General features: G+C 74.7%; 39 protein-coding genes and 2 pseudogenes (1 of these 41 running past the window's edge). 23 read left to right on the forward strand and 18 right to left on the reverse strand.

The features are described from left to right. From ACFP3R_RS37850 to ACFP3R_RS25620, 8 genes and pseudogenes are all read right to left on the reverse strand, one after another. Positions 1-227: pseudogene (locus ACFP3R_RS37850) on the reverse strand (IS30 family transposase); the annotation flags it as partial. After that, positions 224-754 (reverse strand): DDE-type integrase/transposase/recombinase, encoded by a 531-nt coding sequence (locus ACFP3R_RS25590; RefSeq protein ID WP_380639102.1) that lies wholly within the window; start codon positions 752-754, stop codon positions 224-226. The gene ACFP3R_RS25590 and the pseudogene ACFP3R_RS37850, both read right to left, overlap by 4 nt. Beyond that, positions 747-1241 carry a transposase gene (locus ACFP3R_RS25595; protein WP_380639104.1) on the reverse strand — a complete coding sequence of 165 codons (495 nt, stop codon included), beginning with the start codon at positions 1239-1241 and terminating at the stop codon, positions 747-749. Before ACFP3R_RS25595 ends, ACFP3R_RS25590 begins: the two co-directional genes overlap by 8 nt. Before the next feature lie 2 nt (positions 1242-1243). Next, a complete protein-coding gene (locus tag ACFP3R_RS25600; protein ID WP_380639106.1) occupies positions 1244-2608 on the reverse strand; it encodes an FAD-binding oxidoreductase in 1365 nt (454 codons plus the stop codon). Continuing rightward, positions 2605-2946, reverse strand: a complete 342-nt coding sequence (locus tag ACFP3R_RS25605; RefSeq protein ID WP_380639108.1) for a hypothetical protein — start codon at positions 2944-2946, stop codon at positions 2605-2607. Before ACFP3R_RS25605 ends, ACFP3R_RS25600 begins: the two co-directional genes overlap by 4 nt. After that, a complete protein-coding gene (locus tag ACFP3R_RS25610; RefSeq protein WP_380639110.1) occupies positions 2943-5789 on the reverse strand; it encodes a type 2 lanthipeptide synthetase LanM family protein in 2847 nt (948 codons plus the stop codon). The genes ACFP3R_RS25605 and ACFP3R_RS25610 overlap by 4 nt, the downstream gene beginning before the upstream one ends. Before the next feature lie 61 nt (positions 5790-5850). Next, positions 5851-6039 (reverse strand): DUF6229 family protein, encoded by a 189-nt coding sequence (locus ACFP3R_RS25615; RefSeq protein WP_380639112.1) that lies wholly within the window; start codon positions 6037-6039, stop codon positions 5851-5853. A 190-nt stretch (positions 6040-6229) separates the two neighbouring features. Next, positions 6230-6712 (reverse strand): transposase, encoded by a 483-nt coding sequence (locus tag ACFP3R_RS25620; RefSeq protein WP_380639114.1) that lies wholly within the window; start codon positions 6710-6712, stop codon positions 6230-6232. Positions 6713-6749: 37 nt separating this feature from the next. On the opposite strand from ACFP3R_RS25620, the pseudogene ACFP3R_RS25625 reads away from it, so the two are divergent. Beyond that, positions 6750-7277, forward strand: a pseudogene (locus ACFP3R_RS25625) (transposase); the annotation flags it as partial. Positions 7278-7306: 29 nt separating this feature from the next. Here ACFP3R_RS25625 and ACFP3R_RS25630 read toward each other — a convergent pair. Beyond that, on the reverse strand, positions 7307-7465 hold the full coding sequence (locus ACFP3R_RS25630; RefSeq protein ID WP_380639115.1) for a hypothetical protein: 159 nt from the start codon (positions 7463-7465) through the stop codon (positions 7307-7309). Between the two features lie 114 nt (positions 7466-7579). Continuing rightward, positions 7580-8044 (reverse strand): transposase, encoded by a 465-nt coding sequence (locus ACFP3R_RS25635; protein WP_380639117.1) that lies wholly within the window; start codon positions 8042-8044, stop codon positions 7580-7582. Between the two features lie 43 nt (positions 8045-8087). Between ACFP3R_RS25635 and ACFP3R_RS25640 the strand changes: the two genes are divergently transcribed. Beyond that, the gene (locus tag ACFP3R_RS25640) at positions 8088-8576 is read left to right on the forward strand and encodes a VanZ family protein (RefSeq protein WP_380639119.1); all 489 of its coding nucleotides are present in this window, start codon (positions 8088-8090) and stop codon (positions 8574-8576) included. Between the two features lie 104 nt (positions 8577-8680). Here the strand turns inward: ACFP3R_RS25640 and ACFP3R_RS25645 are convergent, their stop codons facing one another. Continuing rightward, positions 8681-9499: a GntR family transcriptional regulator gene (locus ACFP3R_RS25645; RefSeq protein ID WP_380639121.1), complete on the reverse strand. Its 819-nt coding sequence runs from the start codon at positions 9497-9499 to the stop codon at positions 8681-8683. Positions 9500-9693: 194 nt separating this feature from the next. Here ACFP3R_RS25645 and ACFP3R_RS25650 point away from each other — a divergent pair, with 194 nt between their 5' ends. The 5 genes from ACFP3R_RS25650 to ACFP3R_RS25670 are packed head-to-tail and all read left to right on the forward strand — an operon-like array spanning position 9694 to position 15630. Further along, positions 9694-10947, forward strand: a complete 1254-nt coding sequence (locus ACFP3R_RS25650; RefSeq protein WP_380639123.1) for an extracellular solute-binding protein — start codon at positions 9694-9696, stop codon at positions 10945-10947. Further along, a complete protein-coding gene (locus ACFP3R_RS25655) occupies positions 10948-11898 on the forward strand; it encodes a carbohydrate ABC transporter permease (protein ID WP_380639127.1) in 951 nt (316 codons plus the stop codon). Then, entirely contained in the window at positions 11895-12716 is an 822-nt protein-coding gene (locus ACFP3R_RS25660; protein WP_380639129.1) for a carbohydrate ABC transporter permease, read from the forward strand. Before ACFP3R_RS25655 ends, ACFP3R_RS25660 begins: the two co-directional genes overlap by 4 nt. A gap of 12 nt (positions 12717-12728) precedes the next feature. Continuing rightward, a complete protein-coding gene (locus ACFP3R_RS25665) occupies positions 12729-14225 on the forward strand; it encodes a beta-N-acetylhexosaminidase (protein WP_380639132.1) in 1497 nt (498 codons plus the stop codon). A 16-nt stretch (positions 14226-14241) separates the two neighbouring features. Beyond that, entirely contained in the window at positions 14242-15630 is a 1389-nt protein-coding gene (locus ACFP3R_RS25670; protein WP_380639134.1) for a cellulose binding domain-containing protein, read from the forward strand. Between the two features lie 632 nt (positions 15631-16262). On the opposite strand, the gene ACFP3R_RS25675 is transcribed toward ACFP3R_RS25670, so the two are convergent. The 3 genes from ACFP3R_RS25675 to ACFP3R_RS25685 form a co-directional block, all read right to left on the reverse strand. Further along, a complete protein-coding gene (locus ACFP3R_RS25675) occupies positions 16263-17459 on the reverse strand; it encodes a helix-turn-helix domain-containing protein (RefSeq protein ID WP_380639136.1) in 1197 nt (398 codons plus the stop codon). Between the two features lie 55 nt (positions 17460-17514). Further along, positions 17515-18381, reverse strand: a complete 867-nt coding sequence (locus ACFP3R_RS25680; protein ID WP_380639138.1) for an SDR family oxidoreductase — start codon at positions 18379-18381, stop codon at positions 17515-17517. Between the two features lie 194 nt (positions 18382-18575). Next, complete coding sequence (locus ACFP3R_RS25685) at positions 18576-20384, reverse strand: DUF6055 domain-containing protein (protein ID WP_380639139.1); 1809 nt, start codon at positions 20382-20384, stop codon at positions 18576-18578. Positions 20385-20665: 281 nt separating this feature from the next. On the opposite strand from ACFP3R_RS25685, the gene ACFP3R_RS25690 reads away from it, so the two are divergent. The 6 genes from ACFP3R_RS25690 (at position 20666) to ACFP3R_RS25715 (ending at position 26435) form a co-directional block, all read left to right on the forward strand. Next, a complete protein-coding gene (locus tag ACFP3R_RS25690) occupies positions 20666-21073 on the forward strand; it encodes a YciI family protein (RefSeq protein WP_380639140.1) in 408 nt (135 codons plus the stop codon). After that, positions 21070-22239 (forward strand): RNA polymerase sigma factor, encoded by a 1170-nt coding sequence (locus tag ACFP3R_RS25695; protein ID WP_380639142.1) that lies wholly within the window; start codon positions 21070-21072, stop codon positions 22237-22239. The genes ACFP3R_RS25690 and ACFP3R_RS25695 overlap by 4 nt, the downstream gene beginning before the upstream one ends. Before the next feature lie 66 nt (positions 22240-22305). Next, positions 22306-23571, forward strand: coding sequence for an MFS transporter (locus ACFP3R_RS25700; RefSeq protein WP_380639144.1), 1266 nt, complete (start codon positions 22306-22308; stop codon positions 23569-23571). Beyond that, positions 23568-24965, forward strand: a complete 1398-nt coding sequence (locus ACFP3R_RS25705; RefSeq protein WP_380639147.1) for a pyridoxal phosphate-dependent decarboxylase family protein — start codon at positions 23568-23570, stop codon at positions 24963-24965. Before ACFP3R_RS25700 ends, ACFP3R_RS25705 begins: the two co-directional genes overlap by 4 nt. Before the next feature lie 34 nt (positions 24966-24999). Beyond that, the gene (locus tag ACFP3R_RS25710; RefSeq protein ID WP_380639149.1) at positions 25000-25794 is read left to right on the forward strand and encodes an SDR family NAD(P)-dependent oxidoreductase; all 795 of its coding nucleotides are present in this window, start codon (positions 25000-25002) and stop codon (positions 25792-25794) included. An 83-nt stretch (positions 25795-25877) separates the two neighbouring features. After that, positions 25878-26435, forward strand: a complete 558-nt coding sequence (locus ACFP3R_RS25715) for an RICIN domain-containing protein (protein WP_380639151.1) — start codon at positions 25878-25880, stop codon at positions 26433-26435. 104 nt (positions 26436-26539) lie between these two features. Here the strand turns inward: ACFP3R_RS25715 and ACFP3R_RS25720 are convergent, their stop codons facing one another. Then, complete coding sequence (locus tag ACFP3R_RS25720) at positions 26540-29560, reverse strand: AfsR/SARP family transcriptional regulator (RefSeq protein WP_380639153.1); 3021 nt, start codon at positions 29558-29560, stop codon at positions 26540-26542. A 58-nt stretch (positions 29561-29618) separates the two neighbouring features. After that, a complete protein-coding gene (locus tag ACFP3R_RS25725; protein WP_380639155.1) occupies positions 29619-33317 on the reverse strand; it encodes a wHTH domain-containing protein in 3699 nt (1232 codons plus the stop codon). Between the two features lie 328 nt (positions 33318-33645). On the opposite strand from ACFP3R_RS25725, the gene ACFP3R_RS25730 reads away from it, so the two are divergent. The 10 genes from ACFP3R_RS25730 to ACFP3R_RS25775 all read left to right on the forward strand — a co-directional run bounded on the left by ACFP3R_RS25730 (position 33646) and on the right by ACFP3R_RS25775 (position 56320). Then, positions 33646-33861, forward strand: coding sequence for an MbtH family protein (locus tag ACFP3R_RS25730; RefSeq protein ID WP_380639158.1), 216 nt, complete (start codon positions 33646-33648; stop codon positions 33859-33861). Positions 33862-34002: 141 nt separating this feature from the next. Further along, positions 34003-39828 (forward strand): amino acid adenylation domain-containing protein, encoded by a 5826-nt coding sequence (locus ACFP3R_RS25735; RefSeq protein WP_380639160.1) that lies wholly within the window; start codon positions 34003-34005, stop codon positions 39826-39828. Further along, a complete protein-coding gene (locus tag ACFP3R_RS25740) occupies positions 39825-43037 on the forward strand; it encodes an amino acid adenylation domain-containing protein (protein ID WP_380639162.1) in 3213 nt (1070 codons plus the stop codon). The genes ACFP3R_RS25735 and ACFP3R_RS25740 overlap by 4 nt, the downstream gene beginning before the upstream one ends. Further along, complete coding sequence (locus ACFP3R_RS25745; protein ID WP_380639164.1) at positions 43034-44437, forward strand: FAD-dependent oxidoreductase; 1404 nt, start codon at positions 43034-43036, stop codon at positions 44435-44437. Before ACFP3R_RS25740 ends, ACFP3R_RS25745 begins: the two co-directional genes overlap by 4 nt. Continuing rightward, entirely contained in the window at positions 44437-45108 is a 672-nt protein-coding gene (locus ACFP3R_RS25750) for a DUF6875 domain-containing protein (RefSeq protein ID WP_380639166.1), read from the forward strand. The genes ACFP3R_RS25745 and ACFP3R_RS25750 overlap by 1 nt, the downstream gene beginning before the upstream one ends. A 1-nt stretch (position 45109) precedes the next feature. Continuing rightward, positions 45110-48373, forward strand: a complete 3264-nt coding sequence (locus tag ACFP3R_RS25755; RefSeq protein ID WP_380639168.1) for an amino acid adenylation domain-containing protein — start codon at positions 45110-45112, stop codon at positions 48371-48373. After that, positions 48370-49707: an MFS transporter gene (locus ACFP3R_RS25760; RefSeq protein ID WP_380639170.1), complete on the forward strand. Its 1338-nt coding sequence runs from the start codon at positions 48370-48372 to the stop codon at positions 49705-49707. The genes ACFP3R_RS25755 and ACFP3R_RS25760 overlap by 4 nt, the downstream gene beginning before the upstream one ends. Next, on the forward strand, positions 49704-54119 hold the full coding sequence (locus ACFP3R_RS25765; protein ID WP_380639172.1) for a non-ribosomal peptide synthetase: 4416 nt from the start codon (positions 49704-49706) through the stop codon (positions 54117-54119). Before ACFP3R_RS25760 ends, ACFP3R_RS25765 begins: the two co-directional genes overlap by 4 nt. A gap of 2 nt (positions 54120-54121) precedes the next feature. Further along, positions 54122-55120, forward strand: a complete 999-nt coding sequence (locus ACFP3R_RS25770; protein ID WP_380639174.1) for a methyltransferase — start codon at positions 54122-54124, stop codon at positions 55118-55120. Between the two features lie 99 nt (positions 55121-55219). Further along, positions 55220-56320 (forward strand): calcium:cation antiporter, encoded by a 1101-nt coding sequence (locus ACFP3R_RS25775; RefSeq protein WP_380639176.1) that lies wholly within the window; start codon positions 55220-55222, stop codon positions 56318-56320. 6 nt (positions 56321-56326) lie between these two features. Here ACFP3R_RS25775 and ACFP3R_RS25780 read toward each other — a convergent pair whose 3' ends face one another. Beyond that, positions 56327-56482 carry a hypothetical protein gene (locus ACFP3R_RS25780; protein ID WP_380639178.1) on the reverse strand — a complete coding sequence of 52 codons (156 nt, stop codon included), beginning with the start codon at positions 56480-56482 and terminating at the stop codon, positions 56327-56329. 60 nt (positions 56483-56542) lie between these two features. Further along, on the reverse strand, positions 56543-57671 hold the 3' portion of the coding sequence (locus tag ACFP3R_RS25785; RefSeq protein WP_380639180.1) for an MFS transporter. The gene runs 53 nt beyond the window's last position; only the last 1129 of its 1182 coding nucleotides appear in the window; the start codon falls outside the window, past its right edge; its stop codon occupies positions 56543-56545.

A 57671-nucleotide genomic window follows, 5' to 3' on the forward strand; every position in this document is an offset into this window, starting at 1 on the left:
GCGAACGACAGATACCTGCCAGATGGTGGGGCGAGACTGATCGAGGGCACGCCACCACGCTGCCGGAACCACCGCCAACCCACCGGCCCCGACACGCCGCACGCGACAGCCGCGTCCTCGGTGGACACCCCTTCGGCGATCGCATTCCAGAACTCACGCTCCACATCACGACGAATCGGAGGCCGTCCTGGGGACCTCATCGCCGGACGCCCCGTCACAGTCGTCATCCACCCTGCCGGCCGCCCCATCCGACACCTCCACGATCAAGGTGTTGCGACGACCGATTGAATCCAGGTTGAACACCCCTGTCGGAATGGCGGACAAGACCGTCGACACTGCCCCCACGCGCCCAGACCGCTATTCCCAGAGCGTCGAGCGCGAGGTTCGCGCCCGGGTGGTCGGCGACCTGCCAGCCGACGATGCGACGGGAGAACAGGTCCTGGACGAACGCGGTGTACACCCAGCCGGCCGCGGTCGCGACGTAGGTGATGTCCGCGACCCACCGCAGATTCGGCCCTTCCGCGGTGAAGTCACGTTCCAGCAGGTCACCGGGACAATCACGGCCGGGCAGGGTGGTGCGGGGCCGCTTGCGGGACACGGTCACCCCGGCGATGCCCAGCTCGCGCATCAGCCGCCCGACCGTGCACCGCGCCACGCCGACGCCCTCCCGGTTGAGCTGCCCCCACACCTTCCGCTCCCCGTACAGGCCACGCCCGGCCCGTGCCACACCCGCAGGATCTCCTTTCTCAGCCATTCATCCCGGACCGCACGAGCCGACGGAACCGACTCCCGCTTCTTGACCGCCCAATACGTGGACGGCGACAGCTCCAACACGGCACAGATCGGCTCCACGCCGAACTGTGCGCGGTGGGTGTCGATGAACCCGACCAGCTCGGCGGTTTGGGGTCGAGTTCCCGGGCGAAATACGCCGACGCCGCCTTCAGGATCTCGTTCGCCCGCCGCAGCTCACGATTCTCCCGTTCGAACTCGGCGATGCGCCGGGCATCACCCGTCGACGTCCCCGGCCGTTTCCCGCCATCGACCTCGGCCTGCCGGACCCACGTCCGCAACGCCTCCCCATGCACCCCGAACTGGTCCGCGACCCGAGCGATCATGCCCGTCCGCTCACCCTGGTCACGTAACTCAAAGACCATGTGAACCGCACGTTCCCGCAGCTCAGACGAGTACTTCCTCGGTGGCACCGGGAAAGTAGTCCTCTTGGCGGGCCACGGCGTCACCATGGCTATGCGCCGGGCGATGACCCCAGTCCGATTCCCGAGGTGAACGCCCCGCCCGGGTCATAGGCCGTTTTGACCGCGCGCAGTCTGGGGACGTGGGGTCCGTAATAGTAGGCGGGGTCGTGGAGGTGGTGCGGGTCCGGGTAGTTCGGGTAGCCCAGGCCCGCCGCGTGCGGGTGCACGAGCGACCACGAGCGGTCGACCCACGCGCTCGCGCGGGCGCGGAGTTCGGCGCCGGCGCGAGTCCCCGTCTGGGCGCTGGCCTTGATCAGGAACGACGCGTCGCGGTGGGCGATGGGGGTGTCGGACGGTGCGGCGATGGCGCCGCCCCACGGGGTGATCTCCAGGTCGCGGTAGACGGCGTGGTCGCGGTCGCGTGCAAGGTGGTCGAGCAGGGCGGTGAGGGTGGGGTGGGTGAGCGGGGTGGCGATGAACTCGGCGCGAGAGAGGCGCAGGGCGGCGCGGTCGCCGGAGCGCAGGCGGGCGGTGCCGGTCGCGATGTCGCCCGGGTAGGCGCAGTGGGTCGCGGCGGCCTCGGCCGGGAGGTGGTCGACTCGCACCCAGGTGGGCGGGAACGCGGATAGGTCGGGTGCGCCGCCCACCGCCACGCCGAAGAGGGTGATCTCCGGCGGGCGGTCGAGCCGGTCGGGGGCGGTACAGCTCAGTTCCAGGTTGACGCGGGGGTCGGAGCCGGGGACGGTGCGCTGCCAGGCGTCGATGACGTCGACCGCCCGCTCGAACGGCCACGTCGCGGTGACCGCCGTCAGCGGGACCGAGGGTCGGGTCCGCAGCTCGGCGGACAGGACGACGCCGAACGACCCGCCGCCCGCGCCGCGTAGCGCCCAGAACAGGTCGGGGTGCTCGTCCGCCGCGGCGCGCACCGTCCGGCCGTCGGCGAGCAGCACCCGGGCAGAGAGAAGGTGGTCCGCGCCGAGGCCGTAGTGGCGGCCCAGCACCCCGTACCCGCCGCCCAGCACCGCCCCGACGACGCCGACCGACCGACACCAGCCGACCGGCACCAGCCGACCGAGCGGGGCCAGGGCGTCGGCCAGCGCCCCCACCCGCACCCCCGCGCCGACCACCACCGCCCCCGCGCCAGCGGTGATCGGGTTGAGCCCGGAGAGGTCGATCACCAAACCCTCCGATGTGGACAGCTCCGCGAAGCTGTGACCGCCGCCCCGTAGGGCGAACGGCACCCCGCGGGCGAGGGCGAACGCCACGGCGGCGCGCACGTCGTCCTCGGTGGCGCACTCCGCGACAGCGGCGGGCACCACCTCGGCGGACGTCCCGATGAACACCTTGCGGGCGTGCTGGTGGCCCGTGCTCCCCGGCAGGTGCACCGGCATCGGCAGGGCGGCGAACGGGTTCACCGGACGGGTTCGGCGTGGAGGTCGGCTTGCGGCCGGTACATCCCGGCGTAGCGCCCGCCCAGGGTCACCGGGTCGTCGTGGGTGCCCTGCTCGACGCCGCGGCCCTGGGGCAGCACGGGCGGCACCCCGGTCGTGGCGAGCGGGCCGAACGCGAACGCCGTCCCGGACAGAGCTTGTGGCGCCAGCACCAACGGCGCCGCCCGCGGCGCGTGCTCGCGCGCCGCGGTCACCATCGGCCGCAAGCTCCCGGGCAGCCCGCGCAGGAGCTGCGGGACGGTCAGCCGCGCGGCGTCCCGGTCGAGCTGCCGGGACGGCGCGCCCATCTCCGGTTCGCTCACCCCGGCCCGCCCGGGTCGGGCAGCAGCACCGAGGGCAGCTCGGCGTCCGGGTGCGCGCGCAGCAGGCCGTAGGCGATGCCGCCTGCCCCGGGCAGCAGGCCGGGGCTGAAGGCGTCCTTGGCCAGCCCGGTGACCACGCCGTGCTCCTCGATGGCGGCCACCGCCCAGGCCGTGGCGGCGGTCCGGTCGGGTACCTCGGGGGTGGTCCCTGCCAACTCTGCCACGCCGAGGTCGCCATGGCAGAGGGTGTGGTTCCAGCCGGTGCCGACCTCCCACGCCGACGCGGCGGCGCGGGCTGCGACGCCCGCCCACGCCGGGTCCCGGCCCTGCAGGTCGAGTGCGGCGACGCCGATGCCACCCGCGCCGTGGCACCAGGCACCGGCGACGACGCCGGGGTTGCGCAGGTCCAGCCAGCCGCGCCGGTCCGGGTCGTAGAGGGCTTCCTCGAACGCGAACGCCTCCCGGGCGACGGCGGCGTGGTCGGGGTCGCCGGTGGCGGCGGCGAGCCGGTCGAGCGCCCAGCCGATCCCGGTGGAGCCGTGGGCCAGGCCGCCGACGCCGTCCGGGAACAGCCGGGACGGCCAGTGCGCCCGCCCGTCGCGCCGCGCGGCGGCGGCCAGCCGGTCTCCGACCTCGGCGGCGAGCCGCACCCACCGGTCGTCGGCGGTGTGCTCGGCCAGGCGCAGCAGCGGTACGACCGCGCCCGCCTGGCCGGTCAGCAGGTCGAGGTCGGTGTCCTCGGTGACGGCGGCCGGGAGCTGCTCGGCCAGCGCGGCGGCGCGGGCAACGGCCTCGTCGCCGACCGCACCGAGCCGCCGCAGCAGCAGCCACCCAGTGATCCGCGATGCCAGGCCGATGTAGCCGCCGGGCGGGTCGGGCCGCCGCAGCGGCTGGACCGCGGCGTCGGCGGCGGCGCGCGACTCGGCCAGCCGCAGGCTGGCCAGTGTCGCCGCCAGCAGCCCGTCGGCGCCGTTGACGGGGTCGGCTCGGCCCGCGGCGACTTCGCGGCGGTGTGCGGCGAGCACGACGGCGACGCCGGTGAGGCCGCTGTAGAGGTCGGTACCGAGCGGGTGCACGGCCCAGCCGGTCGGGTTGAGGGTGGGCGCGATCCAGGCGGCGGTGCCGTCGTCGCCGCGGATCGCGGTGGCCGCGATCTCCCGCACGATGCCCGCGACCACGGCGCGCCGTCGCCGTTCCAGGTCGGTGCGGTCGGTACGGGTGGGCAGGCGGCGTTCGCCTGCGGGCAGCCATGCCTCGTTGAGGTAGGCGCTCACCAGCGCCGCCCGGACAACGCGCCGGTCGGTGCCCAGGTCGGCGGCCCGCCACCGCGCGCGGGTCTCGGCGAGGACGTCGACCGCGTGGCCCCAGCGGGTGCCGCGCGGCCCGTCCAGGACGCCGCGCGCGGGGGTGGTGCCGAAGTACGGGATGTCGCCGTCGAGCAGGTCGGCCACCTCGGCGGCGATGACGACCGGGTCGGCGGGGGCGTCCGCGGTGTTGGCGGCGTGCCGGGCGAGCAGGTCACCCGCCTTGGCAGCGGCGGCGGGCTCGTCGTGCAGGGACGCCGGGTGCCACAGCATCCGGCCCAGCGCGGCATAGGTCTCGGTCCCGCGCGGCACCGCGCGCACCGGGACGTCGGCGAACACGTCCAACGGCGCGTCGAGCGCCCCGGCGGCGTCCAGGTCGCGCAGGCGGTCGGTCATCTCCTCGAACGACGACACCACCAGGGCCCAGTGCTCGCGCAACACGGGTTCCGGCGCGGGGTGGTTGGCGGACGGGGCGAGCCGAGCCTTCGCGGTGCCGATACGCGCGGTGTCGGTGCCCGCGCCCAGCAGGACCGGAAGCTCCGGTTCGGGTTGCTGGCCCGGCAGCGACCCGATGCCGGAGGCATCGACGCCGCGCCAGCCGAGGCCGACGCCACGGCCGGGCAGCAGGCCGGTGCCGAGTACGGACCGCGCCACCAGGTCCCGCGCCGCGTCGGCGGCCCCGCCGTAGCCCGACGGGCGGGCGGGCTGGGTCGGGCTGAACAGGGTCTCGCAGTCGATCACCACCGGCACAGGGCCCGCCGCGACCAGATTGTCCTGGTGCAGGTCGGTCCCGCCGACCAGGCGCATGACGGCAAGCCAGCGGCCCAGGTTGCGGTGGAAGCGGCGCAGTTCCTCGTCACCGGCGCAGTAGCGGTGGGTGATGTGCTCCGCCCAGCCGTGCGCGCCGCGGTCGAGCACGGCGGGCACCCGGATCGGGTCGGGTTCGGCGGGGAGCACCGCGCGCAGCAGCGCGGCCAAGGCAGCGTCGACGGCGAGCGGGCGCGGCTTGTAGACGGCGATGCCGCCCTCCGCGCGCACCACGACCACGGTCCGGCCCGCCCGGTGGCTGTCGCCCGCGCCGAAGTCCACCGACCGCAGGCAGCCGGGGTCGGCGCCGGTGAGGACGGCCAGCGCGGCGCGGTCCGCGACGAAGCGGCCTGCGAACTCGACCGCCGCGTCGACCCGGTTGCCGGTGACCGTGGCCAGGCGCCGCGCCAGGGTCGGATAGCGGCCCGCGAGGGAGTCCCAGAAGCCCGGCGCGCACGTACGGTCCACGAACTCCGCCCATCGGCCCGCGCTGTCGGCGGCCCGCAGCGACCCGGTCAGCTTCGCCGCGTGCAGCTCCAGCACCAGGGTGCGGGCGAGCTTGCGCAGCACCACGATGCGCAGCGCCTCCCGCGCCCCGGCGGTGATCGCCGCCCGGTCCGCCGAACCAAGCCCGCCGAGCCCGCGCAGCCGCTCGACCAACTCCACGGCGGAGGGCCCGAGGAAGGCGTCCACCGAGGGCGCGAAGTGCTCCGTCCTCGCGGCGGCGGTCACCGCGGCGCCGTCCCGTCCGCCAGGAGGGCCGCCCGTAGGGCGTGTGGCACAGGGTGCCGGGTCAGCAGCACACGTGCTGCATCGAGTAGGTGCAGATGGTCCCGCACCAGGCGGTGAACTCGCCGCCGGTCATGGTGATGTCGGCCTCGGCGTGGCCGGTGAACAGCGGGCCCGCGGGGCTGTCCCCGGAGTCGCCACGCAGCCACCCCGCGATGGTCTCCTCGGCCTGGGCCAGTTCGAGTGTGCTCACGGGCATCTCCTCCGGTGCGTGTCGTCTGGGGACCTACCAGGGTGCCCACCACACGAACCCGGAGCAATCGACCGAACCGGCTACCTGCCGAGGTCAGCGCCGCGAAAGCCGATGGTGCGACGGAACTGGCCCGAACGGCGCGCCGCACTCGTCCGTGCGCCGAATCATTGAATCGAAAGTGTTCGGTTGCCTACATGATGGCGTAGCGGACGTGCGGGCCGCGGAGGTAGCTGCGGACGAGGTGTGGCTGTCGCCGGCGACGTCGCAGGAACCGGCGGGTCTCGTGGGCGAGTCGGTCGAGGTTGTGGGCTCGTGAGGCGTTGACGTTGCGCTTGAGATCGGCGTTGAGTAGTTCGTCGGGGTTGAGTTCGGGGCTGTAGCCGGGCATCAGGTGCGGTTCGACCCGGTCGGTGTTGGCCTCGAGCGAGGCGCGGGCGGCCTTGCTGCGGTGCACCGGATGCCGGTCGGCGATGACGTGCACCTTCCGGCCCGCTTGGCGGGCGACGAACAGGTGCGGGCTGTCCCGCACCGCCTCCCTGTCGGCCCGATGGTCGCGCATCACCGGCCCGCGCGCCCGGCCGTCGTCCAGCGTCTCGCCCAGCGCGTCGGCGTCCACGTGCGCACAACCGCGGGCGGTCTCGCCGATGCCGAACTCCTGGACGTCGTCAACCACGACGGTGAGCAGGTACCGGGCTTGATCGAGCGGTACCACCGGCGCCCGGATCGACGTGCTGCCCGGACGCGGTGCCGACGTGGTGGCCAGGTGGCTGCGGGCGCATCCGGGGGTCGAGGTGGTGTGCCGGGACGGCTCCACCGCCTACGCGCAGGCCGTGCGCGACGCGCTGCCGCACGCGGTGCGGGTCGCCGACCGGTGGCATCTGTGGCACGGCCTGTGCGACGCCGCGGGCAGGGAGGTCGCGGCCCACAGCACGTGCTGGGCCTCGGCCACGGGACTGCGCCGGGGAAAGCTCGCCGAGACCACCCTTCAACGCCGGCAACAGATCCATGCCCTGCGCGAGGCCGGGGTCGGGCTGCTGGACTGCTCACGCCGCCTCGGCCTGGCGATGAACACGGTCAAGCGCTACGCCCGCGCGGCCACACCCGAGCGCATCCAGCGGGTCCCCAAGTACCGGACCGGTATGGTCGACCCGTACCGGGACCACCTGCGTGCCCGCCGCGAACATGAGCCCGGTGTGGGAGCCACGACACTGCTGGGCGAGATCCGCGTTCTGGGCTACCACTGAAGTACACGCCCGACCGGTTCGGCTCATTGGAGGACGCCCGCGCGTTCCGCGAGGAATTCTTCCTCGCCCACAACCACGAACACCGACACTCCGGCATCGGCATGCACACCCCCGCGTCCGTCCACTTCGGAACCGCCGATCAGATCCGCGACCAACGACAGGGCGCCCTCGACCGCGCCCACGCCCGACACCCGCAACGCTTCGCACACCGACCCCGGCCACCCCGACTGCCCGAAACAGCCTGGATCAACCAGCCCGTCGAGCAACCGCAGCCGACCCCGTGAACACAACGTGTCTCATTCGAATTGACAACTACCGATCAGCCGTGCCGAATCGCGCACTCCGCACTCCTCCTGGTCGCGCGGACCACCGGAACCGGATGACCACCGCATCCGACCAGTAGGCAGGTGTTCCTTTCGTCCCACCGGAGGTGCTTCGTGTCCGCTTCCTGGCGACGACGTGCTGGAGGCGTCGTCGGCGCAGCGCGGCGTTCTCGTCCTCCGGCAAGGCCGCGCCGGGGCGCTCGCGGTGGCGGCGGGCGCCCCGGCGCGTTGTGCGTCCTCGAGCCGAATCCAGTTGCGCAGCGTCTCGTGGTTGACGCCCAGGTCCCGGGCCACCGACTTGATCGTCACACCGGGTCGGGACCGGTGGAGCGCGACCGCCTCGGCCCGGAACTCCGGCGGGTGGTGCTCCACCACCATCCGAACGGGACTCCTGACCACCCGAACCACCAAGGCCCAAGTGTGTCCGGTGTCCAACATCCGGGGTCGAGTCCCATGTCGTTGTCGGATTAAAATCCGTCAGGTGATCACGGACGCCCTGCTCGACCACAAGTGGCTGTCCCCCGCTGCGCTGGCGCTGCTCGTCGTGCTGGGCCCGTTCGCGGGCTCGTGGCTCGCGACCCGGCGCAGGCTCACCTCGTGGCTGCTCGTGCTGTCGCTGGTCCCGGTCGCCGTCACCACGCTCGTCCCGGTCGACCGGGAGCTGTACGAGCTGTGCGCGGTGCAGTGGTCTTTCCCGACACCGGCCAGGGTCGAGCTGATGGCGAACCTGGTGCTGTTCGTCGCGCCCGCGCTGCTGCTGACCGTGCTGACCCGGCGACCCCTGTTGGCCGGGCTCGCGGGACTCGGGCTGTCCGGGGCGATCGAACTCGTCCAGGCACTCGTGCCCGCGATCGGCCGGTCCTGCGACACGACCGACTGGACGAGCAACGGTCTCGGCGCGGTGATCGGCGCCGCGCTCGGATGGGGTGCGTTGTGGCTGGCGCGGCGCACGAGTCCGGTGCCGTCGTGAGGGTCACGGTGGTCGACCCACACGGCCACGGGGTCCACGGAACAGTCGGCGGACAACGGGGTCCTGCCCTGTTCACACCTGGCGATCGGCGCCCGCCCCGACCCTCACTGCACGTCCCCGGTCGTCGTCGAGCGGACCCGCCCGGTAGCGGACAGGTCGCCCGGCGGGATGCCGGGGTGGTGCTCCGCCCGCGCGCCGGGCGCGGCGGCGCCGGTGGGGGCCAGGGACAGGCGGGAGACGATGCGGTACCGGTCGCCCCGGTACAGGGAGTGCACGTACTCCACCGGGCGGCCCGCCACGTCGTTGGTCAGGCGCTCGAACAGCAGCGCCGGGGCGAAGACCGGGACGCCGAGCAGTTCGGACTCCGCGTCGTTGGTGACGGTGGGCTCGATGGACTGCACCGCGTCGCGGACCCGCACACCGTGCTCGGCCAGGCGGTCGTAGAAGTTGCCCGACTCCATGTCCTCCGGGGTGAGGCCGGGTGCGACGGCCACCGGGACGTGCAGGTACTCGATCGCCATGGGCTGTCCGTCGACCAGGCGCAGGCGCGCGGTGTAGGCGATCTCCGCGGCCGGTGACACGCGCAGCCTGCGGCCGACGCGGGCGCCGGCGGGGATGCGCGCGTGCTCCAGCACCCGGCTGGTCCACACCCCGCTCGCCTGCGGCACCGTCATGGCCCGGTCGCCGGACACGAGTTCCTGGGTGATCTTGGCGGGCGCGACGAAGGTGCCCCGGCCGTGCTGGCGGATCAGCAGGCCGGTGTTGACCAGTTCGTCCACCGCCGACCGCAGCGTGGGGCGGGACACCGACAGCTGGCGGCACAGGGTGCGCTCGGCCGGGATCGGCGCGCCCGGCGGGTGCGTCTCGATCAGCTCCAGCAGGTAGTCGCGCACCCGTTCGCGCTTGAGGATCGGTTCGGCCATGGCGCCTCGCTTCGTCCGACGCTGCTCCGACCGCGTCGCCGCTCCAGTATGGCAGACCAGTGGTCAGTAGCGACTTGCTCAAGATCGAGAGCGCTCTCATGGCTGTGAGCTGGGTGTTGACTGCCAGATTGGTCTATGCCATCTTCAACACGCTCCACCCTGGGTTTACCAATTGGTCAGCTGAGAGGTGAGACGTGCCGCACCGCCCCCTTGCCCTCGTCCTCGCGCTGGGACTCGCCCTGACGGCCACCACGGCCTGCGGGAACGACCCCGGTGACGCCGGCGGTCGGCAGCAGATCACCGTCTGGCTCATGAAGGACTCGGCCACCGAGGACTTCGTCAGCCGGTTCGAGACCTCGTTCGAGGACGACCACCCCGAGCTGGACCTCGACATCCAGGTCCAGGAGTGGAACGGCATCGCCCAGAAGGTCACCAGCGCGCTGGCGGGCACCGACCCGCCCGACGTCATCGAGGTCGGCAACACCCAGGTCGCCCAGTACGCGGCCAGCGGGGGCGTCACCGACCTGACCGACCGCCGGGCCGAGCTGAAGGGCGAGGACTGGATCTCGGGCCTGGCCGAGCCGGGCGCGGTCGACGGCAGGCAGTACGGCATCCCCTTCTACGCCGCCAACCGCGTGGTCATCTACCGCACGGACCTGTTCCAGGCCGCCGGGGTGACGCCGCCGAAGACCCGCGACGAGTGGCTGGCCGCCACCGAGCAGCTCGACCGGGGCGACGCGCAGGGCATCTACCTGCCCGGCCAGAACTGGTACGTGCTCGCCGGGTTCGTCTGGGACGAGGGCGGCGACCTGGCCACCCGCTCGGGCGACCGGTGGTCCGGCTCCCTGAACACGCCCGAGGCGCTGGCCGGGGCCGACTTCTACCGGCGGCTCCAGGCCCTCGGCGACGGGCCGAAGGACTCCGACGAGTCCCGGCCGCAGCAGACCGACGTGGTGGCCGCCGGGCAGGTCGCGCAGTTCATCGCCGTGCCCGGCGCGGCGAAGCTGGTGGAGCAGGCCAACCCCGAGCTGGCGGGCAAGCTCGGCTTCTTCCCGATCCCCGGCAAGACCGCGGCCGCGCCCGGCGCCGTGTTCACCGGCGGGTCCGACCTGATCATCCCGCTCGCCTCGCCGCGCCAGGAGGGCGCCTACGAGGTGGTCGAGGCGCTGACCGGCGAGACCTGGCAGGTCGAGCTGGCCAAGGCGATGAACTACGTGCCCAACCGGACCGGCCTGGCCGGGGCCGTCGGCGACGACCCCGGCGCGGCGGCCATGGCGGCGGCCGCGGTCAACGGGCACGCCACGCCCAACTCGCCGAACTGGGCGGCGGTGGAGGCGCGCAACCCGATCAAGGAGTTCCTCACCGAGGTGCTGACCGGGTCCGACCCGGGCGCCGCGGCCGCCGAGGCGGACCGGGTGATCACCCGGGCGCTCAACTCGGACGAGTAGGTGGCGACCACGCTGGCGCGGCCGGTCGAGCACCGGCCGCGCCCCTCCCCCGCGCCCCGGCGGCGACGCCGCTCGTTCTGGCCCTACCTGCTGATCTCGCCGACGCTGCTGGCCACCGGCTACCTCCTGCTCTACCCGTTGGCGCGCAACGTGGTGATCTCCCTCCAGGAGTTCCGCCTGCCGCAGCTGGTGCGCGGCGACGCCCGGTTCGTCGGCCTGGCGAACTACGGCCGGGTGCTGTCCGACCCGGAGTTCTGGGCGGTGGTGCGGCGCACGCTGCTGTTCACCGCGATCAACGTCGTGCTCATCATGGTGCTGTCCACGCTGGTCGCCCTGCTGCTGGTGCGGCTGGGCCGGGTCCTGCGGCTGCTGGTGATGTCCGGGCTGGTGCTGGTGTGGGCCACCCCGGTGATCGCGGCGACCACCGTGTTCCAGTGGCTGTTCCAGTCGCGGCTGGGGGTGGTGAACTGGGCGCTGGTGCGACTGGGGTTCGAGGGCTTCCGCGACTACACGTGGTTCGCCGACGGGCCCGCCACCTTCGCCATCCTCGTGGTGCTGATCGTGTGGCAGTCCGTCCCGTTCGCCGCGCTGTCGCTGTACGCGGCGATGGTCACCGTCCCGGCCGAGCTGTACGAGGCGGCGCGCATCGACGGCGCGGGCGCGTGGCGGTCGTTCACCACCATCACCCTGCCCGTGCTGCGCGCGATGTTCGGCCTGATCACCTGCCTGGAGGTGATCTGGGTGGTCAAGGCGTTCGTGCAGATCTGGGTCATCAGCCAGGGCGGGCCGGGGCAGGCCACCACCACGCTGCCGGTCTACGCGTTCCAGGTCGCGCAGTCGTTGCAGCGCTACGACCTGGGCGCGGCGGTGTCGATGCTCATGGTGCTGCTGCTGGTGCTCGCGCTGCTGACCTACTTCCGGCAGCTCTACCGGCAGGAGGGCGAGTCATGACCGGGCGGGTGCTGCGCGGCGCGGCCGCGATCGTCGTGTTCGTGGTGTCGGTGTTCCCCGTCTACTGGATGGTGCTGACGGCCTTCAAGCCCACCCGCGACATCCAGGCCGCGACGCCGTCGTTCCTGCCGCTGTCGGTGACCTTCGAGCACTTCGGCACGGCGGTCGCGGCGCGCGGGTTCTGGTCGTTCTGGCGCAACAGCGCCCTGGTGGCCGGCGGGGCGGTGCTGCTGGCGCTCGCGGTCGCGCTGCTGGCGGCGTTCGCGGTGGCGCGCCTGCGGTGGCGGGGCAGGCGCGGTTTCATCCTGATGGTGTTCATCGCGCAGATGACGCCGTGGGAGGCGCTGCTCATCCCGGTCTACGTCATCGCCCGCGACACCGGGACGCTCGACACGCTGTGGATGCTCACGCTCGTCTACTTCATGATCACGCTGCCGTTCACGATCGTCACCCTGCGCGGCTTCCTCGCCGCGATCCCCGCGGACCTGGAGGAGGCCGCCCTGGTGGACGGCTGCTCGCGCGCCCAGGCGTTCCGGCGGGTGGTGTTCCCGCTGCTCGCCCCGGGCCTGCTGGCGACCTCGCTGTTCGGGTTCATCACCGCCTGGAACGAGTTCGCCTTCGCCAACGTGCTGATCATCAAGGACCAGGACGACCGCACGCTGCCGGTCTGGCTGTCGTCGTTCAACAACACCTTCGGCACCGACTGGGGCGCCACCATGGCCGCCTCCACCCTGTTCATGCTGCCGGTGCTGCTGGTGTTCCTCGTCCTCCAGGGACGCGTGACCACCGGCATCGTCGGTGGCGCGGTGAAGGGCTGAAGGGGGTCCGCGGTGCTCGTGCCACGTCCGACCAGGCTGGTCCGCCGCCACGGCGGGTTCACCCTCTCCCCCGACACCGCCGTCCGCGTCACCCCCGGCGCGGAGGGCGCGGCCCGGCTGCTGCGCGCGTCGCTGCGCCCGGCCACCGGGCTGCCGCTGCCGCCGCACGAGGACGGGCGGGTGGTCATCGCGCTCGACGAGCGGCTGGTGGGCCTCGGCGACGAGGGCTACGCGCTGAGCGTCACCGAGCACGCCGTGGTGCTGCGGGCGGCGACCCGGCAGGGGCTGGCGCACGGCGTGCAGACCATCCGGCAGCTGCTGCCGGTCGAGGCCCTCGGTCCGCGCCCGGCGCCCGGCGTGGTCTGGGCGCTGCCCGGCGTGGACGTCCGGGACACGCCGCGCCTGCCGTGGCGCGGGGTGATGCTGGACGTGGCCCGGCGCTTCCAGCCGGTGTCCGTGCTGCGCCGCTTCGTCGACCTGATGGCGCTGCACAAGCTCAACGTGCTGCACCTGCACCTCACCGACGACCAGGGCTGGCGGCTGCCCGTGCCGGGCCACCCGCGGTTGACCGAGGTCGGGGCCTGGCGCGCGGGCAGCGACGGCGACGGCGTGCCGCACGGCGGCTGGTACACCCGCGCGGAGCTGGCCGGGCTCGTCGCCCACGCCGCTGAGCGCGGGGTGCGGGTCGTGCCGGAGGTCGAGATGCCCGGCCACGCGCGGGCCGCCCTGGCCGCGTACCCGCACCTGGGCAACGTGCCGGCGCGTCGGCTGCCGGTGTGGACGCGGTGGGGCATCAGCGACGCGGTGTTCGGCGTGCACGACGCCGCCCTGGGGTTCTGCCGGGACGTGCTGGACGAGGTGGTGGACGTCTTCCCCGACCCGCACGTGCACATCGGGGGCGACGAGTGCCCGACCACCGAGTGGGAGACCAGCCCGACCGCGCTGGCGCGGATCGCCCGCGAGGGGCTGGCCGGGCCGCACGAGCTGCACGGCTGGTTCCTCCGACAGGTCGCCGAGCACCTGGTGTCGCGCGGGCGCAGGCCGGTGTCGTGGGAACCGATCGGGCACCCCGGCGCGGTGGTCATGCCGTGGCGGGACGCGGCGGACGCCTATCGCGCGCTGGAGCGCGGCCACGACGTGGTCATGGCCCCGCACCGCTCGACCTACCTGGACTACCCGCAGTCGGCCGACCCGGACGAGCCCGCCGGACAGCCCGGCCTGGTGGTCACCGCGCACGACGTCTACCACGTGCCCCTGCCTACCGGGGTCCTCGGCGCCCAGTGCGCGCTGTGGACCGAGTACGTGCCCACCGCGCGGCACCTGGAACGACTGGCGTTCCCCCGGCTCGCGGCGCTGGCCGACGCGCTGTGGACCCGACGACCCTCGTGGGCCGACTTCACCGACCGGATGCGCGGGCACGCCGGCCGCCTGGCCGCGCTGTCGGTGCCCCACGGACCGCTGACGACCAGGGAGGAGGACGAAGACCGCTCCCCTGCTCAACCCTGCTGACCCGAGGAGAACTGCCTTGTCCACACGGAAGATCGCCGTGGCCGGCGCGGCCGCGGCGGCGGTGGGCGCCCTGGTGACCGGCCTGCTGACCGCGCCCGCCGCGCTGGCCGCCGACGCCGTCACCGCCCAGTACCGCACCAGCGCCACCGCGGCGGCGACCGACCAGGTCGAACCCTGGTTCAAGCTGGTCAACACCGGCACCACGTCCCTGCCGCTGGCCGAGTTGAAGGTCCGCTACTACTTCACCGCCGACAGCCCGTCGATCGGCTACCGCTTCGCCTGCTCGTGGGCGGTGCGGGGCTGCGGCATCGTGACCGGCTCGTTCGGCACGCTGACCGGCGGCGTCGCCGACCGGTACCTGGAGGTCGGCTTCACGTCGGGCACGCTCGCGCCCGGCGCGGACACCGGTGACCTCCAGCTGCGCTTCTACCGGTCCGACTGGGGCCGCATCACCCAGTCGGACGACTACTCGTTCCGGGCGTCGAGCAGCTACTCGGCGTGGCCGAGGGTGGCCGTCTACCGGGGCGGGACGCTGCTGTACGGCACCCCGCCGGGCGGCACGCCGCCGACCACCACGACCACCACGTCGACCCCGCCGAACCCCAACGGCCCGGCGCTGTTCGACGACTTCTCCTACACCAACTCCGCTGATTCGCGCATCTCCCAGCGCGGCTGGACGGTCCGCTCCGGCGGCGGCGGTCCGGGTGTGCCGGGTGCCGAGTGGGACCCGACGCGGATCACGTTCCCGACCGTGGACGGGCAGCAGTCGATGCGGCTGGAGTCGTGGAACAACGGCTCGGCGGCGCGGCAGACCGAGCTGTTCCACCAGCGGAAGTTCTTCGAGGGCACGTACGCGGCGCGGGTGAAGTTCTCCGACGCGCCGGTGTCCGGCCCCGACGGCGACCACGTGGTGCAGACGTTCTTCACCATCACGCCGCTGCGCTCCGACCTCGACCCGGACTACGGGGAGATCGACTTCGAGTACCTGCCCAACGGCGGGTGGGGTGAGACGTCGAACATCCTGTACGAGACGACGTGGGAGACCTACCGCAACGACCCGTGGCTGGCCGACAACACCCACACCGCGCAGCGGCAGAGCTACGCGGGCTGGCACGACCTGGTGGTCCAGGTGTCGGGTGGCCGGGTGAAGTACTTCGTGGACGGGGCGCAGGTCGCCGACCACGGGGACAAGTACTACCCGGAGACGCCGATGTCGATCAACTTCAACCTGTGGTTCATCGCGGGTGGGCTGGTCGGCTCGTCGGGTGACCGGACGTACCAGCAGCACGTGGACTGGGTGTACTTCGCCAAGGACCAGGTGCTGAGCCCGGCGCAGGTGACGTCGAAGGTGTCGGGTTACCGGTCCTCGGGCGTGGCCCACGTGGACACGGTGCCGGCGGCGTAGTCGTCGTTCCCCGGCCCGCTCTCGGGCGGGTCGGGGACCCTCGTCAGAGGGTTGTGATGACTGTGCAGTGGTGGAGTGTGCGCACCAGTTTCGAGGCCAGGACCCAGCGGATCGCGGGGTCGTCGAAGGCGACTGGTTCGCTCGTGACGGGGACGGGGAGCGCGGTCCCTCGCGGTAGTGGGTTCCGTCGACGCCGTGGATCGGGTGTTCGCGGGCGCGGATGACGAGGTGCCCTTCCTGGCGCGACGCTGGGCAGGTGCGGGTGGCCGTGTGTGCGCAGGGCAGGCAGATCGGGGGTTCGGCGACGAGCATTCCCTCGGGCCAGCCGGGCCAGGGTCGGGTGCGGTCGGGGATGAGCCAGAGGGTGCCGTCGTCGTCGCTATCGGCCGGTCCGGCGCAGACCTGGCACAGGAGTTTGCGCATGGCGCGGCGTTGCCGGTGGACCACGAGATTGCCACCTGCCTCACCTGTCAACACACGGAGCACAGAGGTCTACGGCGGCAAGGTGTTGCGCCTACATCCTCCGTCGCATGACGGGCAGGACAGCCGCGAACAGCACTCCTACCCGTATCGACAGACGGTAGGACGCTCTCCTGTTCAGCTTTTAACAGCGTGTTAATGCTGCTCGACGATCACCCGATCGGGGCTACTCGCATACGGTGGGCGAGCCCCCGCAACTCTCGACCCCCGGCGTCCCGGCGAGCCTTGACGAGGAGGTTCGACACCGCCTCGCGGGCGAAGACATCGGTCCGCACCTTCTGCGGCGCCAGTCGTTCCGCTACGAGCAGTGCTTCCACACCGCGCCCCTGAGTGCCGCGTTCGCCCAGCAAACTACGGCCGTAGTCGATCCAAAAAGTAGCCTGACGGGAAGCGGAAACACCTGCCGGGTTGACCCCTCGGGCTATTTCGGTGACGCGACCACCTTGGTCCAGCTCAAGACCGATCGACACCTTCCAGATTCCGACGTTGGTCCTGCCGAAATTCGTCTGCATCCAGGGGCTCACGTCTTCGTCCAGCACGTCCGCGAATCGCGCGGCTTCCGCCAGGTGCTCCTGCGCCGACTCGTTGTTCCCCAGGGCAGCCGAAGCGAGCGAGGCCGTCAAATGAGCCAGGCCACGAATCTCCGCGCGAGTGTCGACCGCATCCGCCACCTGTACTGCCAATTCATACTGACGGGCACGATTGGCGCCGCTCAGGAGTTGAGCGCGCTGGTAGGCCGCGTAGGAAAGCCATACGGGGTCTTCCAGCTCCTCGGCGACACGGCGCATTCGCTCGGCCGCCAGGACCGGAAGTCCGGCGATGCCGAGGTCATGGGCCAGGTAGGCGGCCGCCTTGTAGGCGCTCATCAACCCCACCAGTGCGTCTTCCCGGTGGTCGGCCGTGGCTGACGCGGCGAGGAGGTCACGGATGAGCGCAGGCAGGAGGCTCGCCTGCTCCGCGTACTCGGCCTTCGGGCGCAGCACCAGGTTGAGCCGCTTGACATCGGCGCGTATCTCGTCCCAGGGCCGACTGAGCCCACCCGGGACCTCGCCGATCTGCCAACCGGTCAGTACGTCCTCAACAGCAGGCATGCCGGTGCGCGCTTCAGTGGACGGCGCGCCCGAAAGTGCGTACGGCTTCCCCGTGAGTTCGACGGGCGAGACCCGCAACGCCCGAGCCAGGTTTTCGAGCACGGACCTCTTCGTCACGGGCCGCAGTCCGCGTTCGATCATGCTGAGGTACGCGGGGGTCATGCCCGCCAGTTCGGCTGCCTCGGTCAGGGTCAGTCCGCGCCGGTTCCGGATCTCGCGCACTCGACGGCCGATGCCCCCCGAGTCGTCCTCGTACATCGGGTCACCTCCTACCGTGGCACGGGGTTCGCACCAAGGTACCCGGCACTACAGGTCACCCCGCCTTCCGCAGCACCTCCGCCAACGACGTGGCCGGGTGGCCGGTGAGGCGTTCGACGTGGTCGGTGACGTCCGCCAGTTCGCCGTTGGCGATGGCGGTGTAGGTGGAGACCCACGCGTCCAGTTGCCAGTCCGGGGCGCCGTACGAGGCGCGCGAGCGGTACGCCTCCGCCACGGTCTCCGGCCGGTAGGTCGTGGGACGGCCGGTGACCTCGGTGATCACGCCGGCGATGTCGTCCAGGCCCAGCGCCTCGGGGCCGGTGAGGTCGTAGGTCGCGCCGGCGTGGTCGGGGGCGGCCAGGAGCACTGCGGTGGCCGCGTCGGCGATGTCGTCCTGCGCCACCACGGCCGCCCGCCCCTCCCCCGCCGGGCCCCGGATCGCGCCGTCCTCGCCGACCAGCACCGAGGTGAAGTCGGCGTAGAGGTTGTCGCGCAGGAAGGTGTGCGGCAGGCCGGTGGCGCGGATGTGCTCCTCGGTGGCGTGGTGGTCGCGGGCGAGGGTGAAGGTCGCGTCGGGGGCCGCGCCGCAGAAGGAGATGTAGACGAGGTGGCCCACGCCGGCCTCAGCGGCGGCATCGACGAACGCGCGGTGCTGGTCGACGCGGTCCGCGGTCTCCGAGGCCGAGACCATGAGCACGCGGTCCACGCCGGTCAGGGCCTCGCGCACCGCGTCACGGTCGGGGAAGGGGGCGACGGCGGTGGTCGCGCCGGGCAGGCGCGGGGCGCGGGCCGGGTCGCGCACGAGCAGCCGCTGGGGGACGCCGTCGGCGGCCAGGCGGCGCGCGACGCGCCCGCCGAGGCGGCCGGTGGCGCCGGTGACCGCGACGGCGGGGGTGGAGGCGGGGTGGTGCGGGTCGGTCACGGCGGTTCCCTCCGGGCGGCGTGCGGTACGTGCGGATCATGTCGCGCACGTGGCCTGGCCGCGAGTCCGGGGAAGAACGCGGGCCGGGAGGGAACCCGCGGGCGGGTCCGAGGCCGGGTGGGCCGGTGCCCACCCGGCCGCCCGGCTCCGCGGGCACCGGCCGCCGCCCGTCGGCCGGTGCCCGCCCGCACCGGTCAGCTCAGCGCGAGGTCCGAGGTCGGGAAGGTGCCGTGAGCGGGGTTGACGTCCGCCTCGCCGCCGCGGCCGTCGCAGCGCCGATCGGGGTTGAACGCCAGGTAGGTGCCCGAGGAGCAGGCGATGGCGAACTCCGCGTCACCGCCCACCACGACGTTGCCCGAGAGGTTGGCGCCGTCCTGGACCAGGGCGTTGTCCTTGACCACGGCGTTGCCGGCGACCACACCGCCGTTGACCCAGCCCAGGCCCTCGACTCGGGCGTTGTCCCGGACCGTCGCACGGCCGTGGACGGCGGCCTTGGGGCCGACGTACGCGGTCGCGGCGACCGTGGCGGTGTTGGCCACCCAGCCGCCGCCGTTGGCGTGCCAGCGGCCGCCGCCGGTCGGGGCGGGCTTGACGTGGCCCGGTTCGAAACCGGACGGGGTGGCGCCGGAGACCCGGAACTCGTAGGGGAAGCGGCGCGCCTTGTCGTAGCCGTCGAGGAAGGCGTAGCGCGGCACGGCGGTCGGCGCGCCGGTGACCACGAGCCACACCTCGCGCTCGCCGGACTGGAGCTGGAAGGTGATCTGGCCGTCGGTCCCGACCGTCACCGGCGAGTAGCGCGGCACGCCGTTGCGCACCGCGACCAGGCCGAACGCCCAGCCGGTCGCGCCGGTCTCGGCGTGCCCCTTCACCCGGACCCTCACCAGCGCGCCGTCGGAGGCGGCCACCAGCTTGACCTTGTTGAAGCCGTAGTCGGAGGGCGCGGCGCGGGTGTTCACCCGGAAGTGGCCCGCCGCCGCGTCGACCGGCTCGACCAGGCCGCCGTTGTACGCCTTGAGGAAGCCCGAGCCGTACACGTTGTCGATGAACGGCATCAGGGTGGCGCGGTTGCCGTAGTCGTAGGTGACGTTGCGGGTGGCGTACTCGCCGATCCGCCGGTTCAGCTCGGCCTGGGTGATGCCGGCCAGGCGTCGGTAGACCTCCAGCGGGTGCTCGTCGCCGCGCGCCTCGTTCCACAGCCGGTTGAACATCGCCAGGCCGTCGCGGTCCTTGACGTACTGCATGAGCATCCAGTTGCCGTAGTGGTGGCGGCTGGAGCTCCAGTACAGGTTCTCCGACCGCAGCCAGCGGGTCAGGTCGCCCGCCGCGGTGGCGGGCAGGGCCTGCATCGCCATGAACTCGGCGCCGGTCTCCCAGAACGTGCCCGCGTACGGGGCGGTGAAGCCGTACCCGGGGCGCCCCATGGTGGTGTACGCCTGGAACACGTGGCCCAGCTCGTGCGCCAGGCCCCACGACCCGGGCAGCGCCGCGCCGGGCGCGACGTTGATGATGCCGACCCGCCCGTCCACCGAGCCGCCCGTGGCCCACGCGTCCAGCGCGGTGCGGTTCCACGTGCGGGTGATGATGACGATGATCTTGTGCTGGGCCAGCAGCCCCGTCTCCGGGGTGAACCGCATCGTGTTCACGTAGAACGAGTACAGGTTCTCCAACTGCGTGATGACGCTGGTGGGGTCGAAGTTGTACGGCGAGGGCGCGGACACCGGGTTCGTCCCGGACCGCTCACCCCACAGCAGGATGAAGTTGGTGGACTCGCGCGTGCGCTCGGGGGCCCACGGCACCTCGCCGGTCTGCGTCCACCGGGCCGGGAGGTAGACGGTTTTCGCGGCGGCGACGACATCGGCGGCGGTATCGGCGGAGGTGGAGGCCGGGAAAGGGGAGGCGGAGGCGGCGGGCGGCGCGAGCACCGCGGTGAGCACACCCACGGTCAGGGCCGCGACCACCGCCCGCGCACCCGACGGTCGTCTGCCGTGCAGGTCGTACGTCATCGTGCGACAACACCTTTCGTCGAACGGCGTGTGGGCGCGAATGACGGCGGCTTCGCACCGGAATCCGGGTGTCGGGCCAGGATGGGCTCCGAAAAGGTTTTCGGCAAGCCCCACCAGCGCGTTGTCGAACAGCGCGACCCGTTCGACTCGACGCGTGCCGCGCGTTCGACGCGACCGCCGGAAAAAACTTCGGCCGGCGGTGTCGAGAACCCGGGACCGGCTCCGTCCCCGCTGTGAACGCCGACCACAATGGGTCGGGCGAGGCTCGGAGGAGACGCACCATGGCCAAGTACCTGCTGCTCAAGCACTACCGCGGCGCCCCGGCGGCGGTCAACGACGTGCCGATGGACCAGTGGACGCCGGAGGAGATCTCGGACCACGTCCGGTACATGAACGACTTCGCCGCCCGGCTGGAGCAGACCGGCGAGTTCGTCGACGGCCAGGCGCTCGCACCCGAGGGCACGTTCGTCCGGTACGACGGCGAGGGCCGCCCGCCCGTCACCGACGGCCCGTTCCCCGAGACCAAGGACCTCATCGCCGGCTGGATGGTGATCGACGTCGACAGCCACGAGCGCGCCGTGCAGCTGGCCGGCGAGCTGTCGGCCGCGCCCGGGGCGGGTGGCGAGCCGATCCACGAGTGGCTGGAGCTGCGCCCGTTCCTGCACGCGCCGCCCACCATCACCGAATGACCCGGCACCTGGACGAGGCCCTGCTCCGGGGCCTCACGCCGAACGTCCTCGGCGTCCTCGTCCGCCGCGGAGCCGACTTCGCGGCGGCCGAGGACGCCGTGCAGGACGCGCTGGTCGAGGCGGTCCGCTCCTGGCCCGCCGACCCCCCGCGCGAACCGAAGGGCTGGCTGGTCGCCGTGGCCTGGCGCCGGTTCCTCGACGCGACCAGGGCGGAGGACTCCCGCCGCCGGCGGGAGGACCTGGTCGACGAGGAGCCGGCGCCCGGACCGGTGCCCGCGGTGGACGACACGCTCCAGCTGTACTTCCTGTGCGCCCACCCGTCGCTCACGCCGTCGTCGGCGGTCGCGCTCACGCTGCGCGCCGTCGGCGGCCTGACCACCCGCCAGATCGCCCGCGCCTACCTGGTGCCCGAGGCGACCATGGCTCAGCGCATCAGCCGGGCCAAGCGCACCGTCGCCGGCGTGCGGTTCGACCGGCCCGGCGACGTGGCCACCGTGCTGCGCGTGCTCTACCTGGTCTTCAACGAGGGCTACTCCGGCGATGTCGACCTCGCGGTGGAGGCCATCCGGCTCACCCGGCAGCTCGCGGCCGCGATCGACCACCCGGAGGTGGCGGGGCTGCTCGCCCTCATGCTGCTCCACCACGCCCGGCGCGCCGCCCGGACCTCGCCCGACGGCGGCTTGGTGCCGCTCGCGGAGCAGGACCGCGGCCTGTGGGACACCCGGTTGATCGCCGAGGGGGTCGGGATCCTCCAGGCGGCCCTGGCCCGGGACCGGCTGGGCGAGTTCCAGGCCCAGGCCGCCATCGCGGCGCTCCACGCCGACGCGCGCACCGCGGCGGAGACCGACTGGGTGCAGGTCGTCGAGTGGTACGACGAGCTGCTGCTCCTGGTCGACAGCCCGGTGGTCCGGCTCAACCGCGCGGTGGCCGTCGGCGAGGCCGACGGTCCGCGCGCGGGCCTGGCGGCGCTCGCGGGGCTGGACGCCTCGCTGCCCCGCCACGCCGCGGTGTCGGCGTACCTCCGGGAGCGCGCCGGCGACCCGGCGGGGGCGGCGCGGCTGTACGCGGAGGCGGCCCGCAAGGCGACCAACCTCGCCGAGCGCGACCACCTGACGCGCCAGGCGGCCCGGCTCAACGCCCGCCGCCGCGCCCCTGACGGTCCGTAGCCGCGGCGCCACCGCCCGAACCGTCCCTGGCCGCCGGCCGACCGCGAATGCGAAGATCTTCCGCCTATGCCGAGAATTCCCCACGGGGTTCGGGCGGGTTACGCGGCCGGGTCGTTCGTCACCGGCGCGTTCGGCACCGTGCCCGGCCTGCTCCTGCTGCCCTACCTGACCGACGGCCTGGCGGTGCCCGCCGCGGTCGCCGGGCTGCTGGTGCTCGCGCCGAAGGCGTGGGACGTGCTGTTCAACCCCGTGGCGGGCCGGATCAGCGACCGGGCGGGCGTGCGGCGGCCGTTCCTGCTGCGCGGCGGGCTGGCCACGGCGGCGCTGTTCGCGCTGCTGTTCGCCGGGCCGTTCACCGGGGCCGGCGCGGCGGTGTACGTGGCGCTGGTGTTCCTGGCCTGCGCGACGGCGTACGCGTTCTTCCAGGTGCCGTACGTGGCCATGGCCGCGGAGATCACCGACGACTACGACGAGCGCACCCGGCTGATGGCGTGGCGGATGGCGTTCCTGGCGCTGGCCATCCTGCTCAGCGGGGCCGGCGCGCCCGCGGTGCGCGACCTCGTCGGCTACCCGGGCATGGGCGCGGCGGTCGCGGCGGTGATGGTGCTGGGCACCGCGGTGGTCGTGGCCGGCACGCGCGGGGTGCCCGCGGCGCGGCGGGTGTCGACGGCCGCGTCACCGCGCGAGCTGCTGGCGGCGGTGCGCGGGTCGCGGCCGTTCCGGTCGCTGCTGGCGGTGTTCGTGGTGCAGGCCGTGGGGCTGGGCACGATGCTCGCGGGCGTCGACTACTTCGCCCGGCTGGTGCTGGGCGACCGGTCGTGGCAGCCGGCGCTGTTCGCCGGGTTCGTCGGGCCCGCGCTGCTGGTCATGCCGCTGTGGCAGCGGGTCGGCCGGCGGCGCGGCAAGCGGTTCGGCCTGGTCGCGGCGTCCCTGCTGTTCGCGGTGGCCGTGGTGGGGCTGCTGGCCTCGCCGGTGCTGCCGGTCGGCGTGGTGCTCGCCCTGATGGCGGTGATCGGCGTCGGGTACGCGGGGATGCAGGTGTTCCCGCTGGCGATGCTGCCGGACGTGATCACCGCCGAGGAGGAACGGGCCGGCGCGACGCGCGCGGGCCTGTTCTCCGGCGTGTGGACGGCCGGCGAGACGCTCGGGCTGGCGCTGGGGCCCGGCGTGTACGGGCTGGTGCTGGCGCTGGGCGGGTACGTCGCGAGCACCGACGGCTCGGCCGTGCAGAGCTCCGGCGCGGTGACCGCCGCGCTGCTCGGTTTCACCGCCGTGCCCGCGGTGCTGGCGGTGGTCGCCCTGCCCCTGCTGCGTGAGGAGATCCCCCGATGACCGACGTCCTGGCCGAGCTGCGCGCGTTGCGGGCGGGCGACCTGCCCACGCACGGCGGGCGCACGCTGGCCTACGTCTACGACAGCGCGCTGCCGGGGCTCGACGAGCTGGCGGCGTCCGCGCACGCGCTGGCGTCATCGGTGAACGGGCTCGACCCGACCGCGTTCCCGAGCCTGCTGCGGCTGGAGAACGACGTGGTGCGCACCGCGGCCCGGCTGCTGGGCGGTTCCCCGGAGACCGTCGGCACGGTCACCTCGGGGGGCACCGAGTCGTGCCTGCTGGCGGTGGTCGCGGCGCGGGACTCGCGGCCGGGGGTCGCCTCGCCGTCGGTGGTGCTGCCCGAGACCGCGCACGCGGCGTTCCACAAGGCGGCGCACTACTTCGGGGTGCGGGCGGTGCCGGTGCCGGTGGACCCGGTGACGTTCCGGGCCGACCCGGCGGCGGTGGCCGCGGCGATCGACCCCTCCACCGTGCTGGTGGTGGCCAGCGCGCCGTCCTACGCGCACGGCGTGGTCGACCCGGTGGCGGAGATCGCGGCGGCGGCCTCCGCGCGCGGGGTGCGCTGCCACGTGGACGCGTGCATCGGCGGGTGGGTGCTGCCGCACGCCGACGGGGTGGCGCCGTTCGACCTCTCGGTGCCCGGGGTCACCAGCATCTCGGTGGACCTGCACAAGTACGCGTACTGCCCGAAGGGCACGTCGGTCCTGCTGCACGCCAACGCCGACCTGCGCCGGGCGCAGTTCTTCGCCAGCGCCGCCTGGCCCGGGTACACGATGCTGAACCCCACCACGCAGTCCACCCGGTCGGGTGGTCCCCTGGCCGCCGCGTGGGCGGTCCTGCGGCACGTCGGTGACGACGGGTACCGGGAGCTGGCGCGGCGGGCGCTGGAGAGCACGCGGGTGCTGCGCGCCGGGGTCGAGGGGATCGACGGGCTCCGGGTGCTCGGCTCGCCGGACGCCACGCTGCTGGCCGTGGCCGCGTCCCGGGACGACCTCGACGTGTTCACCGTGGCCGACGAGATGAAGGCGCGGAACTGGTACGTGCAGCCGCAGTTCGCCTTCGGCCCCTCCCCCGCCAACCTGCACCTGACCGTGACGGCCGCCAACGCCGGGCACGAGCGGGAGCTGCTCGACGACCTGCGCGCCTCGGTGGCGGCGGCGGTCGAGGCCGGGCCGGTGGAGGTGGCGCCGGAGGTCCTGGCGTTCATCGGCTCGCTCGACCCCGCCGCGCTGACCCCCGCCGAGTTCGCCGGGCTCCTCGCGGCGGCCGGGATGGGCGGCGGGGACGGGTTGCCGGAGCGCATGGCGGTGGTGAACACGCTGCTGGCGGCGGCGTCGCCCGCGCTGCGCGAGCGGCTGCTGGTGGAGTTCCTGGGCGCGCTGTACTCCTCCTGAGGCGGCGCTGGGCCGTTTGCGCGATCATGGTGGCGTGCACCTTGATCTGAGCGGCAGGACGGCACTGGTCACCGGGTCGACGCAGGGCATCGGCGAAGCCATCGCGGTGGGCCTGGCGCGGGCCGGCGCGCGGACGGCGGTCAACGGGCGCAGGCCGGACGCGGTGGAGGAGGCGGTGGCGCGGCTGCGCGAGGCCGTGCCGGGGGCCGACGTGGTGGCCGCGCCCGGTGACGTGTCGACCGCCGAGGGCGCGTCGGCCCTGTTCGACGCGCTGCCGGTGGTGGACGTGCTGGTCAACAACGTGGGCATCTTCGGCTCGCGCCCGGCCCTCGACATCACCGACGACGAGTGGCGGCGGTACTTCGAGGTGAACGTGCTGGCGGCCGTGCGGCTGACCAGGACGTACCTGCCGGGGATGCGGGAGCGCGGCTGGGGGCGGGTGCAGTACATCGCCAGCGACTCGGCCGTGGTGATCCCGGCGGAGATGATCCACTACGGCGTGTCGAAGACGGCGCTGCTGGGGGTGTCGCGCGGGTTCGCCAAGGAGGCGGCGGGCAGCGGGGTGACGGTGAACTGCGTGCTCGCCGGGCCCACCCACACGGGCGGGGTCGAGGACTTCGTGTACGAGCTGGTGGACCGGTCGGTGCCGTGGGAGGAGGCGCAGCGGGAGTTCATGCGCCTGCACCGGCCGCAGTCGCTGCTGGGGCGGTTGATCGAGCCGGAGGAGATCGCGAACCTGTGCGTGTACCTGGCCTCGCCACAGGCGTCGGCGACCACCGGGGCGGCGGTGCGGGTGGACGGCGGGTACGTGGACTCGATCGTGCCGTAGGGCGCACCGGGTCGCGCGGTTAGCGGGTTGTTAGGGGCTCGGCGGACGATCTCGGCGTCTTCAGAACAGCGCGGAGGAGAACCATGCCGAGTCGAGTCCAGTTCCTGCGGTCCTGCGCGGCGGCCCTCGCCGCGGTCGTCCTGGCGGTCACGGGTGCGACGGCCACCGCGACCGCGGCCCCCGACCGGGCCGGCGACCAGTCCGACGCCGGGTTCCGGTTCCGGAACGACAACAGCGGGCTGTGCCTGTCGATCCCGGGTGGTTCCCGGACCATCGGCGTGCAGGCCACGCAGTTCGACTGCGAACCCGACACCGCGGCCAAGCAGTTCGTCATCCTGGACTGGTACACCGACGGCTACGGCAACCCGGTGATCGGCCTGTCGCCCTACGAGAGCTTCTTCAGCGACCGGCCCCTGTGCCTCGGCGTGCCGGGCGGCTCCACCACCGAGGGCGCGGCGGTCGCGCAGTTCGAGTGCTCCGGCAACAGCGACCAGATGTGGGCGTGGGACAAGGCGTCGCGCCTGCGGAACGTCAAGACGAACCAGTGCCTGTCGGTCTACGCCGGGTGGACCTCCCCCGGGGTCAAGATCATCCAGTGGGGCTGCGGGGACAGCGCGGCGCAGAAGTGGCGCCTGTACTGACCCGATCGCGGTCGTCGGTGCGGGACCGCGATCCCGCACCGACCTCGCCGGGCGCGGCGCGAGGGGTCCGCGCCCGGTGCCGGGAGACCGGGCCCCAGCGCCGGTCACCGGCAGCGGGCGGCCAGGTGCGGCGGGAGCCCCAGGCCGTCCACGTCCAGGGCCAGGTTCTCCAGCGCCCGCCGGCACTCCTCGCGGTAGCGCGCGCCGGTCCCGGTCTCGCCGAGCGCGTCGTGGACGACGTGCAGCCGGGCGAGCGTGCGCGCCACCTCCACCGGCATGTCGATCCGCCGCCACAGCTCCAGCGACCCGACCAGCGGCGGGACCGCCTCCCGCCACCGCCCCCGCGCCGCGTGCAGGTCACCGCGCAGGCGCTCGGCCTCCGCGAGCAGGTGGTCGTTGTGCAGCAGCTCCCCGGCGCGCGCGGCGGCCTCGGCGTGCGCGACCGCCGCGGTCGGGTCGCCCCGGCGGAGGGCCACCCGCGCCGACACCGCCCGCGCGTACGCGGTGCCCGTGTCGTCGCCGATCTCCTCGGTGATGTCGAGCATCTCGGCCAGCACCTCGTCGGCCTCGGCCAGCCGGTCCAGCTCGGCCAGGGCGGTGGCGTGGTTGTGCAGCTTGAGCGTCACCTCCCGGGACCTGCCGGACTTGCGCGCCAGCGCCACCGCCTCCTCCAGGAACGGCAGCGCCCGCTCCGGGCGCCCGGCGTCGAGGTGGGCGTTGGCGAGCCCGGCCAGGGCGCTGGCCACCAGGAACGGGTCGACCCCCGGTTCCCGCGACCGCCGCTCGGCCCGCTCCAGCCAGTGCAGCGCCTCGGCGGACCGGCCCAGCCACCGCGCCGCGCGGCCGGCCTGCCACAGGGCCGTCACCTCCGCGTCCAGGTCGTCCAGCGCCCTGGCCAGCTCCAGGTGCTCGGCCGCGAGGGCGGGCAGCTCGGCGAGCCGGTCGAGCCGGCTGAGCGCCTCGTAGAACGCGGGCAGCAGCCGGGCGAGCAGCGGCTCCAGCCCTTGCCCCCGGACCCGGGCGACCACCCGGCGGAACAGGTCCTCGCGCTGGTGGTCGTGCGCGCGCAGGGTGAGGAAGCCCGACGTGTGCAGCGCCAGCCGGGCGGCGAGGTCCGCCCGCCCCAGCCGCAGGGCCTCGTCGACCGCCGCCCCGACGCCGTGCCGCTCGGCCTCGAACCACTCGGCGGCGAGGTCCCCGGCGATCCGCGGCGCGGCGCGCGGCGGCCGCGGCACGGGGAGGCCGGCCGAGTAGCGGGTGCCGTGCGGGAGGAGCCCGTCGGCGGTGGCCGCCAGCGCGAGCCAGCCCGACACCACCCTGGTCACCGCCTGGTCGCGCGACCCCGCGTCGTCCTCCTCCGCCGCCCGTTCCCGGGCGAAGTCGGCCACCAGGTCGTGCAGCCGGTAGCGGACCTGGCCGACGGCGTCCTTGCCGGTGGTGTCGACCAGGTGCGCCTCGGTGAGCTGGTCCAGCAGCCCGCGCAGGGGTTCCCCGATCAGCTCCTCGGCCACCCACCGCGGCCAGTCCGGGGCCGTCACCAGCCCGAGCCCGCGCAGCAGCCGCCGCGCGCCGGGGGTGAGGGCGCGGTAGCCGAGCGCGATGCCGGCCCGGACGTCCAGGTCACCGACGACGAGTTCGTCCAGGCGGGCGCGCTCGTCGGCCAGCCGCTCGCGGAACTCCTCGAAGGTCCAGTGCGGGTTGATGGCGAGCCGGGCCGCCGCGATGCACACGGCCAGCGGCAGGTTCCCGCAGAGCCGCACCACCTCGCGCGCCGCGTCCGGCTCGGCGGCGGCGCGTTCCTCGCCGGCGACGCGCGTCAGCAGCGCGAGGGCGTCGTCCCGGTCGAGCAGCGGCACCGGGTACCGCGCCGCGCCCAGCAGCGCCCCGAGCTGCCGGCGCGAGGTCACCGCCGTGGCGGACCGCCCGGTGCCGGGCAGCAGCGGCCGGACCTGCTCCTCGCTCGCCGCGTCGTCCAGGACCAGCAGCACCGCCCGGTCCGCGAGGTGGCTGCGGTACATCGCGGTGCGCTCGGCGCGGTCCGCGGGCAGGGTCGTCCCGTCGACGCCGAGCGCGCGCAGGACGTTGCCGGTGACGGTGTGCGGGTCGGCGGGGTCGGGGTGCGCGCCGCGCAGGTCGACGAAGACCTGCCCGTCCGGGAACAGCCCGGAGACGGCGTGGCCGACGGCGACGGCGAGCGCGGTCTTGCCGACGCCGCCGGGTCCGACGAGCACCGCGACGGGCGGCGCGTCCGGGGGCGCGGTCGACGGCGGCGCGCCCGCCGTTCGCCGCAGCGAGTCGGCGATCCCCGCGACGAGGGCGTCCCGGCCGGTCAGCCGCGCGGCCCGGGGCGGCAGCTGGCGCGGCGCGCGCACGGCGGGGCTGACCGCTACGGGCACCTCGTCCCGCAGCACCCGCCCCTCCACGTCCCGCAGGGCCCGGCCGGGCTCGATGCCCAGCTCGTCGACGAACCGGCGGAAGGTCTCGCGGTAGGCCGCCAGCGCGTCGGCCTTGCGGCCCGCGGAGGCCAGGGCGAGCAGGTGGACCTCGTGCAGCCGCTCGCGGTAGGGGTCCTCGGCGAGCGCGGCGGCGACGTCCCGCACCACCGCGTCGAACCGCCCGAGCGCGAGCATCGCCTCCAGGCGCGCCTGGGCCGCCCCGGTCTTCTCCTCGCCCAGGGACCGACCCAGCGCGGAGGCCCAGTCCCCCGGCACGTCGGCGAGCGCGGGTCCGCGCCACAGCTCCAGCGCCCCGGTCAGCGCGGTGACCGCCCGGTCGTCGTCGCCCCGTGCGGTGGCGTCCCGCGCCTCGGTCACCAGCGCGCGGAACTCCACCAGGTCCAACCGGTGCCCGTCGAGGTCCAGCACGTAGCCGGCGGGGCGGGTGGTGACGAGGTCGGCGGCGACGGCTCCGTAGGCGGCGCGCACCGCGCTCACCGCGTTGTGCAGCTGGGCCTTGGCCGTGCCGGGCGGGTCGGACCACAGCAGGTCGACCAGCCGTGAGGCCGATACCGGGTGGCCCGCGTTGACCAGCAGGACCGCCAGCACCAGGCGTTGCCTGCCGCTCAGCGGCGCCGCGTCCCGGGGCCGCCCGTCCTCGAACGGGCCCAGGATCCCGAAGTCGACCACCTCTCACCCCCGGGGCACCGTACACGGTGGGTTGGGGGTGGGATCGGTGGTTCGCGGGTCATCGGGCCAGGGGGATCCGCGGGATCGCGGCGCGGATCGCGGTGGCCGGGTCGGGTGCGTTCACCCCGAGGCGGCGCAGGTGGTCGACCACCTCGGTGACGGTCGTCGAGAACTTCGCCGCCGCCTCGACCAGGTGGGCGAGGGTGACGGGCTCATCGCGGCCCAGCCACGGGTCCTCGCCGTCGAAGTTCACCGACAGCAACCGCAGCTGTTCCCCGCTCAGGTCGGGCACCGGGTCGCCGACCGCCACTTCCAGGCCGTAGGCGCGCAACCGGCGCACGGCCCCCTCCTGGGAGGTTCCGCGCAACCGGCAGAACAGCCCGACGTGGTACGGCGGCACCGGTCGACCCACCTCCAGCCACGGCGCGTCCCCGTCGAGGTCCCGCGACAACAGCAGCTCGTCGTCCTTGGTCGGTCGCCGCACGGCCGGAGCCCGGCAGGCGAAGCCGTGACCGGCGAACCTCCCGACCACCTCCTCCAGCGACATGTCCAGTCGCGACGCCGCCTGCACCAGGTGCCCCGGGGGCACCGGCACGTCCGGGTGCAGCCAGGGGCTCATCGCGTCGAGGTTCCGGCTGAGCAGCACGAGATCGGCGTGGTCGCGGGGAACCGGCCCGTCCAGTACGACGCACCCGTAGCGCGCCAACCGCTCGCGCACCGCCTCGACGGGGAGGTCCAACACCTGCCCGGCCACCACCAGGTGCGACGGGGGAACAGGAACGTCCTCCGAGAACCACTTCCAGCTGACGTCGTCCGGAATCCTGCTCAACAACGGCAGGTCCGACTCCTCCACCGACGGCGGGAGGCGGTCGACCGACCCGACGTCGAACCCGTAGCGCACCAGCCGCCGCCGCACTTCCGGGAGCGTCAGACCCAGCTGGAAGTGCCCGTGCAGGACTTGGCCGAAGGAGGCGCGGTTCGAGTGCCTCCCGTGGGCGAACAGGCTGCCGGTCGAGTTCATAAGCAACAGGATGTCGACGGGGTCGGGCACCCGGCTGTCGGGGAACCGGTCAGTCTCCGGACAACCGATGTTCAGCGCGACGACCCGCCGGGCAATCTCCCGCGGTGTGGCCCCGGTCTTCTGGGCCGTCGTCAAGACCATGTGCGGGGTGAAGGGCCAGTCGGGTCTGCGCCACGCGAACGAGTGCTCCGTGACGACGGCGAGCAGCGCGCTGTCGGACGGCAAGGCAGGCAGGACCGGGCCGACGCGGGCCAGCTCGGGGACCAGGCCGGTGAAGGTGTCGAGGATCCGGTTCGGACGGTTCGCCACCAGGCGCCACAGGTAGATGGGGTCGGCCAAGTCGTCGCCCCGCCCCGGTCGCAGCAGGTTCGGCACCGACTCGGGGATGAATGCCGGCCAGCGCCGGGTCTCGCCGACGAGGTTCGCGTCCGGGGGGAAGCTCGCGGTCCTCCGGGTGGAGGTGCCCAGGGCGACGACCAGGTCCGCCAACCGGGGCGTGGCCCAGGCCACCTCGCTGACCCACTCCAGGGACGGGAGCGCGGAGGCGTCCAGTTCCCCGATCCCCCGGACCAGGAGACCTTCGACGCGGTCCGCCACGTCGTCGACGATCTTCGTCCGGTCCACGGACAGCCGGGGGGCGAGGTCGCCGGTCAGGTTCACCACCGCACCCGTGAACGTCCGGTCGGAGTTGGGAGCGGCGAGGACGCCGTGCAGGTGCTCGGGTTCGGCGTGCAGGCCGTCGACCAGGACGGCCCCGCCGTGCTCGCACCAGACGACCTGCCCGCCGACGGCCGGGACGAGCATCCCGTGGGCGTTCAGCCCCTCCGACTTCCACGCGGATCTCTTCCGGGAGCGGAACACACCCGGTTCCCACTCCTCGTGCTCCGGCCCGTGCCGGGCGGTGGTGTGGAACTCGGCGATGCCCAGCACCCGGCGCAGCACCTGCACGCAGGAGGTCGTGACGCCGGGGCGGAGGTAGAGCCGGACGACCGTGCCCGGCTTGCCGCGCTCCGCTATCTGGTGGATCTGGAACAGGTGGCCGGGCCCGGAGATGGTGGCCCGCAGGGTCCGACCGGGACGGGTGCCGTCCCGCGCCGCGCGGCACGTGGTCACGGTGATCTCGTCGGCCAGCATGAAGTAGCTGAGCACCCCGATGCCGAACCGGCTGTTGGGGTACAGCTCGACCGGGGGATCGACGGCGCGCCAGTCCGCCAGCTCGTCGCGGAACCCGGTGAGGTCCGCGAAGCGGACGCCCGCGCGGGAGAAGACGCCCTGGAGCTCCGCCTCCCCCATGCCCACACCGTTGTCGACGCAGTCGAGGTAGGCCCGTCCGTGCTCGTCGACCCCCTGGGTGAAGGTGACGCGCCCCTCCCAGGAGGAGCGGCGGTCGGTGGTGCGCTCGACGTACTGCTCCCGCGCTCGCCGGTAGCGGCAGGCGTCCAGGGCGTTCTGGTACAGCTCGCGGATCGCCAGGTCGCGGTCGCGGTAGAGCTGCTCCCCCATCAGCAGTTCGCGCACGCGCTGCTCGTCGAGGGTGAACCGGCTCCAGCCGCTGAACTCGGGCGCGCCGTCCGGGTCGCGGGCGGCCACGACCTGGTCGGCCGACGCCCGGACCGGTAACCGGCCCAGGACCTCCAGGCCGCCGTGCTTCTCCGCCGCGCGCCGGACCGCGTGCAGGAGGGTGTCCATGCGGGCCGCCTGCTCCCGCAGCGCCTCGATCACGGCCGCGTGCCGGCAGGCGGCCTTGAGCACCAAGCCGTCCGCCTGCGTCTCCCACGTCGCCGTCGCCAGCGTGTCGTGCAGGTGCGCCAGGTCCACCGGGGCCGGGATGCCGAGGTGCCGGACCACCGTGTCGGAGAGGTCCACGACCGGGGTGGTGGCCGCGTGGGCGACGCCGAGCAGCAGGCCCAGCAGCGGGACCCTGACCCGTTGCTCGTCGGGTTCGCCGCCGTAGAGGGTGTCGTGGGGCGCGAACCCGCCCAGGCGTTCGGGATCGCACAGCGCCTGGGGCTCCAGGCGCAGGCCGTAGAGCAGTTCCCGGACGCGGTCCACGTCCAGCACCTCGCGCAGCGGGCCCGGGTCGACCTCGGCGAGCAGGTCCCCGACGGCCTTGCGCTTGACGACCTCGGCCCGCTGCGCGACCCAGCGGTGGAACAGCCACCACCCGATGTCCGCCCGCGCGTCGGGGCGGTCGGGCAGCTCGGGTTGCAGGGCGCGTTCGACCAGGCGCGGGTGGTCGCGGAGGTGCTTCTCGTAGGAGGCCCGGTCGCCGTCCGGCGCTCCGGCCTGCCCGAGGTTCGTCGGGTCGACGATCACCGAAGCGGCGGCAGCCCGGTCCCACAGCACCTGGTGCAGCAGCGGCACGAGGGCCAGCAGCGCGGCTTCGGCCGGGTCGAGCACCAGGGCGTCCCGGAGCCGGTGCCTGAGCAGCCAGCCGACGCGCTTGGCGAAGCGCTCCGCCAGACCGGCGTCGTACCAGGGGTCCGAGCCGGCCTCGGGGCGCAGCGCGGCCAACCGGCCCGCCACCTCCACCGCCCGGTCGCGCGTCTCGCCCGGCACCCGCACGTGCTCCCACACCGCCGACCTCGCGACCGCCAGCATCCACGGGTCGGTGGGCTCGACCGGCACCGGCGGTGACCGGAAGTAGTTGACCGAGCCGATGGAGTGAGCCTGGACCACGGACCCGTCCCCCACCACACCGCTGATCTCGTTGTGGACCTCGTCACCACCGCGCACGGCGGCGACCCTAGCGCCCGCGTGACGGTGCGTGCACGGCCAACCGCAGAGACGGCAGAAATCGATTCAGCCGATCTGTATGGCCCAGCGAAAGCGGGTACTTTCGGCCGACACCATCGGTTGCAAAAGTTTCCCGGCGGGCACGGCAAAGAGAACAGTAACCACTCGGACACGCCCCGCGACGAACTATAGGAACTATTGATAACCCACGCGGGTCATCCCCTATGGCCGGTTCGACCGTTCAGAGGATTTCATAGGGCATCCTTGGACGCGTAGCGTTGCTCCCCACACCAACCCGCCCACTTCCGCCAAGGGCAGGAGTACCACCATGAGTACCGACAAAACCGATTACCGAGAATTCCTCGTCGTCGTCAACGACGAAGACCAGTACTCGATCTGGTTCGCCGACCGGGACCTCCCGCTGGGATGGCGAGCCGAGGGCAAGAGGGGCCCCCGGGACGAGTGCCTGGACCACATCGACCAGGTCTGGACCGACATGCGTCCGCGCAGCGTCCGCGAGCACCTCGCCGCCCAGTCCGGCTGACGGCGCTCGCGAACACCCTCTAGGAATTCACCCCCGCACACGCGAACGGGGCTCATGCCGCCGGGCGCGGATTCGGCTGCCGGGATTTCCCGGTGGCCCCTTCCGGCGTGCGCGGGAAACACATCAGCCGGGGAGGTATCGGTGTACACGGAATCGTTGGCGCGGCTCGCGCCCGCCCTGCCGTTGCAGAGCGGGATGATCGCGGCCGGGCTGCGGGACCCGTCGGCCGGGACAGATGTGATCCAGTGCGTGCAGCACTGGCCGAACGGCCTCGACACCGACGCCTACCTCTCGGCGTGGCGGGCGGCGGTGGAACGCCACCCGGTGTTGCGCACCCGGTTCGCCTGGCGCGCCGACGGGGAACTGGAGCAGTGGGCCGGTCCCGCCGAGGACGTGCCGGTGCGGGTCGACGGGTCGGGAACCGACCTCGACGCGTTCCTGGCCGCCGACCGGCGCGCGGGGGTCGACCCGGTGTCGGGGCCGCCGCTGCGGGTGGTGGCGCTGCCCGGGAACGTGGTGGTGGCGACCTTCCACCACGCGATCCTCGACGGGCGGTCGCTGGCCATGCTGCTGGGCGAGGTCGACGACGACTACGCGGCTCGCCGCGCGGGCCGGGCGGTGGGGTTCCCGGAGCGCCCGGACTTCGCCGACTACGCCCGCTGGTACGACGCCCGGCCCGCGTCCGCCCGCACCGCCGAGGAGCGGTTCTGGGCGACGGAGCTGGCCGGGCTGCCCGAACCCGGGCCGCTGCCGCTGGAGCACGCCGGGCCGGGCACGCCGGTGATGGCCACGGCGGGCGCCGACCTGACCGACGCGGAGACGCGGGCGGTGCGCGCGCTGGCCGACGGCGCGGGCGTCACGGTGAACACCGTCGTGCTCGCCGCGTGGGGACTGCTGCTGGCCGTGCACGCCCGCCGCGACGAGGCGGTGTTCGGCGTGACCCGGGCCGCCCGGCACGGCACCGCCGAGGGCGCGCGGGACATGCTGGGCCTGCTGCTGGCCACCGTGCCGCTGCGGCTGCCGGTCGACCGGGACGCGTCGGTGGCCGACTGGCTGCGGTCGGTGCGGGAGCGCTCGGTCGCGGCGCGGGACCACCAGCTGTGCCCGCTGCCGGACATCCAGCGCGCCGCCGGCAACGACGCGGCGCTGATGAGCAGCCTGGTGCTGTTCGAGCACCAGGAAATCAACACCGTGCTGGCCGCGCGGCCCGCCTCGCCGCCGGGCAGGCACGTGCGCATCCTGCGCACCCCGGGCTACGCCATGACCCTGTACGCCTTCGCCGAACCGCGCCTGAGCCTCCAGCTCATCCACGACACCGGCCGCTTCCCCGACTGGGCGGCCGACGCACTGCCGGCTCGGGTGCGCGACCTGCTCGCGGGCATGGCCGAGGACCCGGGCCGGGCCGTGCGGGAGCTGACCGAGCCGCGCGGTGACGAGCGGGCCCACCTGCTGCGCGGGTGGAACGACACCGGGATCGACCTGGACGAGGGCGCGACCGTGCCGGCGCTGTTCGCCGAGCAGGTGTGGGTGCGGCCCGAGGCGGACGCGGTGTTCGACGGCGAGCGGTGGCTGAGCTACGCGGAGCTGGACGAGCGGTCGAACCGGTTGGCGCACGTGCTGGTCGAGCGCGGCGCCGCGGCGGACCGGCCGGTCGGGTTGGCGCTGCCGCGCGGCGCGGAGCTGGTCACCGCGATGCTCGCGGTGCTCAAGACCGGCGCGGCGTACCTGCCGCTGGACCCGGCCAACCCGGCGGCGCGGGACGAGGTCGCGCTGCGGGAGTCGGGCACGCCGCTGGTGGTGACCGACCGGCCGCGACCGCTGCCCGCCGGGGTGGCCGGCGTGGTGCTGTCCGAGGTGGACCTCGGCGCGCGGTCCCCGGTGTTCGACGCGGTCCCGGCGCACCCGCTGGGCGTCGCCTACGTCAACTACACCTCCGGTTCCACCGGCAGGCCCAAGGGCGTCGCGGTGCCGCACCGGGGTGTGGTGCGGCTGGTGACCCGGCCGTCGTTCGCGCGGTTCGGCCCCGGTGAGACCTTCCTGCACCTGTCGGCGACCGCGTTCGACCTGACCACGCTGGAGGTGTGGGGCGCGCTGCTGACCGGGGGCCGGGTGGTGGCCGCGCCGGAGGGCCCGGTCGAGCCGGCCGTGCTGAGCGACCTGCTGCGCACCCACCGGGTGAGCGTGCTGTGGTTGACCGCCGGGCTGTTCCACGCGCTGGACCCGGCCCTGCTCGCGGACGTCGGGCAGCTGCTGGCCGGCGGCGACGTGCTCGCGCCCGACGCGGTGCGCGCGGCGCTGCGGGCCCGCGGCGGCAAGCCGGTGGTCAACGGGTACGGGCCGACGGAGAACACCACCTTCACCTCCTGCCACGTGATGACCTCCGCCGACCAGGTCGGCGCGACCGTGCCGATCGGCGCGCCGGTGCAGTCCAGCACCGCGCACGTCCTGGACGAGGACATGCGGCCGGTGCCGGTCGGGGTGACCGGCGAGCTGTACACCGGCGGCGACGGGGTGGCGCGCGGCTACTGGGCCGCGCCCGCGGCGACCGCGGCGAAGTTCGTGCCCGACCCGTTCGCCGAACGGCCCGGTGGACGGCTGTACCGGACCGGCGACCTGGCGCGGTGGCGGCCGGACGGCGTGCTGGAGTTCCTGGGCCGCGCGGACCAGCAGGTGAAGGTGCGCGGGTTCCTGGTCGAGCCGGCCGAGGTGGAGGCGGTGCTGCGGGAGCACCCCGGGATCGGCGCGGCGGCCGTGCTGCCGGTCGGCGACGGGGACGCCCGGCACCTGGTCGCCTATGTGGTGCCCGCCGGTCCGCTGGACGTGGACCGGGTGCGGGCGCACGTCGCGGAACGGCTGCCCGCCTACCTGTGCCCGGCGCGGTACGTGCCGCTGCCGGAGCTGCCGCTCAACCGCAGCGGCAAGGTGGACCGGGCGGCGCTGCGTTCGGTCCGCGCGCCGGGCGCGCGGGGCGCGGACCGGACACCTCCGGCGACGGCCACCCAGCAGCGGTTGGCGCGGCTGTGGCGGCAGCTGCTGGACGTGCCGGAGGTGTGGGCCGAGGACGACTTCTTCGCCGTCGGCGGCAACTCGCTGCTGGCCGTGCGGCTGGCCTTCCGGGTGCGGGAGGAGTTCGGCGTGGAGGTGCCGGTGGCGCGGCTGCACCGGGCGCGGACGCTGACCGCGTGCGCGGCGGTGCTCGACGCGACCGTGCCGGCCGGCCCGGGGCCGTCGGCCGGCATCACGCGCCGGGACCGCTCGGCGTACCGGGTGCCCGCGACGCGCCCCGTCGAGCGGCCCGTGGCCGACCACCTGGTGGTGCCCGCCGGTGGCGGCGACTGGGCGGCGTGGCGGTGGGTCGAGCTGCGCGGCACGGGTTTCGGCATCGAACCGCTGCTGGCGGTGGCCAGTCCGGGCGCTGCGCGCGCGGCGGAGGAGGCGCTGGCCGCCGAGGACGCCCTGGGCGAGGCCAGGTGGTCGGCGTTCCGGGTGCTGCGCGAGGTCGAGGACCGGGCGCGGGGCGAGCAGCGGTCGGCGCTGCGGCGCATCGGGCGGCTGGTGCGCAAGGGCCGGTTCGAGGAGGCGCGGGCGGCGCTCGCCGCGGTGCCCGAGGTGGTCGGCCTGGGCGCGGTCGCGGAGGCGCCGTCGACGCCCACCGCCGTCCCCACCGTCACCGGCACCGCCGAGGTGCAGCTGGTGCTGCCGCGGTCCGGGGTGGACGCGGCGCTGGTCGCGGCGGTCGAGGCGGCCGCCCGGCACGAGGAGCTGGTGGCCGCGTACGCCGACCGGTTCGAGGAGGGCCGCCGGGCCGCGGCCGAGGTGCTGCGCGGGGTCAGCGGTGACCCGAGGTTCCGCGAGGCCGTCGCCTGGCAGAACCCCCGGGCGTTGCAGACCGCGGTGGACGCGCTGCACCGGGCGCTGTCCGGCGACCGGTCCGCCGCGCGCAACGTGGACTACCGCCGCTGGGAGCACACCGTCGTCAGCTACCTCCAGCGGTACTGCGCGAAGAACGACACCATCGGCTTCTTCGGGCCCGTGGGGTGGGCGCGCGTCGAGGACGACGCCCCGGCCGCGATCACCGCGCGACCCGGGCCCGACCTGATCGCCGCGCGCACGGTCTACCTGGAGAACTGGGCCGTGCAGCAGGTGGCCGAGGCGCTGACCACGGACGCGGTGCGGCCCTGGGCGGTGCCGAGGCGGATGCCGTTCGTGCACGTCGAGGGCGAGGTGCTGCGCGTGCCGATGACCGGGGCGGTGCGGCTGCCCCCGGTGGAGGCCGCGGTGCTGGCCGCGTGCGACGGGCTGACCCGGGCCGGGGGGATCGCCGAGCGCCTCGGGCTGCCGGTCGAGGAGGTGCTGGCGGTCCTGGAGCGGTTGCGCCTGGCCAAGCGCATCGCCTGGACGCTGGAGGTGCCGCCGGAGGCGCTGGTGCCCGAGGAGTCGCTGCGGGAGCAGGTCGCGGCCATCGGCGACGACGCGGCGCGGGCCGGCGCCGAGCGGCAGCTCGCCGGGATCGAGGCCGGTCGTGACGCCGTGCGCGACGCCGTGGGCGACCCGGACCGGCTGGTGCGGGCGGTCGAGGACCTGCACGAGCGGTTCACCGCCGTCACCGGCGCCGCCGCGGTGCGCCGACCCGGGCTGTTCTACGCCGGGCGCACCGTGGTGCACGAGGAGTGCCGCCGCGACCTCGACGTCACCCTGTCCCCCGCGCTGCTGGAGACGCTGTGGTCGCCGCTGTCGCTGGTGCTGGAGGCGGCGCGCTGGTTCACCTCGGCCGGGGCGGCGCTGTACGGGCGGGCGCTGCGCGAGGTCTACCGGCAGCGCGTCGCCGCCACCGGCGACGACCACGTGAACCTCGCGGACTTCTGGCTGTGGGCCAACGACACCATCTTCCGGCTCGACGAACGGCTGATCAGCCGCCTGGTCCGGGCGTTGCAGGACCGCTGGGCGACGGCGCTGGGCGGCCACGAGCCGGGTGCCCGCGACGTCCACCACCGCGTCGCCGACGTGCGGGAGGCGGTGCTCAAGGCGTTCGCCGCGCCGCGCCCCGGCTGGCGCGGCGCCGTCCAGCACAGCCCGGACGTGCTCATCTCCGCCCGCGACGAGCAGGCCATCCGGGACGGCGACTACCGCTGGGTGCTGGGCGAGGTGCACCCGGGCGTGAACACCATGCGCTCGGCCCTGTTCGTCTCCCAGCACCCCGATCCCGGGCAGCTGCGCGAGGCGATGCGGCGGGACATGAACGGGCCGCGGGTCGTGCTGGCCACCACCCGCGAGGAGGGCGGCACGCCGCAGCGCCTCGCGGACGCCCTGGTGCTGCCCGAGGACCTGAAGATCGTGTTCGGCCACGACGCCTGCGGGCCCGGCCTGCGCGGCGCGGTGCCGGTCGGCGCGTGCGACGTGGTCGAGGTCGGCGGCCGGCTGCTGGCCCGCAGTCGCGACGGCGGGGTGGACCTGGACCTCGTCGAGCTGCTCAACGAGCAGGTGATGGCCCAGCTGGTGCAGCACTTCCGGCTGCTGCCCGCCGGGGAGCACACCCCGCGGGTGAGCCTGGACCGGCTCGTGGTGGCCCGCGAGGGTTGGCGGCTGCCGACCTCGAAGTGCGGGTTCGCCTCCGCCGCCGACGAGCCGACGCGGTACCTGCGGGCGCAGGCGTGGCGCCGGGAGCACGGCCTGCCGAGGTTCGTGTTCGTCAAGAGCCCGGTGGAGCACAAACCGTTCTACGTGGACCTGGAGAGCCAACCCTCGGTCGAGCTGTTCGCGCACGCGGTGCGCGCGCTCGACCGCGAGAAGCCGGGGTCCCCGATGGGGATCGGCGAGATGCTGCCCGGCCCGGACCAGCTGTGGCTGACCGACGTGCACGGCGCGCGGCACACCGCGGAGTTCCGGGTCGTGGCGGTGGACCGGCGCGGCCGGCCGGAGAAGGGGAGCACAGCGGTGAACGCCGGAGCAGAAGGAGGGCCGCGGTGAGCGCGGTGATACCGGAGGGTCGGGCGGACGAGGTGTTCCTGTTCCCGGCCTCGTCGGGCCAGCGCAGGCTGTGGCTGGTGGACCAGCTGCTGCCCGCGAGCCCCGTCTACAACATCGGCTGGCGGGTCGGGATCGACGGCCCGCTGGACCGCGGCGCGCTGGAGCGGGCGCTGAACCTGCTGGTCGCGCGGCACGAGGCGCTGCGCACCAGGTTCGCCGCCGAGGACGGCGTGCCGGTGCAGGTCGTGCCGGCCTCGCTGACCGTGCCGCTGCGGCGGGTGCGGGCCGAGGACGTCGAGGCGGCGGTGCGCGAGGAGGTGCGGCGGCCGTTCGCGCTGCACGACGGGCCGCTGCTGCGCGCCACCCTGGTGGACGGCGACCCCGGTGGTGGCAACCCGGGTGGCAACCCCGTCGGCGAGGACGTGCTGGTGCTCGTGCTGCACCACTCGATCGCCGACGGCTGGTCGTGCGCGGTGCTGTTCGACGAGCTGGCGGCGCTCTACGCGGCCGAGGTGGGCGGTCCGCCCGCCGACCTGCCCGAGCTGCCCGTGCAGTACCCGGACTACGCGGTGTGGCAGCGGGAGCAGGCGGACGGCGGCGCGTTCGCCGCCGACGCCGAGCACTGGCGGCGGGCGCTGGAGGGCGTGCCGACCGTGCTGGTGCTGCCCACCGACTCCGCGCGGCCCGCCGTGCCGACCGGGCGCGGCGGGGAGCTGCGGGTGGGGCTGGAGGTCGAGGACGGGTCGTTCGCCCGGCTGCTGGCGGTGTTCCAGTGCGTGCTGCACCGGGTCACCGGGCAGGCGGACTTCCTGGTCGCCACGCCGGTCGCGGCCCGCACCCGGCCGGAGACCGAGGGCCTGGTGGGCTTCGTGGCCAACACCCTGCCGCTGCGCGCGACGTTCACGCCGGGCACCACGTTCGGCGAGGTCGTCGCGGCGGCCGAGGCGGCGACCGTGGCCGCGCTGGCGCACCAGGACCTGCCGTTCGAGCAGCTGGTGGACCTGGTCGCGCCGCAGCGGACGCTGGCGCACGCGCCCCTGGTGCAGGTGCTGTTCGCGGTCGAGCCGGAGCCGCCCGCGCGGCAGGCCGGACCGGTCACCCTCCGACCCGGGGCGGTGCACAACGGCGGCGCGAAGTTCGACCTGTCGCTGACCGTCGAGCGGGCCGGCGACCGGTGGTTCGCGCGCTGGCAGTACGACGCCGAGCTGTTCGGGGTGGCGTCGGTCGAGGCCCTGCACGCGGTGTTCGCCGCCGCCGTGCGCGCCCGGCCCGCCGACCTGGTCGCGGAGCTGCCCCTCACCGACGGCGACTTCGGCGAGCACGCCGCGGAGGTGCCCGCGGGGACGGCGGCCGAGCTGGTGCTCGCCGCGCTCGCGCAGGACCCGGACGGGGTGGCCGTCGAGGGCGCGCTGACCCGGGGCGAGCTGGACCGGGCGGCGAACCGGCTGGCGCACGCGCTGCTGGCGGCGGGCGTCGAACCGGACCAGCCGGTGGCGCTGTGCCTGGACCGGGGCCCGGCGATGGTGACCGGCATCCTCGCCGCCTGGAAGGCGGGCGCGGGCTACCTGCCGCTTGACCCGTCGTGGCCCGCCGCGCGGCTCACCGCGATGGCCGAGGGCTCCGGGGTGACCGTGCTGGTCACCGACGGGGCGGCCCGCGCGGTCACCGGCCCGCTGGCCGGTGCGTGGACCGAGGTCGACCTCGACACCGCCGACCCGGCCGCCCACCCGGACACCCCGCCGGCCGCCGCGCCGCAGCACCCCGGCAGCCTGGCCTACGTCATCCACACCTCCGGCTCCACCGGCAGGCCCAAGGGCGTGCGGTGCACCCAGGGCGGCCTGCACGCGCTGCTGCGCGCCATGGTCGAGCTGACCGGGCTGGGCCCGGCGGACCGGCTCGCGTCCATCACCACGCCCGCGTTCGACGTGTCCACGGTGGAGATGCTCGCCCCGCTGGTCGCCGGGGCGACGCTGGTGGTGCTGCCCGCCGACGACGTGGCCGACGGCGCGCTGCTGCGCGAGCGCCTCGCGGAGACGCGGGCGACCGTCGTGCAGGGCGGGCCCGCCAGCTGGCGCATGGTCGTGGCGGCGGGCGGGGTGCCCGCGCACGTGCGGCTGCGGATCAGCGGCGGCGAGGCGATGACCCGCGACCTGGCCGACGACCTCCAGCACGACGGCGCGGTGCTCGTCGACGGCTACGGGCCCACCGAGACCACGGTGTACTCGGCGGCCGGCGTCGTGGCGCACGCCCCGGCCCCGGTGCGGCTGGGCCCCGCGGTGCCGGGCACCTCGCTGCACGTGCTGGACCCGCTGATGCGTCCGGTGCCGCCGGGCGTCATCGGCGAGCTGCACATCGGCGGCGCGGGCGTGGCGCGCGGCTACCACGGCCTGCCCGCCCAGACCGCCGAGCGGTTCCGGCCCGACCCGTTCGGCGCCGTCCCGGGCGGGCGGCTCTACGCCTCGGGCGACCTGGTCCGGCGGCACGCCGACGGGCGGCTGGAGTTCCTGGGCCGCGCCGACCGGCAGCTCAAGATCCGCGGCTACCGCATCGAGCCCGGCGAGGTCGAGGCGGTGCTGCGGGCGCACGAGGACGTGGCCCAGGCCGTGGTGGTGGCGTGGTCCGCGCACGCGGCGGACGTGCGGCTGGTCGCCTACGCGGTGCCCGCCGACCCGGCGCTGCCCGAGGACGAGCTGCGCCGGCGGGTGCGGCCGCACCTGGCCGCGAACCTGCCCGAGTACATGCTCCCGGCCACCGTCGTGGTGCTCGACGCGCTGCCGCGCACCGGGACCGGGAAGATCGACCGGGACGCGCTGCCCGCCCCGGTGTGGACCACCGAGGACGTCGAGCGGGTCGAGCCGCGCGACGACGCCGAGCGGCGCATGGCGCAGATCTGGCGCGAGGTGCTGTCGGTGCCCGCGGAGGCCCCGCTGGGCGTGCACGACAACTTCTTCGCCCTGGGCGGCCACTCGCTGACCGCCACCCAGATGCTCGCCCGGGTCCGCGCCGCGTTCGACGCGGACCTGCCGCTGGCCACGCTGTTCGCCGCGCCCACGATCGCCGGGCTGTGCGGCGGCCTCGGCGGCGCCCGGACCGCGGTGCGCGGCCCCGTGCCGCTGATCGACCAGCTCGACGACCTGTCCGACGACGAGATCGACCGCCTGCTGGGCACGCTCGACGACGACTTCGGCGACGACGGGGACCTGACGTGAACCGGCGCACCCCGAACGGGTCAAGCCCCGGTCGGCGGACCCCGGACGGGCACGCCCCGGACCGGCACGCGCTGGTCGTCGGCGCGGGCCTGGCCGGCTCGCTGACGGCGGTCTACCTGGCCCGGCGCGGCTTCCGGGTCCGGGTGCTGGAGCGGCGCGGCGACCCGCGCACGCCCGGCGTCCGCGAGGAGGGCCGCTCGATCAACCTGGGTCTCTCGCAGCGCGGCATCGTGGCGCTGCGGGAGGTGGGCCTGCTGGAGCGGCTGGCCCCGCTCACCGTGCCGATGCGCGGCCGCGTCGTGCACCTGCCCGACGGGCTGCGCTTCCAGCCCTACGGCCTGGCCGAGGACCAGATCCTGCACTCCGTGCTGCGCCACGACCTCAACGTGGCGCTGGTCGACGAGGCCGAGCGGCTGGGCGTGGGGTTCGACTGGGGCCACCGGGTCACCGCCGTGGACCGGGCCAAGCCCGCGGTCACCACCGCCGGGCCGCACGGCGAGGAGGTGCACACCGCGGACCTCGTGGTCGGCGCGGACGGCGCGTTCTCCGCGGTGCGCGCCCACCTGGGCCGGGGCCTGCGGGTGGACCTGCACCAGGAGTTCCTGGAGTGGGGCTACAAGGAGCTGCTGATCCCGGTCGGCGACGACGGGCGGCCGCGCACCGAGCTGCGCGCGCTGCACGTGTGGCCCGGCGACGACGGCCTGATCGTGGCGCACCCCAACGCCGACGGCTCGCTGACCGCGACGGTGTTCCTGCCGTTCGCGGGCGAGCACGGGTTCGCCGGGCTCACCGAGCCCGCGCGGGTGCGGGAGTTCTTCGCCCGCCGCTTCCCCGACACGCTCACCCTGGTCCCCGACGTGGTCGAGCAGTTCCTCGACCACGAGGCGGCGAGCCTGGTCACCGTGCGCACCGCGCCGTGGCACACCACCACCGACGAGGGCCGCGGCGTGGTGCTGATCGGGGACGCGGCGCACGCGGTCTACCCGTTCTTCGGGCAGGGCATGAACGCCGCGTTCGAGGACTGCTCGGTGCTCGACCGCTGCCTGGCCGGGCACCCGGACGACCTGCCGGGCGCGCTGGCCGCGTTCGAGGCGGCCCGCCGGCCGCACACCGACGTGCTCGCGGAGCTGTCCAAGCGCAACTTCGTGGAGCTGCGCGACAAGCTGCGTTCGCCGCTGTTCCTGGTCCGCAAGAGGGTGGACCTGGCGCTGCACCGGCTGTTCCCCGACGCGTGGGTGCCGCTCTACACGCTCATCGCGCACACCACCGTCCCCTACGGCGAGGCGCTGGACCGGGCCCGGAAGCAGGACCGCCTGCTCGGCGGGATCGCCGCCGCGCTCACCGGCGCGGCGCTGGCGGGGCTGACCCGACGTACCCGCGGCGGGAGGCGGGCGAGCTGATGCTGATCCACCCCGAGCACCGGGCCCACCCGCTGGTGGAGCCCTCGGACTTCGCCGCGCCCACCCTGCCCCTGGAGGTCGCGGCGCACGAGGCCCGGCTGCGCACCGTGTTCCGGTGGGCCCACGACTACCTGTGCGGCCCGCACCCCGACCTGGGCAGGCGGGGCGCGGTGTGCCCGTTCACCGACACCTCGCTCCAGCGGGGCCTGTTCTACCTGTCGGTGCACCCCGGCAGCCCCGGCGACCCCGACGAGCTGGCCGCCCTGCTGCTGCACTACCGGGACTGGTTCACCGAGCTGGAGCCCCGGACCGGGCCCACCGCGCAGTTCAAGACGATCCTGGTGCTGTTCCCGGACCTGACCGACTTCGGGGTGGTCGACCGGGCCCAGCAGGAGCTCAAGCCCGAGTACACCCGGGACGGGCTGATGCTGGGCGAGTTCCACCCCGGCCCGCCGGAGAAGGCCGGCCTGTGGAACCCGGCGTTCCGGCCGCTGCACAGCCCGGTGCCGCTGCTGGCGGTCCGGCACATGGTGCCGACCGACTTCCCGTTCCTGCGCGACGACGACAGCACCGTCGCCGCCTACCTCCAGCGGTTCGGCGACCGCGTGCCCGCGCACCTGCGCGAGCACGTGCAGGCCGCGGCCGCCCGACTCACCACCTCCGGGAGCTGAGATGACGACCGATCCCGGGGCGTCCGCCCGCAAGCGGGAGCTGCTGGCGCGGCGGCGGCGCGGGCGGGCGCCCGCGCCGACCGCCTACCCGCTGTCGTTCGGGCAGCAGCGGCTGTGGTTCCTGGACAAGTTCTCCCCCGGCGGCGCGGTCTACAACGTGCCGGTCGGGCTGCGGCTGCGCGGCGTGCTCGACACCGCGGCGCTGCGGCGGGCGCTGGACCTCCTGGTGAACCGGCACGCCGCGCTGCGCACCACGTTCCCGGACTCGGGCGGGGAACCGGTGCAGCTGGTCGCGCCCACCGGCTCGGTCACCCTGGTGGTGCGGGACCTCACCGGCACCGGCACCGAGCCCGGCGCCGTCGCCGCCGGGGACCGGGACGCGGTCGCCAAGCGGTTCGCCGACGAGCACGCCGGCGTCGGGTTCGACCTGCACCGGGGACCGCTGTTCGCCGCCCACCTCGGCCGGCTGGCCGACGACGACCACGTGCTGGTCCTGGTGCTGCACCACATCACCTCCGACGCCTGGTCGCTGTCGGTGCTGCTGGGCGAGCTGGGCGCGGCCTACGACGCGGCGCTGCTCGGCGAGGAGCCGGACCTGCCGCCGCTGCGGCTCCAGTACCAGGACTTCGCGGTGTGGCAGCGCGACCAGGTGGCGGGCGAGGCGACCGCCGAGCACCTGGCGCACTGGGCCCGGCACCTGGCCGGCGCGCCGGAGCTGCTGACCCTGCCCACCGACCGGCCCCGGCCCGCCGAGGTCGGCTACCGGGGCGCGCTGCACGAGGCGTGGATCGAGGCGCCCGAGCTGGCCGCGCTGGAGCGGCTGGCCCGCGAGCACGGGGCCACGCTGTTCATGGTGCTGCTGGCCGGGTTCGCCGCCCGGCTGGGGCGGCTGGCCGGGCAGGACGACGTGGTGGTCGGCACGCCGGTCGCCGGGCGCTCACACCCGGACCTGGAGCGCCTGGTCGGGTTCTTCGTCAACACGCTGGCGCTGCGCGCGCACGTGGGCGGCGACCCGACGTTCTCCGAGCTGCTGGCGCGGGTCCGCGACGTCGCCCTGGACGGCCTGGCGCACGCCGACCTGCCGTTCGAGCGGCTGGTGGAGCACCTGCGCCCGCGGCGCAGCACCGGCCACTCCCCGATCTACCAGGCCCAGCTGATCCTCACCAACACCCCGCCGCTGACCCTGGCGATGAGCGGCCTGGACGTGCGGGCGGTGGTGCCCGACCCGGGGGTGTCGAAGTTCGACCTCACGCTGGCCGCCGACCGGCAGGGCGACGCGCTCGGCCTCGGGGTGGAGTACAGCACCGACCTGTTCGACGCCGCCACGATCGCCGGGTTCACCGACCGGCTGGTGGCGCTGCTGGCCGCGGCGGCGCGGGAGCCGGGCAAGCGGATCAGCGAGCTGGACGCGCTCACCGGCGTGGGGCGCTGGGAGGTGCTGGAGGGGCACAACGCCACGGACCTGGCGCTGCCGCCGGCCGCCACCGCGCTCGACCTGGTCGCCGGCGACGGCACCGCCGTGTCCGGTGTGGACGACCGGCTGACCTACGCGGAGCTGGACGTGCGGGCCCGGCGGTACGCGGCCCTGCTGCGGGCGCACGGCGTGACCCGGGGGTCGGCGGTGGCGCTGTGCCTGCCCCGCACCCCGGACCTGGTGGCCGCCGTGCTCGGCGTGTGGCGGGCGGGCGCGGCCTACGTGCCGCTGGACCCCGGCTGGCCCGCGGACCGGCTGGCGCTGATGCTCGCCGACTCGGGCGCGGCCGTCCTGGTCGCCGACGGGGAGCGGCGCCCGGCCTTCGACGGGACCGTGCTGCGCCCGGCCGACGCGGACGGCCGCGAGCCGGACGACTCGCCCTGCCCCGCGTCCGGCGAGGACCTGGCCTACGTGATCTACACGTCCGGTTCGACCGGCACGCCGAAGGGCGTGGAGGTGCCGCACCGGGCGGTGGTGAACCTGCTGGTGTCGTTCCAGGAGCTGTTCGCGCTGTCCCCGGCGGACCGGCTGGCCGCGGTGACCACGCTGTCGTTCGACATCTCCGTGCTGGAGCTGCTGCTGCCGCTGACCGCCGGCGCGGAGGTGCTGGTCGTGCCCACCGAGGTGGCGGGCGACGGCGCGGCGCTGCGGCGGCTGCTGGTCGAGCGCGGCGTCACCGCGCTCCAGGCCACCCCGGCGACGTGGCGGCTGCTGCACGCGGCGGGCGGCGTCCCGACCGGCGTGGTGACGCGGGTCTGCGGCGGCGAGGCGCTGCCCCGCGACCTGGCCGACGACCTGCTGGACGGCGACGGGCTGCTGTGGAACGCCTACGGGCCCACCGAGACCACGGTGTGGTCGTCGACCGGGCTGGTGGAGCCCTCGCCCGCACCGGTGGTGCTCGGACCCCCGATCGGCAACACCCGGCTCTACGTGCTGGGCCCTGGGCTGGAGCCGGTGCCGCCGGGCGTGGTCGGCGAGCTGCACATCGGCGGCGCGGGCGTGGCGCGCGGCTACCGCGCCCGACCGGGCCTGACCGGGGCGCGGTTCGTGCCCGACCCGTTCGCGAGGCGACCCGGGCAGCGGCTGTACGCGACCGGCGACCTGGTGCGCCACCGGTCCGACGGCTCCCTGGAGTTCCTGGGCCGGGCCGACCACCAGGTGAAGGTGCGGGGGTTCCGCATCGAGCCGGGCGAGGTCGAGGCGGCGCTACTGGCCACCGGCGAGGTGCGCGAGGCGGTGGTGCTGGCGGTCGACGAACGCCTGGTCGCCTACGTGGTGCCCGGCGGCGTCGGCGCGGACGGGCTGTGGCCCCGGCTGCGCGCGCGGCTGGCCGAGCGGCTGCCCGACTACATGCTGCCCGCCACCGCGGTGGTGCTGGACGCGTTCCCGCTGACGCCCAACGGCAAGACCGACCGCAACGCGCTGCCCGCGCCCGTCTGGGACGCGGGGGTCGAGCGGGTCGAGCCGCGCGACGACGTGGAGCGGGTGCTGGCGGGCATCTGGGCCGAGGTGCTGGAGGTGCCCGAGGTGGGCGTGCACGACGACTTCTTCGCCCTCGGCGGCCACTCGCTGCTGGCGGCGAAGGCGCTGGCCCGCGTGCACGGCGCGTTCTCGGTGGCGGTGCCGATCGGCCGGATGTTCGCCGCGCCGACGGTGGCGGGCGTGGCCGAGGCGCTGGTGGCCCTGGAGGGCGAGCCGGGGCGGGTGGCCGCGGTCGCGGAACTGCGCGTGCGACTGGCCGGCATGTCGACCGAGGAGGTCGAGGCGATGCTCGGGGAGGCGGCCCGATGACCGGGTCCACGGGAGGTGGCGCCGCCGGTCTGCGGCGGTTCTCGCTGGTCTGGGGCGGCCAGCTGGTGTCGGTGATCGGCTCCGCGCTGACCGCGTTCGTGCTCGGCGTGTGGGTCTACACCGGCACCGGCTCGGTGACCCAGTTCGTGCTGATCCAGTTCTGCGCGGTGGTGCCGGGCATCCTGCTCGCGCCGTACGCGGGCGTGGTCGCCGACCGGTACGACCGGCGGCGCGTCATGCTGGTCGCGGACACCGGCGGCGGCGTGGTGACCGCGCTGCTGCTGGTCGCCACCTCCAGTGGTGGGCTCGCCGTGTGGCAGGTCTACGTCGCCACCGCCCTGGCCGCCACGCTGAACACCTTCCACGTCATCGCCTACACGGCGCTGGTGCCCGCCCTGGTGCCCAAGGAGCACCTGGGGCGGGTCAACGGGCTGATGCAGATCACCCAGGGCGTGCAGATCGCCGCGCCGCTGGTGGCCGGCGCGCTGCTGGCCGTGGTGGGGCTGCGGGGCGTGCTGCTGATCGACGCGGTGTCGATGGTGGTCGCGGTCGGCGCGCTGCTGGTGGCGCGCCTGCCGGAGGAGGCCGTGCGGCCCGTCGGCGCGACCGGCGGCGGGCGCGAGGGCGTCGGGGCCGGGCTGGCCTGGCTGCGCGGCGCGCCCGGCCTGTTCGTGCTGTGCGCGGTGTTCGGGGTGTGGAACTTCCTGTTCGCCATCGCGGGCGGGCTGGTGCAGCCGCTGATCCTGTCCTTCTCCGGCCCCGCGACCCTGGGCGTGCTGATGGCCGCGGGCGGCAGCGGGCTGTTCGTCGGCGGCCTGGTGATGGGCGTGTGGGGCGGGCCGAAGCGCCGGGTCCTGGGCGTCTACCTCGGGTTGGCCCTGGGCGGGGTGTTCCTGGTGCTGCACTCGCTGGCGCCCTCGCCGTGGCTGATCGGGTTCGCCGCGCCCGCCTTCCTGTTCACCCTGCCGCTGATGAACACCTGCTGCGTGACCCTGCTCCAGACCAAGGTGGACCCGGCCGTGCTCGGCCGGGTGCTGGCCGTGGTCCGGGTGCTGAGCACCGCCGCGATGCCCGTCGCGTTCCTGCTGATCGGCCCGTTGACCGACGGCGTGGCCGAACCGCTGATGGCGGCCGACGGCGCGCTGGCGCCGAGCGTCGGCGCGCTGATCGGCACCGGCGAGGGCCGCGGCATCGCCCTGATCTTCCTGGTCGTCGGCGTGCTGATGCTCGCCCTCGCCGCCTGGGCCTGGACCAGGCCGAGGCTGCGTGCCGTCGACGACCTGCCCGACGCGGTGGCCGACGAGGTCCCCACGCCTGAGAGGACCACCCCGTGACCGAGATCTCCGACCACCGCGAACGACTGCTGGCCAAGCTGCTGGCCGCGCGCGGGCTGGCGCCCGCCGGACCCGCCGGCGTGCCCCGCAGGCCCGACGGCGCGGTGGTGCCGCTGACCGGCAACCAGCGCGGCCTGTGGCTGACCGGGCGGCTGGGCCTGGACGCGGGCGCGTACGTCATGTTCGCGACCCTGCGCGTGGCGGGCGAGCTGGACGAGGCGCGGCTGCGCGCGGCCGTGCGGGCGGTGATGGCGCGGCACGAGGCGCTGCGCACCCGGGTGGTGGACACCGACGGCGCGCCCGAGCAGCAGGTGCTCGACGAGGTGGCCGAGGACGTGGTGTTCGCCGCGGTGGCGGACGAGGAGGAGCTGCGCGCGTTCCTGGTGTCCGAGGTGGACACCCCGTTCGACCTGGGCGCCGCGCCGCTGCTGCGGGTGCGGGCGGTGCGGATCGGCGCCGGCACCGCGCTCGTGTTCAGCGCGCACCACATCATCTGCGACGACCTGTCGCTGGGCGTGGTGGCGGACGAGGTCGGCCTGGTCTACGCGGGCGCCGACCCGGGCCCGGTCGCGGCGCAGTTCCCCGACTACGCCCACCGGCAGGCCGACCGGCTGGCCGACGGCGAGCGGCAGCGGCAGCTCGACCACTGGCACGACCGGCTCGCGGGCGCGCCCGACGTGCTGGACCTGGCGCCGGACCGGCCGCGCACGCCCCACCGCACGGTCGCGGGCGGCAGCCACCGGTTCACCGTCCCGGCCGCGCTGGCCGGCGGGCTGGTCGAGCTGACCCGCGCGCACGGCTGCACCACGTTCGCCGGGCTGCTGGCCGCGTTCGGGGTGCTGCTGTCGCGGCGGTCCGGCGTGGACGACGTGGTGATCGGGTCGCCGACCACCCACCGGCCGTTCCCCGACCTGGAACGCTCGGTCGGCATGTTCGTCACCACCACCGCGCTGCGCCTGGACCTGTCCGGCGACCCCACCCCGGCCGAGCTGCTCGGCCGGGCCCGCGCGGTCGCGATCGACGCGCTGGACCACGCGGAGGTCAGCTTCGACGAGGTCGCCGCCCGGGTCGCGCCCCGCCGCGACCTGGCGCACCACCCGCTGTTCCAGGTGATGCTGGTGCTCAACCGGGGCGGCGAGGGCGACCGGTGGGCCGGGCTGCCCGCCACGCCGCTGCCGGTCGACCGGGGCACCAGCCGGTTCGACCTGACCCTGCACGTGCGGGAGACCGACGGCGACTGGCCCGCCAACCTGGACTACAGCGCGGACCTGTTCGAGCCCGACACCGTCGCGCGGATGGCCGACCACCTGATCGCCGTGCTCACCGCGCTCGTCGGGCACCCGGCGACCCGGCTGTCCGGGTTGGACACCACGACCGCCGCCGACCGGGCGGCGGCCGCCGCGGTGAACGGCGAGCCGGACGACGGCCTGGACCCCGGGCTGTCGCTGCGGCACGCGCCGGTGCTGCGGCGCCTCGCCGAGCAGGTCGCCGCGCACCCGGGGGCGACCGCGGTGCTCGACCTGGCCGACGGCGCGGAGCTGACGTTCGCGCGGCTCGACCGGCGCGCCAACCGGGTCGCGCACCTGCTCGCGGAGTGGGGCGTCGGCCCGGAGACGCCGGTGGGCCTGGCGCTCAAGGCCGGCCCCGACGCGCTGGTGGGCCTGCTGGCCGTGCTCAAGGCGGGCGGCGCGTACGTGCCGCTCGACCCGGGGCACCCGCCCGCCCGGCTCGCCGGGCTGCTCGCGGACTGCGGCGCGCCGGTGGTGATCACCGCGCCGGGCAACCGCGACCGGTTCGGCGGGTTCCGCGGCGCGCTGCTGGACACCTCCGACGACGTGTTCACCGGGGAGGCCGACGAACCGCCCGCGGTGCCCGCCACCGAGGACGGCCTGGCCTACGTGGTCTACACGTCCGGCTCGACCGGCGTGCCCAAGGGCGTGCAGGTGCAGCACGACACCCTGGCCAACCTGACCGGCGCGTTCATCGACCTGCACGGGTTCGGCCCGGGGCAGCGGGTGCTGATGGTGCCGCCGCTGAGCTTCGACGCCTCGGTGGGCGACGTGTTCCCGGCGTGGTGCTCGGGCGCGGCGGTCGCGGTGCACCCGGAGCCCGCCTCCATCAGCGGCCCCGACCTGCTCAAGCTGTGCGCCGACCACGGCATCACCGCCGTGGACACCGCGGCCGCCCTGTTCAAGCGGTGGGTCGCCGACCTGGCCGGGCTCACCGTGGACCCGGGCCCGCTGTCGCTGGTGATGTTCGGCGGCGAGGCGGTGCCGACCCCGACCGCCGCCGAGTGGGCCGAGCTGACCGGCGGGAAGGTCAGGCTGGTCAACCACTACGGGCCGACCGAGACCACGGTGTGCGCCACCGCGTTCGCCACGGTCGATGCCTCCGAGGTCGACCCGCGCGCGGCGACGCTGCCGATCGGGCGGCCGCTGCCCGCGGTGCGGGTCTACGTCCTGGACGCCGACCTGCGGCCCACGCCCGTCGGCGTGCCCGGCCAGCTGCACATCGGCGGGCTCGCGCCCGCGCGCGGCTACCGGGGCGACGCGGGGCGCACCGCCGCCGCCTACCTGCCCGACCCGACCGTGGTCGGTGGGCGCATGTACCGGACCGGCGACCTGGTGCGGCTGCTGCCCGACGGGGCGCTGGAGTTCCTGGGCCGGGTGGACGAGCAGGTCAAGCTGCGCGGCCACCGGATCGAACCGGGCGAGGTGCGGGCGGCGCTGCTGGCCCACCCCGGGGTCGTCGAGGCGGCCGTGGCCGTGCGCGGCGACCTGCTGGTGGCCTACGTGGTGCCGCGCCCCGGCGAGGGCGCGCCCGAGCTGGACGAGCTGCGGGCGTTCTGCGCCGAGCGGCTGCCCGACGCGATGCTGCCGGGCGCGCGGGTGGAGCTGGCCGAGCTGCCGCTCACCCGGCACGGCAAGGTCGACCCCGCCGCGCTGCCCGACCCGGACCCGGCCGCCCGCACCACCCCGTACGAGCCGCCGCGGACCCCGGTCGAGCGGACGCTCGCCGAGATCTGGTCGGAGGTGCTGGAGGCGCCGCTGGTCGGGCGGCGGGACAGCTTCTTCGGCCTGGGCGGGCACTCGCTGATCGCGGCCGCGGTGCTGGCGAAGGTGCGGGCCCTGCTGGGCGTCACGGTGCCGCTGCGCGCGCTGTTCGCCACCGCCGACCTCGCCGAGCTGGCCGAGGTGGTGGAGCAGGCCGCCGCGTCCGACCACACCTTCGCCAAGCGCTACCGGTCCGGGCTGCCGACCGTGCCGGAGATGCGGCTCGACGCGGTGCCGCCGGACGACATCGCGCCCCACCACCCGCTGCGGCAGGGACCGCCGGAGCGCGTGCTGCTGACCGGCGCGACCGGGTTCCTCGGCGCGCACCTGCTCAGCGAGGTGCTGGAGCGCACCGACGCCGAGGTCCACTGCCTGGTGCGGGCCGAGACGGAGGCCGTGGCGCTCGCGCGCGTCCGGGCCAACCTGCGCCGCGCCCACCTCGACGTGCCCGAGGAGCGGCTGGCCCGGGTGGTGCCGGTGGTCGGCGACATGTCCCGCCCGCTGCTGGGCCTGCCGGAGAAGGAGTTCGACCGGCTCGCCGAGAGCGTGGACGCCGTCTACCACAACGGCGCGGTGATGAACTTCGTGCTCACCTACCGGTGGATGATGCCGCCGCACGTGGGCAGCACGGTCGACGTGCTGCGGCTGGCCACCCGGTACGCCACCAAACCGCTGCACCTGATGTCCACGCTGGGCGTGTTCCTGGGGTCCAACTACGACCAGCGCCCCGTCAGCGAGGCCGACCGCCCCGAGGACCCGACCGGGCTGGACACCGGCTACCACACCACCAAGTGGGTGGCCGACATGATGGGCGTGCTGGCCCGCGACCGGGGCGTGCCGGTCTCCATCCACCGGATCGCGGCCATCGTGGGCGACGTGCGCACCGGCACCGCGAAGACCGAGTCCTACCTGAGCCGCCAGATCGCGACCTGCGCCCACGCGGGCGCGGTGCCGCGCAGCCCGGACGTGATCGACATGCTGCCGGTGGACCGGCTGGCCGCGGCCATCGCGGGCATCTCCACCCGGCCCGAGCACCACGGGCGGGACTTCCACTACTACCGGGCCGACGGGCTGACCTACCCCGACCTCGGGGACGTGCTGACCGAGCGCGGCTACCCCACCCGGGCGCTGGAGTACGCGGACTGGCGCGCGCTGATGCTGGAGAGCCCGGACAGCGCGTTCGGCCCGCTGGCGTTCGGCCTGACCGCCACGAGCCGGGCGCACCCGGTGTTCGACTGCTCGGCCACCTGGGCGGCCGCCCGCGGGTGCGGCGTGGAGTTCCCGCCCGCCGACGCCGAGATGATCGCCCGCCACGTCGACTACCTCGCCTCGGCGGGGGTCATGCCGGAGAGGACCTGACCGTGCCGCTGCACCTGCCCCCGGACGACGGGCCGCCGTCGTTCCACGACCTGCTCGCCACCGCCGGGTACCGCGCCCTGGCGGCCGGACTGCGGCTGGGCGTGTTCGACGCCCTCGCCGACGGACCCCGGCCCGTCGGGGAACTGGCGGCCGCGCTGGGCACGGACCCGCGCGGCACGGCGCTGCTGTGCGAGGCGCTGGTCTCGTTCGACTACCTCGCCCCCGGCCCCGACGGCTACGCCAACACCGCCGCGACCGCCGCCTGGCTGACCGGCAGCGGGTACGCCGACGTGCAGGGGTTCTGGTCGGTGGTGCTGTTCGAGTCGTGGACCGACCTGGAGGAGTCGGTGCGCACCGGCAAGCCCGCGATCGACTTCTACGCGTGGCTGGCCGAGCGGCCGGAGGTGCTGCGGCGGTTCCAGGGGATGCTGTCGGGGCACGCGGACGCCATCGCGCCCGAGGTGGCCTCGGTGGTGCCGGTGGGCGACTCCCTGCTGGACCTCGGTGGCGGGCACGCGAAGTACGCGATCCGGCTCTGCGCCGCGCACCCGGACCTGCGCGCGACCGTGGTCGACCTGCCGGACGCGCTGGCCGTGGGCGCGGGCGCGGTGACCGACGCGCGGCTGTGCGACCGGATCACGTTGCGGCCCGGGGACTACGACGTGCTGGACCTGGGCTCGGGCTTCGACACCGCGCTGCTGTTCAACGTCGTGCACGGCCGGCCCGCGGCGGCCAACGAGGCGTTGCTCGCGCGGGTGGCGGCGGCGCTGCGGCCGGGCGGGTCGGTGGTGCTGCTGGAGCACGACGAGCACTCCCCCGACCGCGCGGCCGACGCCTTCGCGCGGGTGTTCAGCCTCAACCTGTTCCACGGGCAGGGCGGGCAGGTGTACCCGGAGGGGGAGATCGCGTCCTGGCTGGCGTCGGCCGGGTTCGACGAGCCGTCCCGGCACCCGCTGGAGTCGTCGCCGGGGCAGTCGCTGGTGGTGGCGCGGAAGGGCTGATCGCGCGGGGGCACGTCGGCCGCGGGGCACCGCGGCGGGACACGCCGAGCGTGATCAGCCGTTCGGCGCGGGGGCCGTCGTCGTGCGAGGGTGGGCGGCATGACTGCTGCCTCTGCCCCTTCGAGGCTGTCCTGGACCCTGGTCGTGCCGCTGCTGGGCCTGGTGACGCTGGTGCTGACCTGGGGCCGCGACCTGGGTCCCGTGATCGTCGCGCTCGCGGCCCTGGTGCTGGCCGGCACGGTGCTGGCGGCGGTGCACCACGCCGAGGTGATCGCGTTGCGCGTGGGCGAGCCGTACGGGTCGCTCGTGCTGGCGGTCGCGGTCACGGTGATCGAGGTCGCCCTGATCGTGACCCTGATGATCTCCGGCGGTCCCGAGTCCGCCACGTTGGCCCGGGACACGGTGTTCGCCGCTGTGATGATCACCACGAACGGCATCATCGGCCTGTCGCTGTTGCTGGGCGCGCTGAAGTACGGGGTGACGCTGTTCAACTCCGAGGGCAGCGGCGCGGCGCTGGCGACGGTGGCGACGCTCACCACGCTGAGCCTGGTGTTCCCGACGTTCACCACCAGCCAGCAGGGGCCCGAGTTCACCGCGCCCCAGCTCGCCTTCGCCGCGCTGGCGTCGCTGGCCCTGTACGTCATGTTCGTGCTGACCCAGACGGTCCGGCACCGCGACTTCTTCCTGCCGCTCACCCCCGAGGGCGATGTGGTGGAGACCGACGAGCACGCCCCGCGGCCGAGCGGGCGGGAGGCGGGGACCAGCCTCGCGCTGCTGCTGGTGGCGCTGGTCGCGGTGGTGGGGCTGGCGAAGGTCGAGTCGCCCGCGATCGAGGCGGCGGTGGCGGCCGCCGGGTTCCCGCACTCCTTCGTGGGCGTGGTGATCGCGCTGCTGGTGCTGCTGCCGGAGACCATCGCCGCGGGCCGGGCGGCGCTGCGGGGACGGATCCAGACCAGCCTCAACCTGGGCTTCGGGTCGGCGATGGCCAGCATCGGCCTGACCATCCCGGTCATCGCCATCACCTCGGTGTGGCTGGACGGGCCGCTGCTGCTCGGTCTCGGCTCCACCCAGATGGTGCTGTTCGCGATCACCGTGGTGGTGAGCGTGCTGACCGTGGTGCCCGGCCGGGCGACCCGGCTCCAGGGCGGCGTCCACCTGGTGCTGCTGGCCGCGTTCCTGTTCCTGGCCACCAACCCCTGACCGGGGTCAGCTCCCGAACGGGTTGACCTCGCGCAGCTCGCCGAGGACCGGTTCCAGCAGGTCGAGCACGACCACGCGGAACGAGGGCACCAGGATGAACATCGCCACGACCAGCGCCACCACCAGCCCCAGCGTGCCGCCGGACTTCTTCTTCTTGGCCATGCGCACTCCTCGGACGCGGGTGACCCGTCCGAGGTTAGCGGTGGGCGGCGCGGCGCGGCGTCAGGGCGAGGTCCCCGCCGCGACCCGGCCGTGCCAGACGCGGGAGCGGACCGCCCCGAGCAGCACCACCCAGGCGGCGAAGACCAGGGACGTCGTGCCGGGGGTGGTGAGGTCCAGCAGCAGGCCCGCGGCGGCGGCCCCGACCGGGGTGGCCGCCCAGATCAGCAGGCTGAACGCGGTGCCGACGCGGCCGAGCAGGTGGTCCGGCGTCACCTCCAACTGGTGGCTCAGCGCGGCCACGCCGAAGCACGGCATGGAGACGGTGAACAGGGCCAGCACCACGCCGACCGCGACCAGCGAGTCGACCAGCGCCAGTGCCGCCCACAGCCCGGCGTGCAGCCACACCACGCCCAGCAGCAGCCCGTCGAGGCCCAGGCGGTCCTTGAGCCGGGGGGCGAGGAACGCGCCCACCACTCCCCCGGCGCCCAGGGCGGCGAACAGGCCGCCGACCGCGGTCGGCGCGGCGTCCCCGGCCGAGACGATCGCGACCAGCGCGATGCCCGAGATCGCCACCTGGAGCCCGGCGGCGGTCAGCGCGATCGAGCGCAGCCCCCGGTGCCGCCACAGCCACCGGACGCCCTCCGCCACCTCCGCGCGCAGCGACCGCCGCTCCGCGCGTTCGGGCCGGAGGTCGGCCCGCACCGCGGCGAAGCACAGCGCGGACACCAGGAACGACACCGCGTCCACCAGGAACGGCACCCCGCGCCCCAGCTGGAGCAGCGCCCCGCCGAGCGGGCCGGCCACCACGCCGGTCGCGGCCTGGGCGGTCTCGGTGGCGGACACGGCGGAGGCCAGCCGGTCCCGGGCGACGACGGAGGGCAGCACCGCGTTCTCCGCCGCCGAGAAGAACACGTGCAGCACGCCGCCCACCAGGGCGGTGACGACCAGGTGCGCCGGGGTCAGCGCGTCGAGCAGCACCGCGACGGGCACGGTCGCCACGTTCACCGCCCGCCCCAGGTCGCACAGCACCATGGTCCGCTTGCGGTCCCACCGGTCGACCAGGGCGCCCGCGGGTAAGCCCAGCACCAGGTACGGCACCGCGCGCACGGCGGCCAGCGCGCCCGCCGCGGCCGGCGAGCCGGTCAGGGCGAGCACGACCAGCGGGTAGGCGAGCTGGGTGACGCCGTTG

This window comes from Saccharothrix lopnurensis (genome assembly GCF_042658445.1).
In the GTDB taxonomy this organism is placed as follows: domain Bacteria; phylum Actinomycetota; class Actinomycetes; order Mycobacteriales; family Pseudonocardiaceae; genus Actinosynnema; species Actinosynnema lopnurensis.

Coding starts and splice junctions, on each gene's coding strand:
- ACFP3R_RS25700 (WP_380639144.1), top strand. CDS start 22,306: ATGCCGAGAATTCCCCACGGGGTTCGGGCGGGTTACGCGGCCGGGTCG.
- ACFP3R_RS25635 (WP_380639117.1), bottom strand. CDS start 8,044: ATGTTGGACACCGGACACACTTGGGCCTTGGTGGTTCGGGTGGTCAGG.
- ACFP3R_RS25595 (WP_380639104.1), bottom strand. CDS start 1,241: ATGGTGACGCCGTGGCCCGCCAAGAGGACTACTTTCCCGGTGCCACCG.
- ACFP3R_RS25675 (WP_380639136.1), bottom strand. CDS start 17,459: ATGTACGAGGACGACTCGGGGGGCATCGGCCGTCGAGTGCGCGAGATC.
- ACFP3R_RS25645 (WP_380639121.1), bottom strand. CDS start 9,499: ATGGCCGAACCGATCCTCAAGCGCGAACGGGTGCGCGACTACCTGCTG.
- ACFP3R_RS25750 (WP_380639166.1), top strand. CDS start 44,437: ATGCTGATCCACCCCGAGCACCGGGCCCACCCGCTGGTGGAGCCCTCG.
- ACFP3R_RS25705 (WP_380639147.1), top strand. CDS start 23,568: ATGACCGACGTCCTGGCCGAGCTGCGCGCGTTGCGGGCGGGCGACCTG.
- ACFP3R_RS25755 (WP_380639168.1), top strand. CDS start 45,110: ATGACGACCGATCCCGGGGCGTCCGCCCGCAAGCGGGAGCTGCTGGCG.
- ACFP3R_RS25775 (WP_380639176.1), top strand. CDS start 55,220: ATGACTGCTGCCTCTGCCCCTTCGAGGCTGTCCTGGACCCTGGTCGTG.
- ACFP3R_RS25780 (WP_380639178.1), bottom strand. CDS start 56,482: ATGGCCAAGAAGAAGAAGTCCGGCGGCACGCTGGGGCTGGTGGTGGCG.
- ACFP3R_RS25590 (WP_380639102.1), bottom strand. CDS start 754: ATGGCTGAGAAAGGAGATCCTGCGGGTGTGGCACGGGCCGGGCGTGGC.
- ACFP3R_RS25685 (WP_380639139.1), bottom strand. CDS start 20,384: ATGACGTACGACCTGCACGGCAGACGACCGTCGGGTGCGCGGGCGGTG.
- ACFP3R_RS25695 (WP_380639142.1), top strand. CDS start 21,070: ATGACCCGGCACCTGGACGAGGCCCTGCTCCGGGGCCTCACGCCGAAC.
- ACFP3R_RS25730 (WP_380639158.1), top strand. CDS start 33,646: ATGAGTACCGACAAAACCGATTACCGAGAATTCCTCGTCGTCGTCAAC.
- ACFP3R_RS25715 (WP_380639151.1), top strand. CDS start 25,878: ATGCCGAGTCGAGTCCAGTTCCTGCGGTCCTGCGCGGCGGCCCTCGCC.
- ACFP3R_RS25690 (WP_380639140.1), top strand. CDS start 20,666: ATGGCCAAGTACCTGCTGCTCAAGCACTACCGCGGCGCCCCGGCGGCG.
- ACFP3R_RS25760 (WP_380639170.1), top strand. CDS start 48,370: ATGACCGGGTCCACGGGAGGTGGCGCCGCCGGTCTGCGGCGGTTCTCG.
- ACFP3R_RS25660 (WP_380639129.1), top strand. CDS start 11,895: ATGACCGGGCGGGTGCTGCGCGGCGCGGCCGCGATCGTCGTGTTCGTG.